General features: G+C 61.0%; 57 protein-coding genes (2 of these 57 running past the window's edge). 34 read left to right on the top strand and 23 right to left on the bottom strand.

Annotated features, from left to right (window positions below; all coding sequences use genetic code 11):
• Nucleotides 1–292: the 5' portion of a hypothetical protein gene (locus NKI59_RS21070; protein ID WP_245274788.1), read on the bottom strand. Its footprint begins 173 nt before the window's first position; 292 of the gene's 465 nt are visible here — the first part of the coding sequence; the start codon lies at nucleotides 290–292; its stop codon lies off the left edge, out of view.
• Nucleotides 293–528: 236 nt separating this feature from the next.
• Between NKI59_RS21070 and NKI59_RS21065 the strand changes: the two genes are divergently transcribed.
• Nucleotides 529–921 carry a hypothetical protein gene (locus NKI59_RS21065; protein WP_031212493.1) on the top strand — a complete coding sequence of 131 codons (393 nt, stop codon included), beginning with the start codon at nucleotides 529–531 and terminating at the stop codon, nucleotides 919–921.
• Between the two features lie 57 nt (nucleotides 922–978).
• On the opposite strand, the gene NKI59_RS21060 is transcribed toward NKI59_RS21065, so the two are convergent.
• Nucleotides 979–2,145, bottom strand: coding sequence for a caspase family protein (locus NKI59_RS21060; RefSeq protein WP_352706534.1), 1,167 nt, complete (start codon nucleotides 2,143–2,145; stop codon nucleotides 979–981).
• Nucleotides 2,146–2,170: 25 nt separating this feature from the next.
• Nucleotides 2,171–2,521 (bottom strand): caspase family protein, encoded by a 351-nt coding sequence (locus tag NKI59_RS21055; RefSeq protein ID WP_352706532.1) that lies wholly within the window; start codon nucleotides 2,519–2,521, stop codon nucleotides 2,171–2,173.
• A gap of 209 nt (nucleotides 2,522–2,730) precedes the next feature.
• Between NKI59_RS21055 and NKI59_RS21050 the strand changes: the two genes are divergently transcribed.
• The 3 genes from NKI59_RS21050 to NKI59_RS21040 all read left to right on the top strand — a co-directional run bounded on the left by NKI59_RS21050 (nucleotide 2,731) and on the right by NKI59_RS21040 (nucleotide 6,384).
• Nucleotides 2,731–4,680, top strand: coding sequence for a CHASE2 domain-containing protein (locus tag NKI59_RS21050; RefSeq protein ID WP_352706529.1), 1,950 nt, complete (start codon nucleotides 2,731–2,733; stop codon nucleotides 4,678–4,680).
• A 26-nt stretch (nucleotides 4,681–4,706) separates the two neighbouring features.
• The gene (locus NKI59_RS21045; RefSeq protein ID WP_352706527.1) at nucleotides 4,707–5,465 is read left to right on the top strand and encodes a hypothetical protein; all 759 of its coding nucleotides are present in this window, start codon (nucleotides 4,707–4,709) and stop codon (nucleotides 5,463–5,465) included.
• Nucleotides 5,466–5,922: 457 nt separating this feature from the next.
• Nucleotides 5,923–6,384, top strand: coding sequence for a phasin (locus NKI59_RS21040; protein WP_352706525.1), 462 nt, complete (start codon nucleotides 5,923–5,925; stop codon nucleotides 6,382–6,384).
• Here the strand turns inward: NKI59_RS21040 and NKI59_RS21035 are convergent.
• Nucleotides 6,381–6,698: a hypothetical protein gene (locus NKI59_RS21035; RefSeq protein ID WP_023679214.1), complete on the bottom strand. Its 318-nt coding sequence runs from the start codon at nucleotides 6,696–6,698 to the stop codon at nucleotides 6,381–6,383. The two genes, NKI59_RS21040 and NKI59_RS21035, sit on opposite strands and share 4 nt — an antisense overlap.
• Before the next feature lie 366 nt (nucleotides 6,699–7,064).
• Here NKI59_RS21035 and NKI59_RS21030 point away from each other — a divergent pair, with 366 nt between their 5' ends.
• Both NKI59_RS21030 and NKI59_RS21025 read left to right on the top strand, forming a co-directional pair.
• Nucleotides 7,065–8,204, top strand: a complete 1,140-nt coding sequence (locus tag NKI59_RS21030; protein WP_352706522.1) for an FIST N-terminal domain-containing protein — start codon at nucleotides 7,065–7,067, stop codon at nucleotides 8,202–8,204.
• Between the two features lie 10 nt (nucleotides 8,205–8,214).
• Nucleotides 8,215–9,555, top strand: coding sequence for an ATP-binding response regulator (locus tag NKI59_RS21025; RefSeq protein WP_352622892.1), 1,341 nt, complete (start codon nucleotides 8,215–8,217; stop codon nucleotides 9,553–9,555).
• A gap of 285 nt (nucleotides 9,556–9,840) precedes the next feature.
• On the opposite strand, the gene NKI59_RS21020 is transcribed toward NKI59_RS21025, so the two are convergent.
• The 3 genes from NKI59_RS21020 to NKI59_RS21010 form a co-directional block, all read right to left on the bottom strand.
• Complete coding sequence (locus NKI59_RS21020) at nucleotides 9,841–10,524, bottom strand: response regulator (RefSeq protein WP_352622893.1); 684 nt, start codon at nucleotides 10,522–10,524, stop codon at nucleotides 9,841–9,843.
• A gap of 733 nt (nucleotides 10,525–11,257) precedes the next feature.
• Nucleotides 11,258–11,827, bottom strand: a complete 570-nt coding sequence (gfa, locus tag NKI59_RS21015) for an S-(hydroxymethyl)glutathione synthase (protein WP_352451333.1) — start codon at nucleotides 11,825–11,827, stop codon at nucleotides 11,258–11,260.
• 70 nt (nucleotides 11,828–11,897) lie between these two features.
• The gene (locus NKI59_RS21010; protein WP_352541895.1) at nucleotides 11,898–13,025 is read right to left on the bottom strand and encodes an S-(hydroxymethyl)glutathione dehydrogenase/class III alcohol dehydrogenase; all 1,128 of its coding nucleotides are present in this window, start codon (nucleotides 13,023–13,025) and stop codon (nucleotides 11,898–11,900) included.
• A 315-nt stretch (nucleotides 13,026–13,340) separates the two neighbouring features.
• Here NKI59_RS21010 and NKI59_RS21005 point away from each other — a divergent pair, with 315 nt between their 5' ends.
• From NKI59_RS21005 to NKI59_RS20985, 5 genes are all read left to right on the top strand, one after another.
• Nucleotides 13,341–14,516, top strand: a complete 1,176-nt coding sequence (locus tag NKI59_RS21005) for a lanthanide ABC transporter ABC transporter substrate-binding protein PedA1 (RefSeq protein ID WP_352706555.1) — start codon at nucleotides 13,341–13,343, stop codon at nucleotides 14,514–14,516.
• A 21-nt stretch (nucleotides 14,517–14,537) separates the two neighbouring features.
• Complete coding sequence (locus tag NKI59_RS21000; protein WP_352706519.1) at nucleotides 14,538–15,503, top strand: YVTN family beta-propeller repeat protein; 966 nt, start codon at nucleotides 14,538–14,540, stop codon at nucleotides 15,501–15,503.
• A gap of 98 nt (nucleotides 15,504–15,601) precedes the next feature.
• Nucleotides 15,602–16,390: a lanthanide ABC transporter ATP-binding protein PedB/LutE gene (locus NKI59_RS20995; protein ID WP_352706517.1), complete on the top strand. Its 789-nt coding sequence runs from the start codon at nucleotides 15,602–15,604 to the stop codon at nucleotides 16,388–16,390.
• An 11-nt stretch (nucleotides 16,391–16,401) separates the two neighbouring features.
• Nucleotides 16,402–17,262, top strand: coding sequence for a lanthanide ABC transporter permease protein PedC (locus NKI59_RS20990; RefSeq protein ID WP_352458846.1), 861 nt, complete (start codon nucleotides 16,402–16,404; stop codon nucleotides 17,260–17,262).
• Nucleotides 17,262–17,891, top strand: a complete 630-nt coding sequence (locus NKI59_RS20985) for a hypothetical protein (protein ID WP_352706515.1) — start codon at nucleotides 17,262–17,264, stop codon at nucleotides 17,889–17,891. Before NKI59_RS20990 ends, NKI59_RS20985 begins: the two co-directional genes overlap by 1 nt.
• Before the next feature lie 27 nt (nucleotides 17,892–17,918).
• Here the strand turns inward: NKI59_RS20985 and NKI59_RS20980 are convergent, their stop codons facing one another.
• From NKI59_RS20980 to NKI59_RS20965, 4 genes are all read right to left on the bottom strand, one after another.
• Nucleotides 17,919–18,119, bottom strand: coding sequence for a hypothetical protein (locus tag NKI59_RS20980; protein WP_023678847.1), 201 nt, complete (start codon nucleotides 18,117–18,119; stop codon nucleotides 17,919–17,921).
• Nucleotides 18,120–18,414: 295 nt separating this feature from the next.
• On the bottom strand, nucleotides 18,415–19,230 hold the full coding sequence (locus NKI59_RS20975; RefSeq protein WP_352622896.1) for an oxidoreductase: 816 nt from the start codon (nucleotides 19,228–19,230) through the stop codon (nucleotides 18,415–18,417).
• A 66-nt stretch (nucleotides 19,231–19,296) separates the two neighbouring features.
• Entirely contained in the window at nucleotides 19,297–20,601 is a 1,305-nt protein-coding gene (fabF, locus tag NKI59_RS20970; RefSeq protein WP_352706512.1) for a beta-ketoacyl-ACP synthase II, read from the bottom strand.
• Between the two features lie 46 nt (nucleotides 20,602–20,647).
• Nucleotides 20,648–21,226, bottom strand: a complete 579-nt coding sequence (locus NKI59_RS20965; protein WP_352706510.1) for a TetR/AcrR family transcriptional regulator — start codon at nucleotides 21,224–21,226, stop codon at nucleotides 20,648–20,650.
• A 93-nt stretch (nucleotides 21,227–21,319) separates the two neighbouring features.
• Here NKI59_RS20965 and NKI59_RS20960 point away from each other — a divergent pair, with 93 nt between their 5' ends.
• Complete coding sequence (locus NKI59_RS20960; protein WP_352706508.1) at nucleotides 21,320–21,667, top strand: hypothetical protein; 348 nt, start codon at nucleotides 21,320–21,322, stop codon at nucleotides 21,665–21,667.
• Between the two features lie 111 nt (nucleotides 21,668–21,778).
• Nucleotides 21,779–22,237: a nuclear transport factor 2 family protein gene (locus NKI59_RS20955; protein ID WP_352637977.1), complete on the top strand. Its 459-nt coding sequence runs from the start codon at nucleotides 21,779–21,781 to the stop codon at nucleotides 22,235–22,237.
• Between the two features lie 235 nt (nucleotides 22,238–22,472).
• On the opposite strand, the gene NKI59_RS20950 is transcribed toward NKI59_RS20955, so the two are convergent.
• Nucleotides 22,473–23,408: a LysR family transcriptional regulator gene (locus tag NKI59_RS20950; protein ID WP_352706505.1), complete on the bottom strand. Its 936-nt coding sequence runs from the start codon at nucleotides 23,406–23,408 to the stop codon at nucleotides 22,473–22,475.
• A gap of 122 nt (nucleotides 23,409–23,530) precedes the next feature.
• Between NKI59_RS20950 and NKI59_RS20945 the strand changes: the two genes are divergently transcribed.
• From NKI59_RS20945 to gph, 10 genes are all read left to right on the top strand, one after another.
• A complete protein-coding gene (locus NKI59_RS20945; RefSeq protein WP_352622902.1) occupies nucleotides 23,531–24,577 on the top strand; it encodes a class 1 fructose-bisphosphatase in 1,047 nt (348 codons plus the stop codon).
• 5 nt (nucleotides 24,578–24,582) lie between these two features.
• Entirely contained in the window at nucleotides 24,583–25,455 is an 873-nt protein-coding gene (locus NKI59_RS20940; RefSeq protein WP_023678839.1) for a phosphoribulokinase, read from the top strand.
• Nucleotides 25,456–25,465: 10 nt separating this feature from the next.
• The gene (gene tkt / locus NKI59_RS20935; RefSeq protein WP_352706502.1) at nucleotides 25,466–27,487 is read left to right on the top strand and encodes a transketolase; all 2,022 of its coding nucleotides are present in this window, start codon (nucleotides 25,466–25,468) and stop codon (nucleotides 27,485–27,487) included.
• A 10-nt stretch (nucleotides 27,488–27,497) separates the two neighbouring features.
• Nucleotides 27,498–28,577: a class II fructose-bisphosphate aldolase gene (gene fba, locus NKI59_RS20930; protein WP_352706500.1), complete on the top strand. Its 1,080-nt coding sequence runs from the start codon at nucleotides 27,498–27,500 to the stop codon at nucleotides 28,575–28,577.
• 21 nt (nucleotides 28,578–28,598) lie between these two features.
• A complete protein-coding gene (locus NKI59_RS20925) occupies nucleotides 28,599–30,092 on the top strand; it encodes a ribulose-bisphosphate carboxylase large subunit (RefSeq protein ID WP_376705236.1) in 1,494 nt (497 codons plus the stop codon).
• A gap of 18 nt (nucleotides 30,093–30,110) precedes the next feature.
• Nucleotides 30,111–30,545 carry a ribulose bisphosphate carboxylase small subunit gene (locus NKI59_RS20920; protein WP_023678835.1) on the top strand — a complete coding sequence of 145 codons (435 nt, stop codon included), beginning with the start codon at nucleotides 30,111–30,113 and terminating at the stop codon, nucleotides 30,543–30,545.
• Nucleotides 30,546–30,552: 7 nt separating this feature from the next.
• Nucleotides 30,553–31,491: a CbbX protein gene (gene cbbX, locus NKI59_RS20915; RefSeq protein WP_352706498.1), complete on the top strand. Its 939-nt coding sequence runs from the start codon at nucleotides 30,553–30,555 to the stop codon at nucleotides 31,489–31,491.
• Nucleotides 31,492–31,553: 62 nt separating this feature from the next.
• On the top strand, nucleotides 31,554–32,240 hold the full coding sequence (gene rpe / locus NKI59_RS20910) for a ribulose-phosphate 3-epimerase (RefSeq protein WP_352637987.1): 687 nt from the start codon (nucleotides 31,554–31,556) through the stop codon (nucleotides 32,238–32,240).
• A gap of 21 nt (nucleotides 32,241–32,261) precedes the next feature.
• Nucleotides 32,262–32,819, top strand: a complete 558-nt coding sequence (locus NKI59_RS20905) for a thioredoxin family protein (RefSeq protein WP_352706496.1) — start codon at nucleotides 32,262–32,264, stop codon at nucleotides 32,817–32,819.
• Complete coding sequence (gph, locus tag NKI59_RS20900) at nucleotides 32,816–33,517, top strand: phosphoglycolate phosphatase (RefSeq protein ID WP_352706494.1); 702 nt, start codon at nucleotides 32,816–32,818, stop codon at nucleotides 33,515–33,517. Before NKI59_RS20905 ends, gph begins: the two co-directional genes overlap by 4 nt.
• Nucleotides 33,518–33,577: 60 nt before the next feature.
• Here the strand turns inward: gph and NKI59_RS20895 are convergent, their stop codons facing one another.
• Nucleotides 33,578–33,958, bottom strand: a complete 381-nt coding sequence (locus NKI59_RS20895; RefSeq protein WP_352450669.1) for a c-type cytochrome — start codon at nucleotides 33,956–33,958, stop codon at nucleotides 33,578–33,580.
• A gap of 617 nt (nucleotides 33,959–34,575) precedes the next feature.
• On the opposite strand from NKI59_RS20895, the gene NKI59_RS20885 reads away from it, so the two are divergent.
• The 3 genes from NKI59_RS20885 to NKI59_RS20875 are packed head-to-tail and all read left to right on the top strand — an operon-like array spanning nucleotide 34,576 to nucleotide 37,065.
• Nucleotides 34,576–35,562: an ABC transporter substrate-binding protein gene (locus tag NKI59_RS20885; protein WP_352706490.1), complete on the top strand. Its 987-nt coding sequence runs from the start codon at nucleotides 34,576–34,578 to the stop codon at nucleotides 35,560–35,562.
• Nucleotides 35,559–36,356, top strand: a complete 798-nt coding sequence (locus NKI59_RS20880; protein ID WP_352593998.1) for an ABC transporter permease — start codon at nucleotides 35,559–35,561, stop codon at nucleotides 36,354–36,356. Before NKI59_RS20885 ends, NKI59_RS20880 begins: the two co-directional genes overlap by 4 nt.
• Nucleotides 36,325–37,065 carry an ABC transporter ATP-binding protein gene (locus NKI59_RS20875; RefSeq protein WP_352706552.1) on the top strand — a complete coding sequence of 247 codons (741 nt, stop codon included), beginning with the start codon at nucleotides 36,325–36,327 and terminating at the stop codon, nucleotides 37,063–37,065. The genes NKI59_RS20880 and NKI59_RS20875 overlap by 32 nt, the downstream gene beginning before the upstream one ends.
• 101 nt (nucleotides 37,066–37,166) lie before the next feature.
• Here NKI59_RS20875 and NKI59_RS20870 read toward each other — a convergent pair whose 3' ends face one another.
• Nucleotides 37,167–37,520, bottom strand: a complete 354-nt coding sequence (locus NKI59_RS20870) for a hypothetical protein (protein WP_023678826.1) — start codon at nucleotides 37,518–37,520, stop codon at nucleotides 37,167–37,169.
• A gap of 671 nt (nucleotides 37,521–38,191) precedes the next feature.
• On the opposite strand from NKI59_RS20870, the gene NKI59_RS20865 reads away from it, so the two are divergent.
• The 3 genes from NKI59_RS20865 to NKI59_RS20855 all read left to right on the top strand — a co-directional run bounded on the left by NKI59_RS20865 (nucleotide 38,192) and on the right by NKI59_RS20855 (nucleotide 41,637).
• Entirely contained in the window at nucleotides 38,192–40,093 is a 1,902-nt protein-coding gene (locus tag NKI59_RS20865) for a methanol/ethanol family PQQ-dependent dehydrogenase (protein WP_352706488.1), read from the top strand.
• 154 nt (nucleotides 40,094–40,247) lie between these two features.
• The gene (locus NKI59_RS20860; protein ID WP_352622911.1) at nucleotides 40,248–40,772 is read left to right on the top strand and encodes a c-type cytochrome, methanol metabolism-related; all 525 of its coding nucleotides are present in this window, start codon (nucleotides 40,248–40,250) and stop codon (nucleotides 40,770–40,772) included.
• A gap of 1 nt (nucleotide 40,773) precedes the next feature.
• Nucleotides 40,774–41,637, top strand: coding sequence for a substrate-binding domain-containing protein (locus NKI59_RS20855; RefSeq protein ID WP_352640989.1), 864 nt, complete (start codon nucleotides 40,774–40,776; stop codon nucleotides 41,635–41,637).
• 60 nt (nucleotides 41,638–41,697) lie between these two features.
• On the opposite strand, the gene NKI59_RS20850 is transcribed toward NKI59_RS20855, so the two are convergent.
• Nucleotides 41,698–41,880 (bottom strand): hypothetical protein, encoded by a 183-nt coding sequence (locus tag NKI59_RS20850; protein WP_352622912.1) that lies wholly within the window; start codon nucleotides 41,878–41,880, stop codon nucleotides 41,698–41,700.
• Between the two features lie 220 nt (nucleotides 41,881–42,100).
• On the opposite strand from NKI59_RS20850, the gene pqqB reads away from it, so the two are divergent.
• The 4 genes from pqqB to pqqE are packed head-to-tail and all read left to right on the top strand — an operon-like array spanning nucleotide 42,101 to nucleotide 45,205.
• A complete protein-coding gene (gene pqqB / locus NKI59_RS20845; RefSeq protein ID WP_352593995.1) occupies nucleotides 42,101–43,039 on the top strand; it encodes a pyrroloquinoline quinone biosynthesis protein PqqB in 939 nt (312 codons plus the stop codon).
• Nucleotides 43,036–43,794, top strand: a complete 759-nt coding sequence (gene pqqC / locus NKI59_RS20840; RefSeq protein WP_352706486.1) for a pyrroloquinoline-quinone synthase PqqC — start codon at nucleotides 43,036–43,038, stop codon at nucleotides 43,792–43,794. The genes pqqB and pqqC overlap by 4 nt, the downstream gene beginning before the upstream one ends.
• Nucleotides 43,791–44,087, top strand: a complete 297-nt coding sequence (gene pqqD, locus NKI59_RS20835; protein ID WP_352622914.1) for a pyrroloquinoline quinone biosynthesis peptide chaperone PqqD — start codon at nucleotides 43,791–43,793, stop codon at nucleotides 44,085–44,087. The genes pqqC and pqqD overlap by 4 nt, the downstream gene beginning before the upstream one ends.
• Complete coding sequence (gene pqqE / locus NKI59_RS20830; protein WP_352622915.1) at nucleotides 44,084–45,205, top strand: pyrroloquinoline quinone biosynthesis protein PqqE; 1,122 nt, start codon at nucleotides 44,084–44,086, stop codon at nucleotides 45,203–45,205. Before pqqD ends, pqqE begins: the two co-directional genes overlap by 4 nt.
• A gap of 21 nt (nucleotides 45,206–45,226) precedes the next feature.
• Here pqqE and fghA read toward each other — a convergent pair whose 3' ends face one another.
• From fghA to NKI59_RS20805, 5 genes are all read right to left on the bottom strand, one after another.
• Complete coding sequence (fghA, locus tag NKI59_RS20825) at nucleotides 45,227–46,078, bottom strand: S-formylglutathione hydrolase (protein ID WP_352593991.1); 852 nt, start codon at nucleotides 46,076–46,078, stop codon at nucleotides 45,227–45,229.
• A 457-nt stretch (nucleotides 46,079–46,535) separates the two neighbouring features.
• A complete protein-coding gene (locus tag NKI59_RS20820) occupies nucleotides 46,536–47,990 on the bottom strand; it encodes an aldehyde dehydrogenase family protein (RefSeq protein ID WP_352622916.1) in 1,455 nt (484 codons plus the stop codon).
• Nucleotides 47,987–49,261: an NAD(P)/FAD-dependent oxidoreductase gene (locus NKI59_RS20815; RefSeq protein ID WP_352706484.1), complete on the bottom strand. Its 1,275-nt coding sequence runs from the start codon at nucleotides 49,259–49,261 to the stop codon at nucleotides 47,987–47,989. The genes NKI59_RS20820 and NKI59_RS20815 overlap by 4 nt, the downstream gene beginning before the upstream one ends.
• A 56-nt stretch (nucleotides 49,262–49,317) precedes the next feature.
• On the bottom strand, nucleotides 49,318–50,496 hold the full coding sequence (locus tag NKI59_RS20810) for an alanine racemase (protein WP_352706482.1): 1,179 nt from the start codon (nucleotides 50,494–50,496) through the stop codon (nucleotides 49,318–49,320).
• A gap of 11 nt (nucleotides 50,497–50,507) precedes the next feature.
• On the bottom strand, nucleotides 50,508–51,305 hold the full coding sequence (locus NKI59_RS20805) for a GNAT family N-acetyltransferase (RefSeq protein ID WP_352706479.1): 798 nt from the start codon (nucleotides 51,303–51,305) through the stop codon (nucleotides 50,508–50,510).
• Between the two features lie 294 nt (nucleotides 51,306–51,599).
• Between NKI59_RS20805 and NKI59_RS20800 the strand changes: the two genes are divergently transcribed.
• On the top strand, nucleotides 51,600–52,538 hold the full coding sequence (locus NKI59_RS20800) for an ornithine cyclodeaminase family protein (protein WP_352622919.1): 939 nt from the start codon (nucleotides 51,600–51,602) through the stop codon (nucleotides 52,536–52,538).
• 146 nt (nucleotides 52,539–52,684) lie between these two features.
• Here NKI59_RS20800 and NKI59_RS20795 read toward each other — a convergent pair whose 3' ends face one another.
• The 3 genes in view from NKI59_RS20795 to NKI59_RS20785 are tightly spaced (at most 32 nt apart) and all read right to left on the bottom strand, a layout consistent with a single transcriptional unit that may run on beyond the window.
• Nucleotides 52,685–54,016: an NAD(P)/FAD-dependent oxidoreductase gene (locus NKI59_RS20795; protein ID WP_502897447.1), complete on the bottom strand. Its 1,332-nt coding sequence runs from the start codon at nucleotides 54,014–54,016 to the stop codon at nucleotides 52,685–52,687.
• Nucleotides 54,017–54,046: 30 nt separating this feature from the next.
• Nucleotides 54,047–54,925: an ABC transporter permease gene (locus NKI59_RS20790; protein ID WP_352622921.1), complete on the bottom strand. Its 879-nt coding sequence runs from the start codon at nucleotides 54,923–54,925 to the stop codon at nucleotides 54,047–54,049.
• 32 nt (nucleotides 54,926–54,957) lie between these two features.
• A protein-coding gene (locus NKI59_RS20785; RefSeq protein ID WP_023678808.1) for an ABC transporter permease crosses the window boundary here: on the bottom strand, nucleotides 54,958–55,647 show its 3' portion. The gene runs 261 nt beyond the window's last position; the window shows 690 of its 951 coding nt (coding positions 262–951); its start codon lies off the right edge, out of view; the stop codon is at nucleotides 54,958–54,960.

Raw genomic sequence — 55,647 nt, 5'->3', positions numbered from 1 at the left:
GCTTCCACAGCCGTTCGCGCATCTCCTGGTTCAAGGTGATGAAGGCCGAACCGGCATATTTTCCGGTACCGGGCTTCGCCAGCAAGGCGAATGCCGCCTTGCCCGGCTCGCGCTCGACGCCCAATAGTTCGTATTCCTGGACTGTGAAGCTCTTCGTCTTCAGCCAATTCGTCGTCGGGCCGCTTCGATACGGGCTGTCGGCGCGCTTCGAGACGATGCCCTCAAGGCCCGCTTGGTCGGCAAGATAGGCGGCGGTAAGTGCAATGAGGCTCGCAATCCAAACACCGCGCATCACACGCTCGGGCGGCCTGCGCATTGTAAACACCGAGAACGCGTTGGCTTAAGCGCAAATCCTAGGGAACATGCTAGAATGTGCGGCTTCGCTCAACTTGAGCAAATGTCCCCAACGACATCTAGGACGCGCTGATTTCCGCTTCTTGAAAGCTTGTTATCATGATAATTTTCAGTCTCCTCGCTTAAGAATATATAGACATGTCAGTCAAACCGGCGGGGGATGGGGAGGATAGGATGAAACTGTTATCGCTTGTTGTCGCAGCTACGTTTTCACTTGCTATGTCCGCTTGGGCCGAGGATCTACCAAGTAGCGCGAAGAAAGCATCGATGGAAGAATTTAAGACTTTTGCTAATGGGAAAAAGGTAAATGTAATTATATACGACGCTGGAGCTGCCATAACTGCCACTCTTGTCTGGAACTGGAAGAAAAAACAGATCATTGGCGAAGCTTTGGTGAACAACAAAACTAAGATAAAGGTCAAAGTTCCCTTGACTTTCGACGGTGACAAGGCCTGTTCACAAGACCAAGGTAAACCAGTTTGTCATCTTATCTACATTGACAACGACAAATTTTACGAGGTGCGCGACGACGGCAAAGTCCACGCGACTTCAACGTTGGTTCAATGAGACGGACCACGTCCGAATGGTTTGGTCGGCGTTTGCACGGACCCGCAAATGCCGGCCCTATTCAGTACGCTTGTCAAGTCTTACGACACCTGCACACTCGCCTCCGACTCGAGAAAACTCACCGCTGCCTTTCGCACCTTGAAGCCTGCCGATGATATGGTTTTGCCTTGGCGCACCATCGTCATCGACGAAACTTAAATAGATGTCGAATGCCCCGTCGGCGGTGATTGTTCCGGCCAAAGGCACCATCGCGGAAATTTCCGTTCCATCGATAAAGATTGTCGTTGACTGTTCAGTGTAATCGCAGGCGGAATTACCTGCGCGCCGCGTCAGTGCCCACGCGCCATCAAAAGCCTTTACCTTGACCGGAGCGCAGACACGTTCTGGGATATTCTTGATTGCGCGCAACACCTCTTTCGTCGGCTCCAGGCTGGCAAGCTTCAATCCCCGCTGCTCGGCAAAGGCTTGAAGAGCTTTCCGACTTCCCGGTCCCCATTTGCCGTCTGCCTGTCCGACAAGGCAGCCGACTCGCGTTAGCTCTGTTTGCGTTGCCTTTGTCAACGCGCGCGGATCAGCCAAAGCTTGCGTCACATCTAAATCAGGATGAGCTTCTGCAACCTCCACGCCCTCGATGGAAATCGAGGGGGCTTTGCCACGATCTGTTGCTGCCTGTTCGATCTCGTCGATCTTCAAGCTGGCTAACGCCGCAAAGGCGCCGCTTGGATACTGTCTGAGATAGGCCTCAAAGAAGCGCTTGTCCGTTTTTTCCTTGATGGTCTCCCAATAGGCGACTTCTACGTCCCCTCCTTTCGCACCCGCCGTGACAGCGGTGTTTCCGGACAACGGTTGCAAAATGACGTCGCCCGTCAGCGAGGAGTTGTCCCATGGCACTTGCTTGCCGTCGGTTGCTTCAAGCACATCCCTACGGACGTTGATGAGGTCGCGGGAGATGTCCTGGCCAGGCGTACCAAGATTCTTCAGCAGCGCAGATGTGAACGGCGAGTTCCTTCCCTCGCCGTCCAGCGCAACGTTCCCGGGCTGCGTTGCAAAGGCTATGAGCGATCCAACGCCCGTGCCTAGCTTTGCCAAGCCCCGACCGACCGACCCTGATCGCGTACCCATCGAGCGCCCAAGGTTCTGTGAGAAAGGACTGTCCCGGCAAGCATCCAAAAATACCAGGTTGACCTTCGTGGTTCGCTCCATGGCCGACAAGACGAGGTCCATGGGCACGGCTTCGAAGTCGAGGTCGTTATATGTGGATTAGCCGCGCATCAACGGGAGCCATGTAGTTGGTGCCGTTCACCTGGACGCCATGGCCGGCATAGAAGAGAAGCGCCATGTCGGCACCATCCAGCTTGCCGATGAAATCTCGAACCGTGCCGCGCATCCCGCTCAGATCGAGGTCCTCGCCTGCAACCACCTCAAAGCCCAACGCCTGCAGTTTTGCGGTCATATCCACCGCATCATTTTTTGGATTGGAAAGTGGAACCGCGTATCTATAGGCAGAATTACCGATGACCAGCGCGACGCGCCGTTCTGCCCACGCTTGGGCGCTCAGCGAAACTAGAAGAAGCGCAATGGCGAAGCGAAGCGCCATCATGGCTGTATATCCTTAGTCTCAGCTCATGCAGCGGATTCACCAGTCGATGGACAGGATAAAACCGGAGCAGTCTTGCGAGACTGAGCCCGGTGCTTCGCAGTGTCAAGTCCAGCGGATCTAGCGAAGGGCCGACCGCTAGCCCACAGTTCGTCAGCGGTCTATGCTGTGTAGATTCACGCCGATAGACACCGAAACGAATTGCACGCAGCTTGGCCGTCTTCACGCCGATCGGAATGGTTCAAAAAGGGCGCCTTCTCGCGTCGCTCGGATTCTTTTTCATTCTGGGCGCCTGCATTGCCACATTCTCTCCCTCAGGCGAGAAACTGCTGCGCGACGTCTTGATGACGACCATCTCGCCCTTCGTCGCGCCCCCGACAGACATTGTGATCGTAACGATCACAGAGCAGACATTGGAAAGGTTTCCCTATAGATCGCCGCTGGATCGGGGTGCCTTGGCCGACCTTGTGCAGAGAATCGATAAGGCTCATCCGAGAACAATAGGCATTGACTTGCTTTTCGATCAGCCAACCGAGGCAGAAAAGGATCGGCGCCTAGCTGAGGTTATCGAGGCGGCCGAAAGTCCGGTAATTGTCGCATCTGCATCACACGAGGACGACCTTACCGACAAGCAACTGTCGTATCTTAGTCGCTTCGCGCCAAGCGCCATCCGCGGACTGGCCGCCCTGTCTCATGATAGGGTCGACGCGGTTGTGCGGGAAGAATTTCCAGGGCGCGTGGTGAATGGCAACTGGCAACCTAGCTTTGCATCAGCGCTCGCGCAGACCGCCGGCATATCGGCATCGCAAGCTGCGGAGAAGATGGTCTACTATCGGGCTACAGGCATTCATCCGGCACGATGGACAATATATCCGGCACACGCCGCCGCTTTCGCGCCCCCGGCCTGGTTCGCCGGGAAGTTCGTTTTGATCGGCGTCGACCTCCCGCTGCAGGATCGTCATGCAACCCCCTTTGCCGTGCTGAACGGCTCTGTTGCCGGAGCGCTGCCGGGTGTCGTTATTCATGCCAATGCGCTGGCGAGATTGATCAAGGGCGACAAAATCATTACGCCAGGGGCGGTGGCGGCGTTTGGGCCCTTCGTTCTCGCGACGGCGCTCTGCATCTGGGTCGCTTGGCTCCGCATATCAGTGCTGGTGAAACCTATGGTCATCATCGGCGCAGTCGTTTCGGTTTTGATCTTAGAAGCAACCGCGTTTGCCAAGGCCGGGATTCTGTTACCAATGGTCGCGCCGTCGATGCTGCTGCTAGGGCTCTCCGGATTCGTCGCAATTCTGGCATGGCACCGGGACTCGAAAGAAAGGCGTTTCGTCCAGAACGCGTTCTCTCAGTATCTCAGCCCGGCAGTCGTGGCAGAGCTAGTCAGCAAGCCGGCGTCACTGCGCCTCGGCGGATCCGAACGCTTGATAACGTGCGTGTTCACCGACCTTGAGGGGTTCACCAGTTTGGGCGAACGGACGGAACCAGAGGTATTTGCTACGGTTCTGAATGAATACCTCGATGCGGTTTGTGGTCTCTTCATTGAACATGGAGCCACGATAGACAAACTGATAGGCGATGCAGTCATTGGTTTTTTTGGTGCACCGGGTGTGCAGGAGGACCAAGCCGAAAGGGCCCTAAAACTAACGCTCGCTACCGTCGCGATGTCTCGAAGATTTCGGACAGATGTAAAGTCTAGAGGCCACGACGTTGGCGTCACTCGTATCGGCGTCCATCGAGGACCTGCAGTTGTCGGAAATTTTGGGGGCAATCGATTCTTCAACTACACGGCCATGGGCGATACGGTGAACACCGCTGCCAGGCTCGAAGGCGCGAACAAGTTTCTAGGTACCATGAACTGCATCAGCGAGGAGGTGGCGAACTCTTCCGATGACTACCTGCTTCGGCCATCCGGTGTGTTGTGTCTGAAAGGCAAGACTGAGTGGATCTCAGCCTTCGAGTTGCTGGAGGACGGGCGTATGAATCGCGAGATGGTGGAGGCTTACTCGCAAGCTTATTTGCTGATGTCCGCGCGTGACAAGACTGCCGCTGCTGCCTTTGCATCGCTGGCCATTCAATATCCCAACGATGGCCTCGTTGCTTATCACCTTGGAAGACTGAAGCAGGGTGAGGCTGGCGATAGGATCTATCTTGAAGGCAAGTAAAACAAGCGTATGGTTGAACGTGCGTCATGTATCGGCAACCCAAAATCATTTTCCTACTGGCTGCGGCCATCGCAGCAGTTGGTTCTTGCTCGAGCGCTCTTGCGGCCAGCGAGTATGTCGTTGTCGCTGTCGATCCTCCCGCGGACAGCCCTCAGCTCGGCAAACTGTTCAGACTGGGCGACCTCGTGCATATCGAGGGTGGATCGACTGTCACTTTGATGGGTGACGATGGCTCGGTCACTGCGTTGCCGGGACCTGCGGATGTTGTGGTGACTGACGACGCATCGGGTTCTGGATCAACCTCTAACGGGGCGGCGGGCGCTTCTTCGAGTTTGACTGCGATTTCGGATCTATTGGGGAATGCCGCTGGTCAGCTCCAAACCATAGGTGGGTCTCGTGGCATTTCCGACACGACGGCCGCCACCTTGGAACCTTGGATGGTGCCGGTCGAAAATCGTCTGACAGGCTGCGTTTATGACCTCAAACTGGAGCTTTGGCGCCCACCGGGGCACAGGGCGGATGTTTCGGTTGCCTATAATGAAGAGTCGCTGGCGACAAGCTTGGTCTGGGACAAGGACACCCCAATTTTGGCAATTCCCGGAAACGTGCCACCGGATCTTCGATCCGTTGAGTTGGTGATCGACGATGAGTCGGTTCGAATGCCTATCGTGCATTTGCCCACCGGCCTCAGCCCGTCGGATCATGTGGGACTGTATGCCTGGATGATAGGAAGCGGTTGTCTTCTTCAGGCATCCGCACTGATCCGGAACTTGGCTAACCGATAGACCACCAGGGGTGGTCACTTCACGGCGCACTGGAAGCGGTAGAGGCGCGCCTTCGCGTCAACCACCGCCATATCGAGGCAACTTCTCGATGGCGCGCTAAGGAAAGCGATCGCCTTGTGCCCAGCGGGTACGCCGACTGAAAGTTTGCGGCGCACGAATTTAACGCTTTCGTTGACGTAGACTTGGACGGTTGCCGAATAGCGGCTGAAGTAGATACCCAGGTGGCAAAACGTCGTGCTCTGTTGCGAGGCTATGCTGGATCAGGTGGTCCGTCCAGAAGAGTTCTTCCTGCAGAACCGGCGATCTCGAGATGCCACCGACCCTCCGCATGCCCCCTCGGAACGCTGGAAGTGGGATGGTGCGTCGCACAAAAATATTGCAATGCACTATAAATGCCGTAACGTCAGTTTCGTAAATGAACGAGACGGCTTTTGTGAAAGGCCGTCCACCGGAAAGGATGGAAACTATGGCCAAGACCGCTGACACCGTTGAAAATACCTCATTCCCCACCTTCGACGCGTCGAAGGCCGCCGACCAGGTCCGCGCTGTCGCCGAAAAGGGCGTCGAGCAGTCGAAAGAAGCCTATGCGAAATTTGCGTCAGGCACCGAGACGACCCAGAAGGCTCTGCAGTCGAGCTTCGAAACCGCCAAGACCGTCGGCAACGAGTTGTCGCTGAAGACAATTGCTGCTCTGCGCGCCAATGCCGAAGCCGGCTTCTCGCACCTCGAAGCCCTGGTTGCCGTGAAGTCGCCGTCCGAGTTCATCGAACTCCAGACTGCCTTCTTGCGCACGCAGCTCGACAAGACCGTCGAGCAGGCCAAGGAATTTCAGGCCGTGACGACCAAGGCTGCCGAAGATGTATCGAGGCCGATCAAGGATGTCGTTGAAAAGGCGATGAAAGATCTCAAAGTCGCCTAATTGAGTCTAAGCGATCGGAAATAACCGCGAAACAACACCTTCTCCAGCCGGTCTTTTTCCTTTTGGCTGGATGCTCTTTGGTGCCTGCGTTGCCATGGCGGTGCGGGCATAGCTCTCTCGGCTGCGATCATCCGCACAATCTGACGGCGGCGAGCGACGAGCCCGGCCAGGGCCTCGGCTTCGGTGCCGCGCAACGGGCACTTGCCGCTTGCTCGACCCAACGAAGGCAGCGTTACAGCAGCATCGGTGGTGTCGGTCCTGGCCCGCTTGCCGAGCGCATTGGCGTAGGCTGTCACCTGCCCCGGATTGACCACGACAACCGCCAGGCTAGACTGGCACCCTGTCCAAAGCGGCAACGGCTAAGCGCGATATCCTGCCCCATTCTTGGCACGTCGAGCCTGCCAGCCGTGATCCGTGGACATTCGCCTGCGGCAAATTCAGCTCGGCCTTCGTTGCACGGATGGCGGTGCGATGCGGCCTTTCGTCTGTGAGTGGCGGCGCGGACGCCGTCAAACGGCAGAAACTTCAAATCCATCATGTTGGCTCATTGCCAAAGCACCGCTTCAAGACAACAATGACCTCGACGCCAGCGCGCCAGACGCGCACAAAAAAAGCGTCGGAGGAAATGGAGGAGGAAGCCGCTGGCCAAGTCACGGACGCGCTATGCATGCGGTCTTTCGGTGCTCACCACCGACGAATCTGACGCGGATGCGTTCGCCCGGGCGGTGGCAGCGGAAGCAGCGGCCATTGACGCCGGGTTTGCCCTCCTGTTTTTCTCGCAGAGCCTCATAGAGGCCGTCGCCCTGTCGGAAGCGCTGAAGACCCACGCGCCGGCGCTCCACTATGCCGGCTGCTCGACGGCCGGTGAGATAACGCCCAAAGGGCTGGAGGAAGGCCAGATCCTGGCTATGCTGCTTCCCTCCGCATCGTTTTCGGCAGCCAGCATCATGGTCGAAAATCTGTCCTCATCGGGCATGGACGGGATTACCGGCGAAGTCGAGGCGCTGAGGCGTTCGTTACACGAGCGCCTCGGGCACGAGCGAGCCGACACCACTTTCGCGCTCTGCTTGATCGACGGCCTGTCTTATGCCGAAGAAGCGGTGACCTCCGCCATCCATTGGGGGCTCGACGACATCCCACTGATCGGCGGGTCGGCTGGCGATGATTTGAAATTCGAGACAACGCGGCTGATCTCGAACGGCAAAGTGACCTCCGACAGCGCCATCATCGTGCTGATCACCACGGAAATTCCTTTCCACGTGTTCAAGACCGACAATTTCGTTCCCACCGACGAGAAGCTGGTGGTGACGGCATCCGATCCCGACCACCGCATCGTGCGCGAATTCAACGCCACCATTGCCGCCGAGGAATATGCCGCCTCGGTCGGCGTCGTCGCGCAGATGCTGACGCCACTGAGTTTTGCCTCGCACCCGGTGGTGGTGAAAGTCGGCGGCGAATTTTACTGCCGTTCAATCCAGAAGATGCACGCGGACGGCTCGCTGTCGTTCTTCTGCGCCATCGACGATGGTGTCGTGCTTGCCGTCGCCCAGCCTAAGGACATGGTCGAGGCGACCCGCGCCGCTCTCAGCGACGTCAGCAAAAGGCTTGGCGGCATCGACCTGATCCTCGGTTTCGACTGCGTGCTGCGCCGGCTCGACGCGCGCAATCGGCAGGTCTATCGCGAGATTTCGGAACTCTACAAGGTCAACAACGTCCTCGGCTTCGGCACCTATGGCGAACAGTACCGTTCGATGCATCTGAACCAGACCTTCACCGGCATCGCCTTCGGTGAACGCAAGGCGGCCGAAGCGGCGGAGTAGGAAATCCGGGATGCCGCTCAGGAACATCGACGACCTGGAAAGGCTGAAGAAGATCAACGCCGCGCTGATCAGCCGCGTCGAGCGTTCCATGGACCAGCAAGGCAATGCCTTTTCGCTGTTCCAGACCGCCATTTCGCTCGAGAGCCGGGTGCGCAGCCGCACCGAAGAGCTGCATTCGACCTTGCGCCGGCTGGAGCAGTCGAACATCGACTTGAACGCAGCCAAGGAAAACGCCGAGCTGGCGAACCTGTCCAAGACCAGGTTCCTGGCGGCCGCCAGCCATGACGTGCTGCAGCCGCTGAACGCCGCGCATCTGTCGGTCTCGGCGCTTGCCGAAGTACAGACCAGCGAGGAAGGCAGAAAGCTGGTCCGCCAGGTCGAGCGATCGCTGGAGACTATGGAGGACCTGCTCCGCACCTTGCTCGACATTTCAAAGCTCGATGCCGGCGTCGTGCAGCCCGACATCACCGATGTCAGCCTGGAGACGCTGTTTTCGTCTCTGCGCTCGGATTTTCAGCCGGTTGCGGAGATGAAGGGGCTGACGCTGAAGTTCCGGCCGGTCAATGCGCTCGTTCGTTCGGACCGAACCTTGCTGCGCCGCATCCTGCAGAACATCCTGTCCAATGCACTGCGCTATACCCGCTCGGGCGGCGTGTTGGTCGGCACCAGGCATCGCGGCGACACGATCCGCATCGACGTCGCCGATACCGGCTGCGGCATCCCCGACGACCAGCGCGAGGCGGTATTCGAGGAATTCCATCGGGGCGTGATCCCGACGGATGCCGGGCTTGCCGCCGGCGGGCTGGGGTTGGGGCTGGCCATCGTGCGCCGCATCGCCGCGGCACTCGGCCATCCCGTCACGTTTTCGTCGAAGGTCGGACATGGCACGATTTTCCATATCGACGTTCCGGTCGGGATCGGCGACACGGCCGATCCAATCGCCAGCACCGTCGACATGGAGCGGCCGCGCGGCTACGGTCTGTTCGGCACAAGGGTGCTGCTGGTCGAGAACGACATCGACGTGCTGCAGGCGATGACCTCCCTGCTCGAGCGCTGGCAATGCCTGGTGCGCCCCGCCACCTCGACGGGTGACGCGCTCGACTTGCTTGGCGATACCGACTGGTTGCCAGATATTGTCATAGCCGACCAGCATCTCGACGGCGGCGACCTCGGCACCACCACAATCGCCGAGGTCCGTGATTATCTCGGCCGCGCCGTGCCGGCGCTGATCGTCACCGCCGATGGTTCGGAGACAGTCGCCAACGCCGCCCGCGCTGCCGGCATCGAACTGATGCGCAAACCGTTGAAGCCAGCGCAGCTAAGGGCGCTGCTGGCGCATCTGCTGGCTTGAACTGGTCGTATCTTCCCAGCACACGGGTCACCGAATTCCAGCCATTACTTGTGCCTAGGCGGTAATTCATATGAAGCAGATTCACTTCTTCGCGCTAAAGTAGACGAGGGAAAGCGGGAAAGCGGCTAACTGCTGCAGAGCAATCGCCGCGTGAATTGATCTGACTAGAGAGGCGCGGATTGCTTAGCTGGTGTCAGGAACGTGAGAGCCGTCGCTAGACTAGTCCGATTGCGGTGACACGAGTGCGGTCGACTACGGTGACAGTGCGCTTTTTAGCGAGCCCTCTCAAAACCCCGCCGGATCCCGAAAAAGCTCGGCATTGTCGAGCTTCGAGACCTCGATCACCGCCTGTGTGCGGCTGTAGACGTTGAGCTTGCGCAGGATTTCGGAGACATGCGCCTTGACTGTGGTCTCGCCGACCTGCAGTTCATAGGCGATCTGCTTGTTGAGCAGGCCCTGGCGCAGCATCTGCAGCACTTTGAGCTGCTGCGGCGTCAGCGTAGCCAGGCGCTGCACCATCTCGGCGCGGTCGGTGCTGTCGGCGTCGCGCGGCCGGCCTTCATAAGTCTCGGGAACATAGATCGCGCCTTCCATCACCGAGCGGATGGCGGCGGCAAGGTCGCTCTTGCGCGCCGATTTCGGGATGAAGCCGGCCGCACCGTAGGACAGCGCCTCGGAAATGATCTTCGGTTCCTCATAGCCGGAGACGATGACCACCGGCAGGCGCGGATACCGGGTCCTGAGCTGCAGCAGCCCTTCGAAGCCGTGCACGTCGGGCATGCTGAGATCGAGCAGCGCCAGGTCGAACGGCTTGGCATCCGTCAGAAGCTCGAGCGCCTCGGCAATCGAGCGCGCCTCCACCGTGTCGACCTCCGGATAGGCCATCTGCACGGCACTATGCAGCGCCTCGCGAAACAGCGGATGGTCGTCAATGATCAGGAACCTGGCGCGATCGGTCATCAGCTTCATTTCGGTTTGGTCTGGCCTAGAATAGTCCTGCAACCATGGCCAGCTTATTGGCAAATAGTACATTGCCATCTTGGCCGGCTAAAGCAGAATGTGCCCATGATTTCCGCGGCGCCATGCGGCAGATGTGGCCGTTCTGAAATGCAATGCCTTGCCCGGTGGCCCAAATCGGCCGAATGTGCCGGCGACAGATCCATTGAAACAGAGACAGGTCGTGACCGACATCCGGCTTCGCGTGACAGCCAGTGACCGCCGGCTTTCGCACTGTTGCCGGCCGCCACACGACGCTTCCCCGACGCCCGCCTTGTTCGCGGCCGCACCGATGGTATCGGCTGGTCTGGGGACGCGCTGGTATACGGGCTGGTTTCCTGGACAAAACGCAGCAAGCTGATGGTGCTGCCGTTCAAGCGCCGCTAGGCGCTCGATATCGTACTGGTAAGGAGCACCACCTTGCCGCCATCGCGCTTTGGGCGCGACTTTGCCCGCGATATCCAAGCTAGTCCACGATCTGGGCCGCGCCAAGCCAGAACCAACTGATCGCAGTCGCTGATCTTGAAGCTATACGATCCGGTTGGACCAATTTCAGCGTATTCCCGTTGAGCCCAACGCCCCCGAGGCTGACAGCACGTCGGCAATGACTTACGAAGCGTGTCCGTCTACGCGCTCGCCTGCGTTCGTTCCAACGCCTGGGACCGGGCGATTTCGTCCGGCCCCCAAAGATAGTGTCTGATGGTCGTTAGGCCGGCAACGCGCCGGACCTCTTGGCCGTCCAGGTGGCGATATAGTCCATCAGTCCTGGATTGAGGCAATCATAAGGTTCGAGCCCGATCGACTTCAGCTGTGACCTTATGCCGTCCATGCGGCTCGGATCGACACCGGACTCGATGATCGAAGAGACAAAGGCGGTGAAGCCCGGCGGCGACCAGCCGTCTTCCTGGAAGCGTTCCGGATGGATGAAGGACAGCCCCTTGAAAGCGTGGTCGCGCTCGACCGGGCCGTGCATGTGGACGCCGCAGCCGGTGCAGGCATGGCGCAGGATCAGCGCGCCCGGATCGACGATCTTCAGCTTGTCGCCGTTTTCGGTCACCGTCACGTCGTTTGTACCGGCAACCGCCACGACCGAGAACAGTGCGCCTTCCGGCTTCCAGCATTTGGTGCAGCCGCAGGCATGGTTATGGGCGATCTGGCCCTTGACCTTCACCTTGACCGGGTTGCTGGTGCAGGCGCAGACCAGCGTGCCGCCGGCAAAGTCGGCCTTTTCCCGTGGCAGTCCATTGTCGATTTTAGGATGCAGTTTTTCCGGCATTTTTGTCTCCTCCCGTGTTGAACATCTGCATTTTCGGCCGCTGGCTGGTTAGCCGGCGGCTTTCTCCTCCTCAGTAAACTACCACGCTCCTGATCGACTTGCCTTCATGCATCAGGTCAAAGCCCTTGTTGATGTCCTCGAGCTTCAGCGTGTGGGTGATCATCGGATCGATCTCGATCTTGCCGGCCATGTACCAGTCGACGATCTTCGGCACGTCGGTGCGGCCGCGCGCGCCGCCGAAGGCGGTGCCCATCCAGGTGCGGCCGGTGACCAGCTGGAACGGCCGCGTCGAGATCTCCTGGCCGGCGCCGGCAACGCCGATGATGACCGACTTGCCCCAGCCGCGATGCGACGCTTCTAGCGCCTGCCGCATGACTTTGGTGTTGCCGGTGCAGTCGAACGTGTAGTCGGCGCCGCCGATCTGGTCGGCGCCGCGCTTGGTCATGTTGACGAGATGAGCCACGACATCGCCGTCGATCTCCTTCGGATTGACGAAATGCGTCATGCCGAATTTCTCGCCCCATTCCTTCTTGTCGTTGTTCAGGTCGACGCCGATGATCATGTCGGCGCCGGCAAGGCGCAGGCCCTGGATGACGTTGAGGCCGATGCCGCCGAGGCCGAACACGACCGCCGTCGCGCCTTGCTCGACCTTGGCCGTGTTGATGACAGCACCGATGCCGGTGGTGACGCCGCAGCCGATGTAGCAGATCTTGTCGAACGGGGCGTCGGCATTGACCTTGGCCACCGCGATCTCGGGCAGCACGGTGAAGTTGGAGAAGGTCGAGCAGCCCATGTAGTGGAACAGCTTGTCCTTGCCGATCGAGAAGCGCGAGGTGCCGTCCGGCATCAAGCCCTGTCCCTGCGTGGCGCGGATGGCGGTGCACAGATTGGTCTTGCGCGACAGGCAGGACGGGCACTGCCGGCATTCCGGCGTGTAGAGCGGGATGACATGGTCACCCTTCCTGACCGAGGTGACGCCCTTGCCGACGTCGACGACGATGCCGGCGCCCTCATGGCCGAGGATCGCCGGAAACAGGCCTTCCGGGTCGGCGCCCGACAGCGTGAACTCGTCGGTGTGGCAGATGCCGGTTGCCTTGATCTCGACCAGCACCTCGCCATCACGGGGACCTTCGAGGTCGACCTCCATGATCTGCAGCGGCTTTCCGGCGGCAACGGCGACAGCGGCGCGCGTTTTCATCAGGCAATCCTCCCATGACGACCCATAGAGTTTCTCATTCCGCCATTGCTGCGGATGAGACCGCAACACGCTCATTCATCGCCGGATCCTCGAAAAGGCATAGGACTAAAGCAGACACGTAAGTCCACTTGCACGGCTTTGATAAATCTTGTGGCGTCCGCTAAGCTCATTGTGGGCACCTTGAATTCGCGCTGGTCCGGGAACAATCGGACTTTAGTGCAAGAATGGGCAGTTTTATCGATGACGAGCGCGGTGCCAGGCACTCTCGCGGCCTTTTTGTGCTTTTTTTTCCAGACCGCCAACGTTACAGGCGTGATGGCCCAAGAAGTGACCGGCAAGCAACCGGTCGCGGCCGACAGGCCGGAAAGAAAGATAACCGAAATCAGAATAGGTTATTTGCGGGCCTACGCGCCGCAACTGGCGCTTTCCCTGCTGGACCTGCCGCCACGCGACGAAGGTGTCGCCGGCGCCAATGTGGCGATCGGCGATAACAACACGACAGGAAAGTTCCTCAGCCAGAAATTCAGCCTCGACATAGCCGAGGTCAAGCCGGACGCGGACGCGGTTCAGGCGTTCAACGATCTGATTGCCAAAGGTGACCGCTATGTTGTCGCTGACCTCTCGGCCAGGCAATTGCTGTCGATCGCCGACATCGCCCGCGACAAGGGCGTTCTGGTCTTCAATGTCGGTGCCACAGACGACAGCCTGCGCGAGGAAGACTGCCGCATAAACATTTTCCATGTGGCGCCGACACGAAGCATGCTGGCTGACGCGCTGGCGCAGTATCTCGTGATAAAGAAATGGCCGAATTGGGTGCTGCTCTATGGTTCGCATGAGCGGGATTATCTCTATGCGGCCGCGTTGCGCCGCGCGGCGGCCCGCTTCGGCGGTCAGATCGTCGCCGAGAAGGAGTTCAAAGACACTGGCACGGCGCGCCGCACCGACACCGGCGCCACGCAGATACAGCAGCAGATTTCCGTGTTCACGCAGGATCTGCCGGAGCATGACGTGGTGCTTGTCGCCGATGAGAGCGAGGTGTTCGGAACCTATGTGCCCTACCGCACCTGGACACCGCGGCTGGTCGCTGGCACGGCCGGTCTTGTCGCATCGTCCTGGCATCCCGCGAGCGAGCAATGGGGTGGCATTCAAATGCAAAGCCGTTTCCTGAGGACGACCGGCCGGCGAATGCTGTCCAAGGATATGTCGGCCTGGACGGCGGTGCGGGCGGTGGGCGAAGCCAGCACGCGGACCAATGGCGACGATCCGAAGAAGATCAGCGACTACATCGGCTCGGACGATTTCTCGGTCGCCGCCTTCAAGGGACAGAAGCTGACCTTCCGCCAGTGGAACCATCAGCTTCGCCAGCCAATCCTGCTCGGCGACACCAAATCCGTGGTCTCGACATCGCCACAGGAGGGTTATCTCCACCAAATCTCCGAGCTCGATACGCTCGGCGTCGATCAGCCGGAAACGAAATGCGTCCTTAAGTAGAACCAATCGGGAGGAATTTTCGTGCAGAGACGAGCTTGCGCACTCGCCATCCTCGGCCTCATGGCCAATCCGGCGTGGGCTTACACCGTTTATGTCTCCAACGAGAAAGACAATACGATAACGGTCGTCGACACGGCGACGATGCAAGTGGTGAAGACCGTCGAAGTCGGCCAGAGGCCGCGCGGTATCACCATCTCGCATGACGGCAAGTTCATCTATTTGTGCGCTAGCGATGACGATACGATCGAAATCATCGATACCGCGACGCTGCAGATCGTTGGCACGCTGCCATCAGGCCCCGATCCCGAACTGTTCGTGCTTTCGCCCGACGGCAAGACGCTCTACGTCGCCAACGAGGACGACAATCTCGTCACCGCGATCAACGTCGAGAGCAAGCAGGTCATGACCGAGATTCCCGTTGGGGTGGAGCCTGAAGGCATGGCCGTCAGTCCCGATGGCAAAACCATGGTCAACACCTCCGAAACCACCAGCATGGCGCATTTCATCGACACCGACAGCCATGAGGTGACCGACAACGTCCTGGTCGACACGCGTCCGCGCTTTGCGCAATTCAAGCCCGACGGATCACAGATCTGGGTCAGTGCCGAAATCGGCGGTACCGTCAGCGTCATCGACAGTCTCAAACGCGAGGTGGTGAAGAAGATCCAGTTCGCGATTGCGGGACTGCGGCCCGAAACCATCCAGCCGGTCGGCATCGCAATCAGCGCGGACGGCAAGAAAGCCTATGTCGCGCTCGGCCCAGCGAACCACGTCGCCGTCATCAACACCGAAACCTACGAGGTGGAAAAATACATCCTGGTCGGCCAGCGCGTCTGGCATCTCGACTTCACCCCCGATCAGAAGACGCTGATCACCACCAACGGCAATTCCAACGACATCACATTCATCGACACGGCGACGGACGAGCCGGTTCAATCGGTTACGGTGGGCCAGCAGCCTTGGGGCGTGGCCATATCGCCCCACTAGACCGCAGCAATGATCAGGGAGGCCGACGTGATGAATATTTGCCGCGGGGATGTTGCAAGTGCACTAGATAACCAGCGCGCCCCGAAGGAGCCAGCGGCATGCAGCATGTGAGGACAAGCGGAGCTGGGGAGGAGGTGGCAGCGCTCGATGTTGCCGGCATCAGCCATTCCTATGGTCCGAAGCGAGCGCTCCACGACGTCTCATTCTCGATCGCGCCGGGAACTTTCACCGTTCTGCTCGGCCTCAATGGGGCCGGCAAGACAACTTTGTTCTCACTGATCAGCCATCTTTACGGCACCCGCCGCGGGTCGATCCGTATCTTCGGCCATGACGTCAGCCGCGCTTCGGGCGAAGCGCTCAGGCGTGTCGGCATCGTATTCCAGGCACGCACGCTCGACCTCGACCTCAGCGTCCACCAGAACCTCTCCTACCACGCCTCGCTGCATGGCATTGGCGGACACCAAGCCCGGCAGCGCATTGCCGCGCTGCTCGATACAGTCAACATGCAGGGCCGTCAGCATGACAAGGCACGCAGTCTTTCCGGCGGCCAAATGCGGCGCATCGAGATCGCGCGGGCGCTGCTCCACCGCCCTTCCCTGCTGCTGCTCGACGAGGCGACGGTCGGTCTCGACATCCAGTCGCGTGCGGGCATTTTGGCCACCATCCGCAAACTCGTCGAAACCGAGGGCATCGGTGTGCTGTGGGCGACGCATCTGATCGATGAGGTCGAAGACGGCGACCATGTGGTCATGCTGCGGCAGGGCGACCTGGTTGCCAAGGGTAAGGTCGCCGATGTCGTTGCGACGAGCGGTGCCAGTTCGATCCGCGACGCCTTTTCCAGGCTCAACCGCATCGAAACAAGCGGCATCGCGGAGATGTCACCATGAGCGCTCCCGCAATGCCCGCAAAAGTCGCCGCCCTCACGCCGGTGAAGTTCGAACAGTTTGGGCTCCACCACTACCTCGTTTGCCTCAAAGGGATCGTCGTGCGGGAGTGCCTGCGCTTCCTGCATCAGCGCGAGCGCTTTATATCCTCGCTGGTTCGGCCGCTCGTCTGGCTGTTCATTTTTGCCGCCGGATTCCGGCAGGTGCTCGGCGTATCGATCATCCCGCCCTACAAGACCTACGTGCTCTACGAGGTCTACATCACGCCGGGCCTGTGCGGCATGATTCTGCTGTTTTCGGGCATGCAGTCTTCGCTGTCGATGGTCTATGATCGCGAAATGGGCAACATGCGCACCCTGCTGGTCAGCCCCTTCCCGCGTTGGTTTTTACTGATCTCGAAGATGCTCGCCGGTGTCGCCGTGTCGATCGCGCAGGTTTACGCGTTCCTGATCGTTGCCTGGTTCTGGGGCGTCAAGGCGCCGCCGCTTGGCTATCTCACCGTGCTGCCGGCGCTGTTCCTGTCAGGCATGATGCTGTGCGCGCTCGGCATGCTTCTGTCCTCAATGATCAAGCAGCTCGAAAACTTCGCTGGCATCATGAACTTCGTCATCTTTCCCGGCTATTTCGCTTCTCCGGCACTCTATCCCTTGTGGCGTATCCAGGAGGCTAGCCCCCTGCTCTACAAAATCTGCCTCGCCAATCCATTTACTTACGCCGTCGAACTGATCCGCTTCGCCTTCTACGGCCAGGTTGACTGGCTGTCGCTGGGCGTCGTTGCCGGCTGCACGCTGCTGTTCCTTGCCGCCGCCATCATCGCCTACGACCCTTCGCGCGGCCTGATGACCCGCAAACAGGACACGGGAGGAAATGCCTGATGGCGCGAATGATCAATGTTCGCGGTCTGGCTCTGGTCGCCATGCTCGCGCCGGGCGTCAACGCCATGGCAGCCAACCCCGATCCAGACTGGCCTTGCATGCAGCGAAAGGTGCCGCAACTCTCGCTCGGCCAGATCTGGAGCGGACCGGACCTTCCTTCAGCCGCGAAGGACTGGTCGAAGGACCCCACCATCTCCGCCCTGATCGAGGAAGTGGCAGCTCGCCGGATGCCGATTGCGGAAGCTCAAAAGAAGATCAGGGATTTCGCGGCCTCCTTGCCGGCCGAGCAACTTGCACCCAAAATGGCGATGATGGTGCAAGGCATGTTCGACCACCTGGACGCCGAGCGCTCCCAGGTGATCTCCGGCATTTCCCGCTACGCCCACAAGCAGCTCGAAATGGCCGCCGCGTTGCGCAAGGAAGCGTCCGATGTCGATGCATTGCGGGCAAAGCCGGATGCAGATCCCGACGAGATCGATCGGCGAACCGAACAGCTGAAATTCGCAACGCGAATTTTCAATGAACGCGTCCAATCACTGACCTACGTCTGTGAAGTGCCGACGATAATCGAGCAGCGGCTTTATCAATTGTCCAAGGCCGTCTCGGAAACGCTCGCCGCGAAGAAATAGAACCTCATTCGATCTTCGCGGCGGATATCACGATCCACGGCCGGGCAGCACGCGCCAGCGCTGAACGAAATAACCGGGATGCGTCTCGATCCACTGGGCTACCAGCGATTGCGCCTGCATGAAGGCGGTCCCGGGATTCATCGCCAGGCCGTCCACCATCTGTTCGCGTTGTTCACAGGTCTGCGGCACATCCGTCAGGCAGACCATCATAACGAGCGTGTAGAGCATTACCCCTTGTCCCCATCGATTCCCGAACCCCATGCCCGGGAGTTTCCGTGATACCGACCAGTTTGCAGGGATCGCACATACGGATCACTTACGGGTGTGAAAGGAACGTGGCCCCCGCTCTTTCGCGCCGCAATATAACATGGCACTAATCTAACGCCAATGACCGCAGGGCTCGGTCGCGGACGCACGCGCATCGAAGATGCGCGTCCGGCTGTGCCAGTGCCAAAAAATGTGAACTCCTGGAACGCGCTCTCGCATGGGCTCGACCGAAACAGGAATATCATTGTTGTCGACCTCAGACCGGCAGTCCGTTCTGCTTTCGCAGGCTCTTGTCGAATGCGGATGCGGGGACGAAACGGCGCAGGAAACTGACCTGGCGCGCCATTTTTCCAGCCGCATAGCGCCCCTTCGGAGCGGGATCGGTCGCAGCCGCCAAAACGGTCCTGGCCACCACTTCCGGCGTATCGCCTTTTTCCATCGCTTTCCGCACAGCTGCATTCATGCCAGCGCGAGCAGAGTCATAGATGTCAAGCAACTGATCCGGCCTGGCGAGATTTTCTTCAAATGAGGTGCGGGTATAGGCGGGCTCCACCAACACGACGCGAATTCCGAAAGTACGCAGTTCGTGGTCGAGCGATTCGGAGTAGCCCTCAACGGCATGCTTGGTCGACGAATAAAGCGCGAAATAGGGAGCTGGAATAAACCCCTGCACCGAGCTCAAATTGACGATTCTGCCCTTGCCTTGGCGGCGCATTGTCGGCAACACCGCTTTGGTTACTCGCATAACGCCAAAGACGTTCACGTCAAACAACGACTTGGCCTGGGCCATCGAGGACTCCTCCGCGCCACCAAGCAGGCCAACGCCGGCATTATTGACAAGCAGGTCGATGCGCCCGGTCTCGGCCAGCACGTCCTGGACAAGTTTCGCCACGGACGTGTCATCGGTCACGTCACAGGCCAGCATGGTAACGCCATCGGATCGGTCGACGACCGCGCGACGGCTGGTTCCGAACACGCGAAAGCCCGCGTTCTGCAGGGCTTTGGCCGTTGTGTGCCCGATACCGCTTGATGCCCCCGTCACCAGGGCGACGCCTAGATTGGTCTTGTTCATGGAGGTCACTTCTTTCTTCGTTTTGGATTGGCGTGGGAGAAGCACGACAGGTCGGAGCGAAAGGCGTCAATCATGAGCGCCTCCGGTACACGCGCCGGCCAGATCATCCGTCCAGCGCCGGAACAGCGCGCTGGCATTAACGCCTCCGAAGCCGAAGCCATTGGAGATTGCATAGCCCATCGCCATCGGCCGGGCCCGGTTTGCGACGAAGTCGATCCCGTCGCCGGCCGGATCGGGAGCGCTCAGATTGAGGGTCGGCGGTGCCATCTGATCCCTGAGCGCCAGGATTGCGAAGATTGCTCCGAGCCCGCCGGCGGCTCCGAGCAGGTGTCCGGTCGCCGATTTCGTTGCACTGACAGCTATCGCGAAATCGCGCCCGAACACGCTCTTGATCGCTTCGATCTCACCCAGGTCGCCCAGCGGCGTGGAGGTCGCATGGGCATTGAGATGACGAACCTCGCGGGGCGAAATCCCTGCTTGGGCGATTGCGATCTCCATGGCCCGGCGCGCACCGTCGCCGTCCTCGGGACCGGAGGTGACGTGATGAGCATCCGCCGTCGTGCCGTAGCCGACAAGCTCGGCCAGCGGTCTTGCGCCGCGCGCCAGCGCGTGGCTCAATTCCTCGATGACCAGCATGCCGGCTCCTTCGCCCATGACGAAGCCGTCCCGCGACTTGTCGAACGGTCGGGAGGCCTCATCAGGACGGTGATTAAAGGACGTCGAAAGAGAGCGTGCCGCCGCAAACCCACCGAGGCTGACAAGATTCATGCATGCTTCCGTCCCGCCGCACACGGCAATATCGGCCTCGTTGGCGCGGATTAGGCGAGCCGCATCGCCGATCGCCTGAATGCCGGCCGCGCACGCCGTTACGGGTGCACCGAGCGGACCTTTGAAGCCATAGCGGATCGAGACGTGGCCTGCCGCGAGGTTCACCAGGAAGGACGGCACCGTAAAAGGTGATAGACGGCGGACGCCGCGCCGGTCGACCGTGCGCACCGCCTCGGTTATGGCCGGGAACCCGCCGACGCCCGAGGCGATGATCGTGGCCGTGCGCAAGCGATCCGCTTCCGAGACGGGGGCCCATCTTGCTTGGGCGAGCGCCTCTTGTGCCGCGGCCAGCGCAAAGAGAATGAACCGGTCTACCTTGCGCTGATCCTTCGGCGGAAGGATGGCTTCCGGATCGAAACCAGCGTCCGGATCTTGTTCTGTGGAGGGCACCACCCCGCCGACCTTCGCCGGCAGGTCGCACACCACATCATCCGCAAGCCTCCGGATGCCCGAGCGGCCGGCCAGGAGACGCGACCAGGACGTTTCAACATCGGCAGCAAGGGGCGTAACCGCTCCCATGCCCGTAACAACAATCCGTCGCATCTATTTTCCTGTCAGTTTGGGCGCGCCGCAGGCGCCGCGACGCCGTTCAAGTGCCGGCTGATTCACGAACTTGATTGGCCGCCGCATCCAGAAAGGCCCGCGCGAGGTCAGGATCGTTGATGACGCGCGATAACATCAGCGCACCGACCATCGTCGAGAGAATGGCCATGGCCCTGCCATCGAACTCCCCGTCACTGGTCTCAGCAATGAAACGGCCGAGGATCTCGAGATGCTCCTTGATCCCGGCTTCGAACGGCGCTTTCACGTCCTTGCCCTGTCTGGCGGCATCCGAGCCGAGCGCCACGATCGGGCAGCCGTCCATCTTTTCTCCGCGATGGTCCATACTGAGGTAGAACGCGATCACCGCGCCAAGCGGATCATCAGGGTTTGCCGCGGTCGCGGCCGACCATCGACGGGTGGCGCTCTCCATCGCCCGCCTGGACGCCTGCGCCGCCAGGTCGTCCTTGGATGCGAACTGCTTGTAAAACGCGCCTTGGGTCAGTCCGGCACCCTTCATCAGATCCTTAAGGCCGATACCATCAAAGCCGCGCTCCCGAAAAAGGCGACTTGCCACGTTGATTACGGTTTCTCGGTTTTCCGCTGCCTGAGTACGACTTACGCGCATTGTTGACCTCTTTTTTAGATTGCGTTCGTAATCTATAGCCTATATAGAGTTCGAACGCAATCTAAAAAGGAGATACGAAATGATCCGCAAACCTTGAGCGCATCGCTCCTGGCCGCGCTGTTTCTTGCGGCCCCGGCTTTTGCCGAGGAGGCCACCATCGGACGCCCGATCGAAGCCGGCAGCCTGCACGAGGGACACCTTGACATGGTGGTCTACTATGTCCCGGTCGACGGCGACCTCCTGGAGGTCACCGCCACCTTCGCGCTGAAGACCGGGGGCGATCCGCTGCGCGTCGTCATGGGCCTCGCCGACGACGACTCCGTGGCATTTTCCATGCCGGGCCACCAGGACTCGCTCTACGCGTTCTCAAGGTCCGGGGATGAGGTGACGGTCTCGACCGAGACTGACATGCATCTGCGAGCCGACGCGACAATACGCTGAGCCGAAGTTCAGACCGCAGCCGGCGTGCTGCTGGCCGTGGGCTCTCGCGTCCGCTCGGCTCGCCACACGGTGCCTCGATCACGCCATCGAATAAGCTTGAGGAGAGGTCAAATGCTATACAGTTATTTTGTCGAGAAATCGATCCGAGAGAGCTTCGACCACGTCAACAACCATCGCTGGGATGAGGCGGTGAAGGCACTCGCGCTGCATGTCCATCACCGCGTTTCCGGCGCCCACGCACTTGGTGGTGAGCGCCGCGACAAAGAAGCCATGCGCCGCTGGTTTGAGCGCCTCGGCCGCGTCCTGCCCAATCTCCATCTCACGGTCAACCACATCTGGGTGAAGGGCTGGCCGTGGCATACTACCGTGTTTGCCCAGTGGGACGGCACCGCAACGCTGCTCAATGGCGACGCGTCGTACGTCAACCGTGGTCTACACGTGTTCACCCTGCGGTGGGGCAGAGTCTATGCACTTGAGGAATTTTACGATTCACAAGCAGCGGCCCGCGGTCTTGCCGCCCAAGCGGCAGCTGGCCTAGAAGAAGCTGTCGCCGAACCAATTGTAGGCTAGCAGACGCTCAGTCAGAGCCCACCCGTTCCGTGAACGCGGGGGCGCTACCGCGTGGGCCAGCGCTTGGAGGGCGGTCGCCTCGGCTCCGCAAATGCGTGCCACCAGCGATGCCTGCCTATCCTCGGCTCGTGGACGTCGGTCCGGAGATCACAGCCGATCAGCCGCTGATACACACCATCGTTTATCTGAAGCGTTTGCCTGGACCGCGCGCCCTAACTCGCGCGACCTCTACTGTTCAGTCCTCGTGCGGATAGAGCTTGCCGAACAGTGGCAGGTACATCGCGCCCTTGCGCATCAGAAAATCGTGGAAGGTCGCCATCGCCGGCGAGATCGCGTGATCGCTGCGCATCACCGAAAACCATTGCCGGCGGATCGGCATGCCGACGACGTCGAGGATGACCAGCCGGCCGGCTTCGGTTTCGGAAGCGATGGTGTGGGCAGAGATGAACGCAATGCCGAGCCCGGCCATCACCGCCTGCTTGATGGTCTCGTTCGAGCCCATCTCGACGCCGAGATCGTCGATGCGGCCGGGCACGTCGCTCAAAAATATTTCCAGTGAGATGCGCGTTCCGGAGCCGGGCTCGCGAATGAGGAAATGCTCCTCGGCGATCCGCTCCTTGGAAATGTCGCGTGCCGACGCCAGCGGGTGGTCGGGCGGTGCGATGATGACCAGCGGGTGATCGCCGAAGACCGAAGCACGCACCGGGACTTCCTTCGCCGGGCGTCCCATCAGCGCGAGATCGATGTCGTGGTTCTTCAGATTATCGATCGTCTCGGCGCGGTTGCCGATGGCAAGCCGCATGTCGATATCGGGATGTTCCTTCATGAAGGCGGCCATCAGCCGCGGTGCGAAATATTTGGCCGTGGAAACGACGCCGAGCCGCAAGCTGCCGGCGCGCACGCCCTTGATCGCATCCATCTTGTCTTCGAGCAGACGAAGCCGCTCCTCGATGGCCTGTGCCGTCTCGACGAAGGCCAGACCTGCGGCAGTGGGACGCATGCCGTCCGACGTCCGGTCGAACAAGGCCAGCTGGAACTCTTCCTCAACTTGCCGCAACTGAATCGTCACCGCTGGAGGAGACAGGCCTAACACTTTGGCCGCACTGACAATTCTCCCGTGGGCGACGATTGCCTGAACGGTCTTGAACTGCTTGAGCGTGAGATTTCTCATACAGCATACTAAAATTTTTTAAGTGCCTGAGTAAAGTTATTGAATTTTACTTATCCAGCGTCGTTTGTTCTCCTTTCCCAATCCGGCCGACCGAGGAGAGGCGGCTGGATCGGGAGGTTACGATGCCAGCGGCAACGCTCGACGCTTTTCTGAACTCCTATCTTGGCGAGCCGGACGAACTGCGCTCCGCCGTCGTAGCGACCATCCGTCAGCTGACGCAGGCGGCCACCACGATCCGCAACACCATCAATCAAGGGGTGCTCGGCACGGCCTTTGCGGGAACCCGCGGCGCCAATGCTGACGGCGACATCCAGAAGGATCTCGATGTCTTCGCCGATGACATCTTCCTCAACGCCATGCGCCACGCTCCGATCGCGCTTTACGCTTCCGAGGAACTGGAGCAGCCGGTGCTGCTCGACAGGCAAGCGCCTCTTGCCATCGCCATCGACCCGCTCGACGGCTCATCCAACATCGACACCAACGTGTCGATCGGAACGGTCTTCTCGCTCCTCCCTGCAATTGGTGCGCCGGATGGGAATCCGGCCGCCTCCTTTTTGCAGGCAGGCGTGAACCAGCTGGGCGCCGGTTTCTTCATCTACGGCCCGCAGCTGGCGCTGGTTCTGTCGCTCGGCAGCGGCACGCATATCTTCGTTCTCTCGACCAGGCTCGGCACCTTCGTCCAGGCCTACGAGAGCCGGATCATCCCACAGCGAACCCAGGAGTTCGCCATCAACGCCGCCAACTACCGGCATTGGGACGAGGCGGTGCGGCTCTACATCGACGACTGCCTCGAAGGTACCGAAGGCCCACGCGAGAAGGACTTCAACATGCGCTGGATCGCCTCCCTGGTCGCGGACTGCTACCGCATATTGATGCGCGGCGGCGTATTCCTGTATCCAGGCGACAAGCGCAAGACTTACCGCCAGGGGCGACTGCGCCTCGTCTATGAGGCAAACCCGATCGCCTATCTCGTCGAACAGGCGGGCGGTGCCGCCACCGATACGATCACCCGCATCCTCGAAATCGAACCAGAGAACCTGCACCAGCGCGTGCCCATGGTTTTCGGATCGGCGCGCGAAGTCGCGCGCATCACCCGCTACCACACCGAACCGAGCGCCATCGGCGAGCGCGCGCCGCTGTTCAGCCGCCGCGGCCTTTTCAGGGCCTGAAGACCATGTCGGCAAAGCACCCCATCATTACCATCACCGGGTCGTCGGGCGCAGGCACTACCTCTGTCAAGCGCATCTTCGAACTGATCTTCCGGCGCGAGAACATCGGCGCCGCCTTCATCGAAGGCGATGCTTTCCATCGCTACGACCGCGCCACGATGAAGGCGAAGGTGGCCGAGGAGGAAAAGGCGGGCAATCCGAACTTCACCCACTTCCACGCCGAGGCCAATGAACTGGCAATCCTCGAAGAGGTATTCGAGGAATATGGCCGCCGGGGAACCGGAAAGACCCGCACATACATCCATGATGAGGATGAGGAGAAGCAGTACGGCACGCCGCCGGGACATTTCACCGAATGGCGCGAATTTCCGCCGAGCGACCTGCTCTTCTACGAGGGCCTGCATGGCTGCGTCGTCACCGACAAGATCAACCTGGCCAGGCACGCGGATCTCAAGATCGGCGTGGTGCCGGTCATAAATCTCGAATGGATCCAGAAGATCCATCGCGACCGCGCAACGCGCGGCTATTCCACCGAGGCGGTGATGGACGTGATCCTGCGCCGCATGCCGGACTATGTCCGCTACATCGTCCCGCAGTTTTCGCAGACCGCCATCAACTTCCAGCGCGTGCCGATCGTCGACACGTCCAATCCATTCATCGCGCGCTGGATACCGACGCCCGACGAATCGATGCTGGTTATCCGCTTCGCCAATCCCCGCGGCATCGATTTCCCCTACCTGCTTTCGATGATCCACGACTCGTTCATGTCGCGGCCGAATTCCATAGTGGTGCCCGGCAACAAGCTCGACCTTGCCATGCAGCTGATCCTGACGCCGCTCATCCTGCAATTGATCGAACGCAAGAACCGTGTGTCGTGAGGAGGACGCCATGAACAGCCAGGCAGCAGCACTGAAGCCCGTCGCCGCCGTCTCGGAGCGCGACATGGCCAACGCCATTCGCGCACTGGCGATGGACAGCGTCCAAAAGGCCAATTCCGGTCATCCGGGCATGCCGATGGGCATGGCCGATGTCGCAACGGTGCTGTTCAGCCGCTTCATCAATATCGATCCGTCGGCCCCCAACTGGCCCGATCGTGACCGCTTCGTGCTCTCGGCCGGGCACGGCTCGATGCTGCAGTATGCGCTGCATTACCTGCTAGGCTTTGAAGACATGCCTATCGAAGAATTGCAGCGGTTTCGCCAGCTGGGCAGCCGCACCGCCGGACATCCGGAATATGGCCATGCGCTTGGCATCGAGACGACGACCGGCCCGCTTGGACAAGGCATTTCGACCGCTGTCGGCATGGCGCTGGCGGAGCGCATGCTTGCGGCCCGCCACGGCGCCGATCTCGTCGACCATTTCACCTACGCGATCGCCGGCGACGGCTGCCTGCAGGAAGGCATCAGCCACGAGGCGATCGATCTTGCCGGTCACCTGAAGCTCTCCCGGCTGATCGTCTTTTGGGACGACAATGCGATCTCGATCGACGGGCCCACTTCCCTGTCGACATCGATGGACCAGCCGGCGCGGTTCAAAGCCGCTGGATGGCATGTCCAGTCGGTGAACGGCCACGACACCGAAACCGTTGCGGCGGCAATCGAAGCGGCGCAGCAATCGGACCAGCCGTCTCTGATCGCCTGCCGCACGGTGATCGGCAAGGGAGCGCCCAATCTGGGCGGTTCGGAAAAGACGCATGGCGCGCCGCTGGGCGATGCGGAGATCGCCGCGACGCGCGAAAACATCGGCTGGGCCTTCGCGCCGTTCGAGGTGCCGGACGATATCCTTTTCGCCTGGCGCGAGATTGCCGGCCGCGGTCAAGCGGCACGCCGCGCCTGGGAGCAGCGGCTTGCCGCCTCGCCGCGGCGCCAGGCCTTCGAGGGCGCGGTCGCCGGCGCCCTGCCCGACGCGGTCTTCGAAGCGCTCGGCGCCTTCCGCAAGGAACATGTCGGGAAGGCCACCAAGGTTGCAACGCGAAAAGCCTCGGAAATGGCACTCGCTGCGATCAATGGCGCAACCGAACTGACCGTCGGCGGCTCCGCCGATCTGACGCATTCGAACCTGACGATCACCAAGGGTATGAACCGCATCGCGCCGGGTGACTACGCCGGCCGCTACATCCACTACGGAATCCGCGAGCACGGCATGGCCGCAGCCATGAACGGCATCGCACTGCATGGCGGCTTCGTGCCTTATGGCGGCACGTTCCTGTGCTTCGCCGACTACGCGCGCGGCGCGATGCGGCTCTCGGCGCTCATGGGCCAGCGCGTCATCTATGTGATGACGCATGATTCCATTGGTCTCGGCGAGGACGGCCCGACCCACCAGCCGGTCGAGCACCTGGCGATGCTGCGGGCGACGCCAAACCTCAACGTCTTCCGTCCGGCCGACATCATCGAAACGGCGGAGTGCTGGGAACTGGCGCTGAGAAGCGAGAAGCGGCCAAGCGTGCTGGTGCTCTCGCGCCAGAACCTGCCGATGCTGCGCCAAGCACCTAGCGACGAGCCACACAGCGACGAGAACCGGTCGAGCCGGGGCGCCTACATCCTGCGCGAGCCAGCCGGGCACCGCGCGGTGACGCTGATCGCCACCGGCTCGGAGGTCGAAATCGCGGTTGCCGCCGCCCTACGGCTGGAGACCGAGCACGGCGTCGCCGCCGCGATTGTCTCGATGCCGTGCTGGGAGCTTTTCGAGGAGCAGGACGCCGGCACCCGCAAGGCCGTCCTCGGCTCGGCGCCCCGCATTGCCATCGAAGCCGCAGCACGGCTCGGCTGGGACCGCTGGATCGGCGACACCGGCACTTTCGTCGGCATGGCCGGTTTCGGCGCCAGCGCCCCTGCCCCGGACCTTTACCGGCATTTCGACATCACGCCCGAAGCCGTCGCGGCAGCGGCGCTGAAGCTCATCATCTAGGAGGACGACCATGGCCCGCATCACCCTTCGCCAGCTTCTCGACCATGCCGCCGAGCACGGCTACGGGGTGCCGGCATTCAACATCAACAACATGGAACAGGGCCTCGCCATCATGGAGGCCGCCAGGGCCTGCGATGCGCCGGTTATCATCCAGGCCTCGCGCGGCGCCCGTTCCTATGCCAATGACATCATGCTGGCCAAGATGATGGAGGCGTTGACCGAAATCCATCCGGCCGTTCCGCTATGCATCCATCAGGATCACGGCAACAACGAGGCCACCTGCCTGTCGGCGATCCGCCACGGCTTCACCTCGGTGATGATGGACGGATCGCTGATGGCGGATGCCAAGACACCGGCGAGCTACGATTACAACGTCGCCATCACCGAACGTGTCGCACGCATGGCACATTGGGTCGGCGCTTCGGTCGAAGGCGAGCTCGGCGTGCTCGGCTCGCTGGAAACCGGCCAGGGCGAGGCCGAGGACGGGCACGGCGCCGAAGGTGCGCTTTCCCATGACCAGCTTTTGACCGATCCCGATCAGGCGGTCGACTTCGTGACCGCCACCCGGGTCGACGCGCTGGCGATCGCCTGCGGTACCTCGCACGGCGCCTATAAATTCAGCCGCAAGCCTGACGGCGGTATGCTGGCCATGCAGGTGATCGAGGCGATCCACGAAAAGCTGCCCAACACGCATCTGGTCATGCACGGGTCTTCCTCCGTGCCGCAGGAACTGCAGGACATCATCAACAACTATGGCGGCGAGATGCCCCAGACCTTTGGCGTCCCGGTCGAGGAAATCGAGCGCGGCATCCGCTACGGCGTGCGCAAGGTCAACATCGACACCGATTGCCGAATGGCCATGGCCGGGCAGTTCCGCCGCGTTGCGACGGAGGACCCGCGCGAATTCGATCCGCGTAAATTCCTGAAACCCGCCATGGACGCCCTGCGCGACCTTTGCCGCGATCGCTTCGAACGCTTCGGCACCGCAGGCCACGCGTCGAAGATCAGGGTGATCGCCATGGATGAGATGGCGAAACGTTACGCCACAGGAAAGCTCGACCCCCAAATCGCAACCGCGAAAGCCGCCTGAACGGCAAACAGGAGACCTGCCATGAACAAGATCGACATGCCCTCAGCAGGCACGCTCAAGGAGGGCAAGGAACGCTACAGGTCGGGCGTCATCCCCTACAAGAAGATGGGCTACTGGGAGCCGGACTACCGGCCCAAGGAGACCGACCTGATCGCCATGTTTCGGATCACGCCGCAGCCCGGCGTCGACCACGAGGAGGCGGCCGCCGCCATCGCCGGTGAATCCTCTACCGCGACATGGACCGTGGTGTGGACCGACAGGCTGACCGCCTGCGAGCTCTACCGCGCCAAGGCATTCAAATCCGAGCCGGTCCCGAACACAGGTCCAGGCACCAGGATCGAGCAACAGTACTTCGCCTATATCGCCTACGACCTCGACCTGTTCGAGCCCGGCTCCATCGCCAACCTGACTGCATCGATCATCGGCAACGTGTTCGGCTTCAAGGCCGTCAAGGCCTTGCGGCTCGAGGACATGCGCATCCCGGTGGCTTACCTCAAGACCTTCCAGGGCCCGGCGACCGGCATCGTGGTGGAACGCGAGCGGCTCGACAAGTTCGGCCGGCCGCTGCTCGGCGCGACGACGAAGCCGAAACTTGGCCTGTCCGGCCGCAACTACGGCCGCGTCGTCTACGAGGCGCTGAAGGGTGGCCTCGACTTCGTCAAGGACGACGAGAACATCAACTCACAGCCCTTCATGCATTGGCGCGACCGTTTCCTCTACTGCATGGAGGCAGTGAACAAGGCGTCGGCCGCCACCGGCGAAGTCAAGGGCCATTATCTCAACGTCACCGCCGGCACGATGGAGGAGATGTACGAGCGCGCCGAATTTGCAAAACAGCTTGGCTCCTGCATCGTCATGATCGACCTCGTCATCGGTTACACGGCGATCCAGTCGATGGCCAAGTGGGCACGCCGCAACGACATGATCCTGCACCTCCACCGGGCCGGCAACTCGACCTATTCGCGCCAGAAGAACCACGGCATGAATTTTCGCGTCATCTGCAAATGGATGCGGATGGCCGGCGTCGATCACATCCATGCCGGCACGGTGGTCGGCAAGCTGGAAGGCGACCCGCTTATGATCAAGGGGTTTTATGACACGCTGCGCGAGGAGCGCACGCCGCAGAACCTCGAAACCGGGCTGTTCTTCGATCAGGACTGGGCCTCGCTCAACAAGGTGATGCCCGTCGCCTCCGGTGGCATCCATGCCGGCCAGATGCACCAGTTGATCCATTATCTCGGCGAGGACGTCATCCTGCAGTTCGGCGGCGGCACGATCGGCCATCCGGACGGCATCCAGGCCGGCGCGACGGCCAATCGCGTCGCGTTGGAGGCGATGATCCTCGCCCGCAACGAGGGCCGCGACTATCTGCGCGAAGGGACCAAAATCCTCGAACAGGCGGCCAGATGGTGCACGCCGCTCAAGGCGGCCCTGGAGACGTGGAAGGACGTCACCTTCAACTACGAATCGACCGACACGGCCGACTTTGTGCCAACCGCAACGCCGAGCTTCTAGACGAAAGGAACCGTCGCCATGATGACCAATCCCGGAAACAAGGTCACGCAGGGACAGTTTTCGTTCCTGCCCGAGCTAACCGATGAGCAGATTTCGGCGCAGATCAAATACGCACTGAAAAACCACTGGGCGGTCAGCGTCGAGTACACGGACGATCCACACCCGCGAAACACCTATTGGGAAATGTACGGCAACCCGATGTTCGACCTGAGGGACCCGGCGGGCATCCTGCTTGAAGTCAACAATTGCCGGAAAGCTATGCCCAACATGTATGTCCGGGTCACCGCCTTCGATTCGACCAAGGGCTGGGAAGCACCGCGCATGTCATTCATCGTCAACCGGCCACCCAATGAACCCGGGTTCCGGCTGCTGCGCCAAGAGCGTGACGGCCGCAGTCAGGGCTATTCGATCGTGCCTTATGCGACCGATAGGCCCGAAGGCGAACGGAGCTAGGCGAACCATGCTGGACGCGATAGCAAAGAGCGCTGCCGCGCAGGGCGAATCGGTTGATCTACAGGCCGAGTTCGAGGCGTCCAACATCGACGAGGTGATGGACAAGCTCGACCGCGAACTCGTCGGCCTGAAGCCCATCAAGAACCGCATCCGCGAGATCGCTGCGCTGCTCCTGGTCGACCGGCTTCGCCGTAAGTTCGGGCTGATCTCTGGCGCACCGACGCTGCACATGAACTTTACGGGAAATCCCGGTACCGGAAAGACCACCGTGGCGCTCAGAATGGCCGAAATCCTGCATCGTCTTGGCTATGTCCGCGAAGGGCATATGGTCGCGGTGACGCGCGACGATCTCGTCGGCCAGTATGTGGGCCACACCGCGCCCAAAACCCGCGAAGTGATCAAGCGCGCCATGGGAGGGGTGCTTTTCATCGACGAGGCCTACTATCTCTACAAGCCCGAGAACGAACGCGACTACGGCCAGGAATCGATCGAAATCCTGCTGCAGTGCATGGAAAACAACCGTGACGATCTGGTTGTGATTCTTGCCGGCTACAAGGACAAGATGGACCGCTTCTTCGACAGCAATCCCGGCATGCGCTCGCGCATCGCCCACCACCTCGACTTTCCCGACTACGGCGTCAGCGAACTCAAATCGATCGCCGAGATCATGCTGGCGGAACAGAATTACCGGCTCAGCGAGGCGGCGTCCAAGGCGCTCGAAGAGTATCTCCCGATCCGCATGCGGCTGCCGCATTTCTCCAATGCCCGCTCCGTTCGCAATAGCCTCGACCGGGCGCGGCTTCGCCAGGCCAGCCGGCTTTTCGCGTCGCGCGACCGGGCGTTGACGAAAATCGATCTTATCACCATCGAGGAATCCGATATTCGCGGCAGCCGCGTGTTCGCGGAAGGTAAGCTCGAAGGCGAACCGGAGACGAAGGCGCGCTGACAAGATGACGGCGGTTGGTGTGCAGCGACCGGAAACGGACGACAGAATGGGAGCCGACGACCATGGATACCAAGACAATCATCGCGCCCTCGGTGCTTTCCGCGGACTTCTCGCGGCTCGGCGACGAGGTCGAAGCGGTCGTCCGGGCGGGTGCCGATTGGATCCATCTCGATGTGATGGATGGCCATTTCGTGCCCAACCTCACCTTCGGTCCGCCGGTGGTCAAGGCGATCCGTAATCGAACGGACAAGGTGTTCGACTGCCACCTGATGATCGCGCCGGCCGACGCCTATCTCGGCGCCTTCGCCGATGCCGGCTGCGACATCATTACGGTGCATGCCGAGGCCGGACCGCATCTCGACCGTTCGCTGCAGGCAATCAGAAATCTCGGCAAGAAGGCCGGCGTGTCGCTGAACCCGTCAACGCCGGAAAGCGTCATCGAATATGTACTTGACCGGCTCGATCTGGTGCTTCTGATGACGGTCAATCCGGGCTTCGGCGGCCAGGCCTTCATTGCGGCGGTCGTCGATAAGGTCAGGCGGGTCAAGGCGCTGGTCGGCCATCGTCCGATCGACATAGAGATCGACGGCGGCGTCACGCCCGAAACCGCTCCGCTGGTCACCGCGGCCGGTGCCAATGTGCTGGTCGCCGGCTCGGCCATCTTTAAGGGCGGCACCGAGGCTGCCTATCGCGCCAATATCGGCACCATCAGGCAGGCGGCCGACGGGGCGATCCGGAAAGCGGCGTAAACCATTTCATCGGAGGAAATCTTGGCGGCAATCCCACCTGTCTGCGATTTCGGCTGGCAAGCCACTGATGCCGTTTTGCCCGGCGTCGACGGCACATCGCATTCGATCTTAAGCCACGCCGGCCCGAACGGGCTGGTGGTGGCCTTCATCTGCAACCACTGCCCCTATGTGAAGGCGGTGATTTCACGCATGGTGCGCGACGCCAATGACCTCAAGGCCGAAGGCATCGGCTTTGTCGCGATCAACTCCAACGATGCCGACGCCTATCCAGATGATTCCTTCGACAACATGAAGCTCTTTGCCAGGACGAACGGCTTCACTTTCCCCTATCTCCATGACGAGCACCAGACGGTGGCGAGTGCCTATGGAGCCGTTTGCACCCCGGATTTCTTCGGGCTCAACAGCGAGTTGACGCTGCAATATCGCGGCCGGCTGGACGCGTCGCGACGCGACGCCGAATTGCCCGGGCTGAGACGCGACCTGTTCGAGGCGATGAAGCAAGTTGCCCGAACCGGCGACGGACCGCTTGACCAGATCGCTTCGATCGGCTGTTCGATCAAGTGGAAGGGTGCCGCATGAACGTCGCCGCAGGCAGGCCGTTTCGCTCGCCCAAGGCGATCCTGTTCGATCTCGACGGCACACTGGTCGATTCGGCGCCTGATATAGCGGCCGCCGTCAACGAATTGCTGGCCGGACGCGATCTGCCGCCGCTGCGGCTGGATCAGGTCAAGGCCATGATCGGCGGCGGCATCAGGAAACTGGTCGAACGAGCCTTCGCGGCTTCCGGCACGCCGCTCCTCGGCAGCGCGCTCGATGAGGCCAACCGCGTCATGGCGCCGATCTATCGCAGGCATCTGACCGGCCGCACGAGGCTGATGCCTGGCGTCAGGGAGGTTCTCACGCACTTGCATTTGAGCGGAATAGCCATGGCCGTGGTGACCAACAAGCCGCAGCTGGCAGCTCGCGAAATCCTGCTGCATTTTCGGCTGACGGACTATCTCGGCGCGATCGTCGGCGGAGACGCGGTGACATACTTGAAGCCGGCGCCAGACGCGCTGTTGCTGGCGCTCGACCTGCTTCAGGTCGAACCTCGTGACACGCTGATGGTCGGAGACAGTAGCGCCGACGTGGCCGCCGCCCGCGCCGCCGGCATGGCCGTCATTCTGCTGCGTGGCGGATACAGCCAAATTCCCGTTGAAGAGCTTTGCGCCGACCTCGTTTGCGACAGCCTGTTCGATCTGCCGTCAGCGATGCAGAGGCTGCAAGACGCTGCGTGACCCATGCGCAAAGCCGAGCCAACGCCGGCCGAGCGCAGTCCAACGGCCGGCGGTACCGCGTTATTTTGAGAATTGCTTCAGATAAGCAATGACGTTGGCGATGTCCTCGTCTTTCTTGAGGCCGACAAACGCCATCTTGGTTCCTTTGACCATCGCCTTGGGATCGCGAAGGTAGGTCGTCAGCGTGGCCTCATCCCATTTGACGCCGGACTTGCCGGCCTCGGTCATGGCCTTGGAATAGCTGAACCCCGGATGCGTCCCGGCCGTTCGGCCGATAACGCCGTTCAAGGACGGACCGACCTTGTTCTGGTCCTTGTCTGCGACGTGGCAGACCTTGCATTTGGCGAAGACCTTCTCACCCGCCGCGGCATCCTGTGCCTGAGACTGGGTAGTGACAAAGGTGGCGACGGACACGGCGGCGAAAAATGCGACTGCGCGCATGGCATTTCCTCATTGATCGTGTGAGTGCCCGGGACACTTTACGCGTGTCGATGCCTTGATCGCCGGCATTCGTTTTAAAGCGGGAGAGCGAACTATTCGTCCTTCCTCCCCGGACTGGCAGCACCTGCACGCCTCGAAAAGCTAGACTGCCGATGAAGGAAGTCAATCGTACAAAGGTCCTGTTTCGTTTCCCGACTGCGCGAAGGGAGGTGTGTAGCGACACGCGGTCCACATCATTGACGCCTGTTGGCCGAACGCGTAGCCTCACTCCAACCGGTTTGCTGTTTGGGCACCTTCAGGAATCCGCGCAACTCCAAAGCACGAACTCTGGAGAGTTCGCCGCGCAGGCGACGATAAGTGCCAAATGGACATGGTCGATCTCATATTAACGGTGTGCCTTAGCGCCAATCCGGGCAATTGCCGAGATGAACATCTCTATTTCGAGAGCCGCGGCTCTCTGTTCCAATGCATGTTCCTGGCGCCCGCCGAGATCGCAAAATGGTCTCAGGAACATCCGAGTCTCAAGGTCGTGTGCTGGAAATGTGCCGTTCCGAGCAAGGAACGAGCGATTTGATCGACATTCCTGGTTCGTCGACGACCCTACAAGAGGAGACGCCATGATGATTTCGCGGCGCACGACGCTGCGCTTGGCGGCTCTGGGGGCCATCCTCGCCTCAAAGCCGGTTGCCGTCTTTGCGAAAGCTAAGGTCCGAATTGGTGTCCTGAAGTTCGGCACCGTGAGCTGGGAACTCGATACGTTGAAACGCCACAAGCTCGACGAGGCCAACAGGATCGATCTGGAAATCGTCTACTTCGCCGGGGAGGATGCGACCAACGTCGCGCTGCTGGCCGGCGCGATTGACATGATCGTGACCGACTGGCTGTGGGTCTCGCGCCAGCGCTCCGAGGGCGGCGACCTTACATTGGCCCCTTATTCGACCGCCGTGGGGGCAATCATGGTGAAGGAGGAACCGCCGATCCGGACGCTCGCCGACCTCAAGGAAAAGAAAATCGGTGTCGCCGGCGGCCCGCTCGACAAGAGCTGGCTACTGGTCCAGGCGCTGGCCAGACGCGATCACGGCCTCGACCTGCCGACAGCCTGTGACGTCGTCTTTGGCGCGCCGCCGCTGATTTCTGAAAAGGCGATGCAAGGCGAACTCGATGCCGTGCTCAATTTCTGGCATTTCTGCGCCCGGCTCGAGGCCAACGGCTTTCGTCGGTTGATCGGCGCGGATGATGCGGCGAAAGCGCTTGGTGCCTCGGGCCCCGTATCGGCGCTCGGCTACGTCTTCCACGACCAATGGGCGAACGACAATCCGGATGCCGCCCGGGGCTTCGTCAAGGCCTCCAAGCAGGCCAAGGAGTTGCTGGCCAGATCCGATGAAGAATGGCTGCGCCTGGCGCCGCTCATTCGCGCAGAAGGCAAGGAGCTGGAAAAACTGCGCGACCGCTATCGCCAGGGCATCCCCAGACGGCCGGTCGCCGAAGAAGCGGTCGATGCGGGCAAACTCTATCACGTGCTGGCCGCGATAGGCGGCGAGAAGCTGGTTGGCAGGGCGCCCGAGATGGCGCCCGGCACGTTCTGGCCGGAACTCGCGAAATGACCGCAACGGAAGACAAGTCGGGTCGATCCGGCTTTGCGACGCCGCTGACACCAGCGCTGACGGTAACGGTTTCCCTGATTGGACTTTGCCTGCTGTGGGGCCTCGCGGCTCATCTGTGGCAAAGCCGTGCTTTCCCCCCACCAGGGCAGGTCTGGCAGGTACTGCTCAGGGAAGCGGCGAGCGGTGACCTTTTTTATCATCTTGGCGCCACGCTCGGACGGGTTGCTGCGGCGTACGTCGCCGCAATGATTATCGGCTCGGTCATCGGCGTCATCCTCGGCAGCTACCGCGGTGCGGACCGGTTCTTCAGTCCGTGGGTGGTCCTGTTTCTTAACATTCCCGCGCTGGTGGTCATCGTGCTCGCCTATATCTGGTTCGGCCTCAACGAGGCGGCGGCGATTGGCGCAGTTGCCGTGAACAAGATCCCCAATGTCGTGGTGACGATGCGCGAAGGCGCCAGGGCGTTTGATCCGCGTTATGCCGAAATGGCCGCCGTCTACCGCTTCGCCCCACTCGAGCGCATCCGCCATGTCCTGCTGCCGCAACTGCAGCCCTATTTTGCCGCGGCCTCGCGGTCCGGCATCGCCCTCATATGGAAGATCGTCCTGGTGGTCGAACTGCTCGGCCGCTCCAATGGCGTCGGTTTCCAGATCTATCTCTATTTCCAGCTCTTCGACGTCGCCGCCATTCTCGCGTACACGCTGGCTTTCGTGGCGGTGATGCTTGTCATCGAACTTCTCCTGGTGCAGCCCATTGAACGACATGCAACCCGTTGGCGCCGCCGTCCCGCTTAGGGTCGACATCGCCGAAAAGACCTTCAGGTCCGCGCAAGGTGTGTCGATCACGGCGCTTCAGGGTCTGTCCTTCGAGGTCCGGCCGGGCGAATTCGCTTGCCTGTTTGGGCCGTCGGGCTGCGGCAAGACCACGACGTTGCGGATCCTGCTTGGACTGGACAAAGACTTTTCGGGCTCTTTCCAACTGCCGCAAGGCGGCTCGAACCGCATCGCCGCCGTGTTCCAGGAGCCTACTTTGCTGCCATGGCGGACGGTGGAGCAGAATGTCAGGCTGGCGCTGCCGAAAAGCCTAAGAGCGAAGAGTCTCGACGAGCTGTTTGACACTCTCGGCCTCGCCGGCATGCGCTCGCTCTATCCGGCGGAGCTTTCGCTCGGCCTTGCGCGCAGGGCAGCGCTTGCCAGGGCCTTCGCCACCGAACCGGCGGTACTTTTCCTGGACGAACCCTTTGCCTCCATCGACGAACAGACCGCCGAGCGGCTTCGGCAATTGCTTTTGACCGTCTGGTCGGCGCGGCCTACGACCGCCTTGATGGTAACCCACAATCTGCGCGAGGCACTGATGCTGTCGGACCGCATCATCGTGCTTGCGCAGCGCCCTGCCCATGTGCTCGGCATGTTCGACGTAAGCTTGCCGCGGCAACATCGCAACCCACAGGTGATGAGCGACCTTTTGCTGTCGTTCCAGCAAAAATTTCCGGGCGTGGCCTGATCGCCTTACGGCTCGAATGCGGATTGCAAGGTATTTCGCAGCCAATGGCCAATAAAACGGCGAGACTGTGAGGCACCGCCACGCGCGCCTGTTTCGCCTGATTAAAAGCAACGTACGTCGGCTTCAGCCTGCGCGCGTTTCAGTTCCGTGCGCGCCGCCTTCGCTGGCGCGCTTTCGCGAAACAACCCTGCGGCCTCCCCTGTCGTCAGCGACATGCTTTTGAAGGTCTCCGCCCTCTCATAGTGATCGTAAGGAAGGATCGAGGCGATAACATCGATCGAGCAGGAACAGCTTTCAAGCGCCTGACGTGTCTGGCCATTTGTTTGCATGCAGCCGAGCACGTAGTCGGCAATCGTTGCCGTCGGGTAGTCTCCCGCGGCGTTGGCCAAGTTCGCAAAGGCCAGCGTCGCCGCAAAGGCCACCGGCAAGGTGAGAGATCCAACAGACCTTATCATGAGGAACCTCCAGTTGGCCTGGACACCATGCATCCAGACGGGATCATCGCTCCAATTGGCGACGTGCCGCAAAGCCAGTCAAGCTCCCATGGCCTGCGTATACGACCAAAGGAGGAATGCCCTATCGACCGACAAGAGCCAGCTTCATGACCCCCTGCGCACCCTCTTTCACGCGTTCATTTCATGCGTCGCTCACTATCGGCAGCCAGCGAGATGCACGCATACTTACTCCGAGGTGCCTCCTAGAATATATCGAAATAAAGTCAAATGTGTATCACCTTGAGAATACGGGAACAATATGGCTGCTATATGTGTCGCAGCTGGCGGCCATCCTCTTATTAGTTTTTCACCCGATGCTTATTTTACTTGTTTCTAAATATTGCATCGCACCATAATCGATATTGCAGCGCAACGACGCATTGTAGGTTTTTGCTTGCCTGGTCTTTTACGATGACATAGCTTTTCCCTGTTTCCGGCTTCAAGAGCGCCACCGTCATCAGGGAGCGGCGGCAGTCTTTCGAAGACCAAGGGGGGCGGGCGGTAACGGTGCCCTCTGCTTCGGGGTAGGTCGTGACAGCTGCCGGAAAATAACTTCCCAACATGAATTGCTTGGGCAGGCCCCTGTGGGGCTTGACGGTCGATTCTTTACTGTGAACCCGGGAGGATTTTGGATGCGTGTACTTGCGAAAACTACCTACATACTGACGACCGCGGCGTTTTTATCGCTCGGCGCTGCCTATACGGCTTCGGCCAATGAAGACCTTGCAAAGCTCGCATCGGATGCGAAGAACTGGGCGATGCAGACGGGTGACTACGCCAACACCCGCTATTCCAAACTCAACCAGATCACTGCGGACAATGTGAAGAACCTGCAGGTCAAATGGAGCTTTTCCACCGGCGTGCTGCGTGGTCACGAAGGCGGGCCGCTGGTCATCGGCGACGTGATGTATGTCCATACGCCTTTCCCAAACAACGTCTTTGCTCTCGACCTCAAGAATGACGGCAAGATCCTGTGGAAATACGAGCCCAAGCAGGACTCGAACGTCATTCCGATCATGTGCTGCGACACGGTCAATCGCGGTGTCGCCTATGGCGACGGCAAGATCATTCTCAACCAGGCCGACACCACCGTCGTCGCGCTCGATGCCAAGACCGGCAAGGTCGTCTGGTCTGTCAAGAACGGCGATCAGACCGACGGCGGAAAGGGCGAATCCGGCACGTCGGCACCCGTAGTCATCAAGGACAAGGTGCTCGTGGGCGTCTCCGGTGCTGAATTCGGTGTTCGCGGCTGGCTGGCCGCCTACAATCTGAAAGACGGCAAGCTCGCCTGGAAAGCCTATTCGGAAGGTCCTGATGCAGACACCCTTCTCGATCCCGAGAAGACGACTCATCTCGGCAAGCCTGTCGGAAAGGATTCCGGCACGAACACCTGGGAAGGCGAACAGTGGAAGACGGGCGGCGGCACGACATGGGGATGGTATTCCTATGATCCCAAGCTGAACCTGGTTTATTACGGCACTGGCAATCCCTCGACGTGGAATCCGGTCCAGCGCCCAGGCGATAATCGCTGGTCCATGACAATCATGGCTCGCGACGCGGATACCGGTGTTGCCAAATGGCTCTACCAGATGACCCCGCATGATGAGTGGGACTATGACGGCATCAACGAGATGATTCTCGTCGATGGCATGGAAGTCAACGGCGCCAAGCACGACGTGCTGGTGCATTTCGACCGCAACGGCTTTGCCTACACAATGGATCGCGCCACCGGCGAACTTCTCGTCGCCAAAAAATACGATCCGGCAGTGAACTGGGCGACGGAAGTCAACATGGATCCCAAGAGCGACCAGTATGGCCGCCCGCAGGTCGTCGCCAAGTATTCGACCCAGCAGAACGGCGAAGACACCAACTCGACCGGTATCTGCCCGGCCGCGCTTGGAACCAAGGACCAGCAGCCGGCCGCCTACTCGCCGAAGACCGGGTTGTTCTACGTGCCGACCAACCATGTCTGCATGGACTATGAGCCTTACAAAGTGAGCTACACCGCCGGTCAGCCCTATGTGGGCGCCACCGTGTCGATGTATGCGGCGCCCGGCGGTGACGGCAACATGGGCAACTTCATTGCCTGGGATGCAGCCAAGGGTGAGATCGTCTGGTCGAAGCCCGAGCAGTTCTCGGTTTGGTCGGGCGCATTGGCGACAGATGGCGACGTCGTCTTTTACGGTACCCTCGAAGGCTACATCAAGGCGGTCGATAAGGACGGCAAGGAACTTTACAAGTTCAAGACCCCGTCCGGCATCATCGGAAACATCACGACCTATGAGCATGACGGCAAGCAGTACGTCGCCGTTCTGTCCGGCGTCGGTGGATGGGCCGGTATCGGTCTGGCAGGTGGCCTGCTTTCGCCCGATAACGCCGCTGCCTGGCATGGCGCCGTCGATCAGGGCCGTGCGCAGGGCGACGAGACCGCGGTCGTTGGAACCGCTGGTCTGGGTGCCGTCGGCGGTTACGCGGCACTTGCCGACTATACGACGCTGGGTGGTCAGCTCACCGTCTTCGGCCTCCCGGACTGATAACCGGGAAGAGCCTTACGACTAGGTTCGAAAACGAGAGCCCGGGTCACCCGAAGCCGGGAACTGGGCTCTCGATTACGCGCGCACCCAAACACCGATCAATGCCGCTGCACGACGGCAGCCAGTGTCCCTGGCGAATGAAGGAAGAGTCTGAATGATCGTTCGCATTGCAGTTTCCGCTCTCGCCCTGGTCCTGCTGCCTCTGGCCAGCTCAAGTCTGGCACGGGCCGAAGACAGCATGGAAAAAGCCAAGGCGGTGAAGCAAGAAGGAGGCAAATATCTAGATGCGGACGGAAATCCGACCTACAAGATCGAAAACGGAACCGTTGATTGGTACACGTTCAGCGGGTACCGCCGGTATCACTCCGATTGCCATGTCTGTCACGGACAGGACGCAACAGGTTCGAGCTATGCGCCTGCCCTGGTCAATAGTCTAAAAACCATGGATTACGCCACGTTCCTGTCGATCGTCGCCGAGGGCCGCAAGAATGTCGGCGGCGGCAAGGAAAACGTCATGCCTGCCTTTGGCGACAACAAGAACGTCTATTGTTACCTGGACGATCTCTACGTCTATCTGCGCGCGCGCGCAGATGGCGCGGCACCCCGCGGCAGGCCGCCCAAGCACGAAAACAAGGCTCAGGCAGCCAAGGATGCCGAAGCATCCTGCATGGGTGGATGATATGATCGGCTGCACTGCATCGAAGCTGCGCGTCGTTCTGCCGATTCTCGGCGCCCTCGCCTTGCTGCCGTCGAACGTTCTGGCGCAAAATGCCGGGCTTGGCGCTGCGGGCGAACTGGTCGATCCCGACATTCTGCGCGTCTGCGCCGATCCCTCGAATATGCCCTTTACCGACAAGAACGGCCAAGGCTTCGAAAACAAGCTGGCTGAACTGGTTGCCAAGAAGACGGGGCGGAAATCAGTCGCTTACACGTGGTTTCCCACTGTCACCGGCTTTGTGCGAAACACGCTGGGGGCCAACCGATGCGACATCATCATGGGCTACGCCCAAGGCGATGAACTGGTGCAGAACACCAACGCCTACTATCGCTCCGCCTATGTGCTCGTATACCCCAAAGGCAACGGCATGGAAGGCATCGAGACGATCGAAGACCCGAAACTTTCCGGCAAGAGAATCGGCGTCGTCGAAAGCACGCCGCCAACCGCCAACATGGCCGCCAACAAGCTTCTGCGGACCGCCAAGATCTATCCACTCGCGGTGGATACGCGCATCACTCCGTCCATGGGGGAGGTCATGATCAAGGACATGCTCGCCGGCAAGATCGACGCGGCGGTCCTGTGGGGGCCGATGGCAGGTTACTATGCCAAGGAACTCGGAGCCGATGTCACCATTGTTCCGCTGTTGAAGGAAAAAACCGGCTCGCGCATGTCCTACCGCATCACCATGGGCGTACGTCCGTCCGACCAGGAATGGAAACGAACGCTCAACCGGGTGATCAGGGAAAACCAGCCGGAGATGACCAAGCTCCTGCTGGGTTACAATGTGCCGCTGATCGACGAGCACGACAATCCGATCACGCAATAGTTGGGATGGGTCAGGAGGAGGAAAAACCCAGGCGATGAACAATTGAAGAGAAAACTACAGCTACTTTCGATAGTTTTGTTTTTCGGGCCTTTCAAAACCTTGTGTTTCATTTGTCCATTTGAGAACGTGATGGACGAGCCATTGCTTCGGTGCCTGCAATGGTTGGCTAACCACCGGATCGGCCCCTTCGGGCTGGTAGAAGAGGAGAAATGTTATGAAGAAGAGCTGGACAAAACCGACCATGTGTCAGGTTGCTGCGGGCTTTGAAATTTCGCGGTATCTGCCTGCTGAAATTACTCCCAAGAAGTAGGCCGCAGAGGTGCGTGTCCCTGGCAACAGGGGCACGCATCCCCTTGCCGCATGGGATTTTCGTGAAAGATTTTGAGGCACGCGAAGCGAGCGGGACGTTTTTCGCGGCTGCAAATTGGCTGCTGGTCAGAGAAGCCGCGGGGCGGGCTTTTTCATGCGCTTGAGAATCATCGGATCGGCAGCCGGCGGTGGCTTTCCGCAATGGAACTGCAATTATCGTCTGAGCCGTGCGGCTCGCACCGGGATGGCTGGCGTGCATTCACGAACCCAATCAAGTGTCGCCGCGTCGGCGGATGGGCTCGGCTGGGTTCTGTTCAACGCGTCACCCGACATTCGCCAGCAGATCGCGGCAACGCCTGAATTGCAGCCCGCGCACGATGCGCCGCTGCGCTCGACGCCCATTCGCGCGGTGGTGCTGACCAATGCCGATGTCGATCATGTGGCCGGCCTGCTCAGCCTGCGTGAGCGGCAGCCTTTCGCTATCTATGCAACGACACAGGTTCTGGCGACGCTGAAGGCGAATTCGATTTTCAATGTCCTCGATCCGGCGCTCGTGCCGCGACGCATCTTGCCGCCGGCGCAAGAACTGTCGATCTGCGACGCAGACGGCCACGACACCGGGGTGGCTGTCGAGAGCTTTCCCGTGCCCGGGAAGATAGCCCTCTATCTCGAAGAAAGAGGCCAGCCGGATGCCAATTTCAGCTCCGATGCCGGCGACACGATCGGCGTCCGTATCGCCGGTGCCGGCAGTCGCGGCTCCATCTTCTACATCCCCGGCTGCGCCCGCATCGATGCGACCCTGCGCACGCGTCTAGCCGATGCCGCATGCCTTCTGTTCGACGGCACGGTCTTCACCGACGACGAGATGATTGCTGCCGGCGTCGGCCAAAAGACCGGTGCGCGCATGGGGCATCTGGCAATGTCGGGAGACGCAGGGTCGATCGCCAGCTTGGCCGATGTGAGGATCGGCCGCCGTGTCTTCGTCCACATCAACAACACCAATCCTGTTCTGGACGAGAATTCTGCCGAGCAGGCAGCAGTCAAAGCGGCTGGCTGGGAAGTGGCCCGCGACGGGATGGAGATGGACCTTTGAGTGATTTCCACGACGCAGCCAGCAACGGCCTGTCCTCAAGCGAGCTCGAAGCCGTGCTGCGGCAGGTCGGTGCCGAGCGCTATCACAACCGCCATCCTTTCCATCACAGGATGACCAGCGGTGCGCTGTCGCGGACCGAGATGCAGGCCTGGGCGCTGAACCGCTATTGCTATCAGGCTGTCATTCCGCGCAAGGACGCCATGATCCTCGCGCATGCCGAGGATCCGGCGTTTCGCGCCGCCTGGCGCAAACGCATCGAGGATCATGACGGCGAGGACGGCTGGAGCGGCGGTATTGCGCGCTGGTTGCACCTGGCGACCTCGCTCGGTCTCGATGCGGACGCGGTGAAGAGCGAGAGGCTGGCCCTGCCGGCGACACGTTTTGCGGTTGGCGCTTACCTCTCCTTTTGCACGAACCGGACCCTGCTGGAGGCGGTCGCGTCGTCGCTGACCGAGATGTTCTCGCCGCTCATCATCGGCGAGCGGGTACCCGCGATGCTGGCCAGATACGATTATATCACCGGGGACACGCTGGCCTATTTCACCCGACGGCCCGAACAGGCCTCGCGCGACGCCGACTTCGCGCTCGCCTATGTGCTCGAACATGCCGACACGGCGGAACGTCAGCAGCAGGTGATCGATGCACTGGTGTTCAAATGCGATATACTCTGGGCCATGCTCGACGCGCTTCAACACGCCTATGGCGAGCGGGGCGATATCCCGCCCGGCGCCTTCCGTCCGGAGGCAGCCCAATGATGGCACTGCGCGAAAGAGCCATGGTGTCGCTGCAGTCGGTTCCATCGCTGCCGAAGCACGTGCGCATACAGTATGACCCCGTGCGCCAGGCGTTCGCCGTGCTGTCGCCCGAAAAGGTGTTCTGGCCAAACGACATCAGCCTCGACATATTGCGCCGCTGCGATGGGCGGTCCACGGTCGGCCACATCATTGCCGGCCTTGCCGCAGATTATGATGCCGAACAGGAGGCCGTGGCGGCCGACGTCATCGCCTTCCTGCAGGAATGGTCGGACAAGCTGCTGGTCAAGATATGAGCGAGCCCCCTCTCCCCCCGATCGGCATGCTGGCGGAACTGACGCATCGCTGCCCGCTGCAATGCCCCTATTGCTCCAATCCGCTCGAATTGCTGAAGGCCAATCGCGAACTCGACACGCAGAGCTGGCTCGACCTATTCTCGCAGGCCGCCGATCTTGGCGTTCTCCAGGTGCATCTGTCCGGCGGTGAACCGACGCTGCGTCGCGATCTCGAGCAATTGATCGCCGGGCTTTCGGCGCGCGGCGTCTACACCAACCTGATCACCGCCGGTGTCGGCATTGCGGATGGCCGCATCGAGGCATTTGCCGAAGCCGGGCTCGACCATCTGCAACTGAGCTTTCAAGGTGCACGGCCGGCGACCACCGAGCGCATCGGCAATCACAGGGGCAGCCACGAAAAGAAGCTGGAAACGGCACGCCGCGCTCGCGCGGCCGGCTTGCCGCTTACCATCAACGCGCCGATCCATCGCCACAATATCGAGGAGGTACCGGAATTCATCGATCTGGCCCTTTCGCTGGGTGCGGAGCGTCTCGAGATCGCCAACGTGCAGTACGCCGGCTGGGCGCTGACCAATCGCGATCAACTGATGCCCGAGCGTGCTGCCGTCGACCGCCAGGCGGAGATCGTCGCGGCGGCGCGCGAACGGCTCACCGGCATCATGAACATCGATTTCGTCACGCCGGATTATTTCGCCATCTATCCCAAGCCGTGCATGGGTGGCTGGGCGCGCGACGCCTTCATGGTGACGCCGGACGGCACCGTACTGCCATGCCATGCCGCCCAGACGATCCCGTCGCTCGGCTTCGAGCGTTTTGGATCACGCAGCCTGGCCGCGATCTGGACCGATTCCCCGGCATTTAATGCCTTTCGAGGCACGGACTGGATGCAGGAGCCCTGCCGCAACTGTGAGCGGCGCGAGATCGACTGGGGCGGCTGTCGCTGCCAGGCGATGGCAATCGCCGGCGACGCCGCCGCGACGGACCCGGCTTGCGCGAAATCGCCGATCCATGCGCGCATGGCAATGCTGATCGACGAGGCCCAGCGCGCTGCGACGGTTCCTTCGAAGGACGAACCATTCGTCTACCGGCGCATTGGCGTCGTCACCGAGCCCGCCTGACTGCCGACCTATTCCTACGGCCTACCCTCGTGAAAGCCGTTCGGCATGCCACGTCATATGGTCATGCATGAATGTCGAAATGAAAAAATAGGAGTGATCGTATTCGTCCTGCATCCGCAATTTCAACGGAATGCCTGCCTTGGAGCAGGCGTCTTCGAGCAGCCAGGGCCTGAGGCCCTCCTGGAGGAAACCGTCTGACGTTCCCTGATCGACCAGGAATTCCGGGAAACGGTGTCCATCTTCGATGAGCGAAGTGGCATCGTAGCGCCGCCACGAGGCCTTATCCAGGCCGAGATATTTTTCGAAAGCCGGCTTCGACCAGCCGGCTGTGCTTGGCTGCACGATCGGCGCAAAGGCCGAGCAACTTCTGAAACGCGCGGGATTGTTCAGTGCGATCGTCAGCGCGCCATGCCCGCCCATCGAATGGCCGAAGATCGACTGGCGCGCCATATCGGCGGGAAATTCGCGCCCGATCACGGCTGGCAGCTCCTCGACGATATAGGAATACATGCGATAGTTCTTGGCATACGGCTCTTGCGTCGCGTCGAGGTAGAAACCGGCGCCGCTGCCGAACTGCCAATTGTCCTTTTCATCCGGAATGTCGGCACCACGCGGGCTGGTGTCGGGACAGACAACGATCAAGCCAAGTTCGGCGGCAATACGTCTGTATTCGCCTTTTTCCATTACATTCGCATGGGTGCAGCTGAGCCCGGAGAGGTACCACACCACGGGGCAACGGCTTTCCCGTGCCTGCGGAGGCACGAAAATGGCAAACGTCATTTCGCACGAGCAGCTCGTCGAAAGATGAGAGTAAACATGCTGGGCGCCGCCATGCGACTTGGCAGTCGAGACGAGTTTCGGGTGCTCTGGCATATATTCTTCTCCACCAATTACCGCCGACCGTAGGCTCTACGACATCAAGGGTGATCGCGGCAACCTTGGTGGGCCGGGTGGCGCGCGGGGCTCTTGATCGGAGCCGGGATGGCCTGCCTTCGCCGACCGTCTTGGCGCAGCAAGGCGCGAGAGGCCACTCGCTGGCGCAGCGTTGCCCAGCAAGCCATACGGGCCAGGCTGGGCGATTGTTGGCGATGCTGGCTATAACAAGGACGCACTCACTGCGCAGGCATCGGCGATGCTTCCGGGACGCCGAACTCTGCGCAAATGCACTTGCCCTGGCTTTCAGTGGCGACAGCCGCTTCGACGCGGCTATGGCGGACGAGCACGCACGCGTCATCGCGTGGGCTCGCAGCAAGCGCGACAGGGTACCGAGCAAGAACTTGTGAGCCGACGGCTATTCCCGACCGTCGAAAGCCACGGACAGGCCCAGGGCCTAGAAATAGCCGAGTATGGATTTTACCTCGAGATACTCCAACATGCCCTCGATCCCATATTCGCGTCCGTTTCCGGACTGCTTGAAACCGCCAAACGGGGCGTGCGGATCCCAGGCCGGGTAGTTGAGATGCACCTGACCGGAGCGGATCCGCGAGGCCACGTCCCTGACGGCGTCCACATCCTGGCCCTGCACATGGGCCCCCAGACCGTAGACCGTGTCGTTGGCGATGGTGACGGCCTCCTCGATTGTGTCGTAGGGGATGATGCAGAGAACTGGCCCGAAGACCTCTTCCTGGGCAATACGCATGGTCGTGCGCACGTCGGAAAAGATGGTCGGCCTCACATAGAACCCGACGTTCAGATCGTGCGCACGGCCCGGTCCGCCGGTGAGGAGCCTGGCGCCCTCAGAAATGCCGACGCCGATCATGGTTTGGATGCGGTCGAATTGGGCACGGTTTGCGATTGCACCGTGAGTTGTGGCTTCGCAAAGCGGATCGCCAATGACGATCTGGGCTGCGGCCCTTTTGGCGATTGCCTCGATCTCGGAGAGCAGCGCGCGTGGCACGATCATGCGCGTCGGGGCGCTGCATGACTGGCCGAGATTGCGGAAGGCGGCGGCTACGCCCAGAGAAACGGCGCGATCGAGATCTGCGTCCGGCAGGATCACGTTCGGCGACTTGCCGCCCAGCTCCTGCGCGACACGCTTGACCGTGGTCGCTCCCGCCTGGGCCACCGCAATGCCCGCGCGGGTGGACCCGGTAATGGAGATCATGTCGACATCCGGATGGGAGGCGAGACCCATACCCACGCCTGGACCATCACCTTGCAGGAGGTTGAAAACCCCGGCAGGGAAGCCGGCTTCCTCGATTGCCTCGGCGAACAGCAGGGCGTCCAAGGGAGAAAGCTCACTCGGCTTCAGCACGATCGTGCAGCCTGCAGCGAGCGCCGGCGAAACCTTGGCGGTGATCTGGTAAAGTGGCCAGTTCCACGGAGTGATCAAGGCGCAGACACCGATCGGTTCGTGGGTGACGGCGGTTTGCCCCCGTTGCTTGACGAAGCGAAAGTCTGTCAGCACATCGCGAGCGACCTTAACATGCGTGATCGCCAGCGGCACCTGGGCGCTGCGCGCATAGCCGATCGCCGCGCCCATTTCGAGGCTCAGGCATTGAGCCAGCAGTTCGCCGCGCGCCTCGAGCAGCGCTTGCAGGCGATCGAGCAGACCCGCGCGGTCTTCTGGCGTGGTCCGACTCCAGGAGGCGAATGCCCGGCGAGCCGCTGCAACGGCCGCGTCAACGTCCTCGCCATTTCCAAGCGGAAACTGGCTCACAACCTCTTCTGTGGCGGGATTGACGACGACGCCCGTCGCGGTGCCGCTCGGCTCAACCCATTGACCGTCGATGAAGAACTTGTCCAGGTGGCCGTTGCGGGCCAGGTGTTCGAGGGGTGTCATCACCCTACAAGGTCCTTCATGCGGTAATAGGCGCCGAGAATCGGCAGGAACCAGGGGCGCCCGAAATAACCGGGGATCGCTGGCCAGTCGAAATCCTTCCAGGGATTGAGCTCGGGGCGCCCGTCCATGACGTCGGCCATGATGGTGCCCATCAACGTCGACATCTGGGTCCCGTGTCCGCTATAGCCCATCGAGTAATAGATGCCATCGCGCTCTCCGGCGCGCGGCAGGCGATCGCGGGTCATATCGACCATGCCGCCCCAGCAGTAGTCGATGCGGGTGCCGGCCAGTTCCGGAAAGACCTCGACCATCGCCGCCTTGAGTATCCGGCCGCTTTTTTCGTCGGATTGAGGGTTGGACACGGCAAAGCGCGCCCTCCCGCCGAACAGAAGGCGATTGTCCGGCGTGAGCCGCCAGTAGACAACGAGATTGCGCGTGTCGACGACCATGCGCCCAGTCGGCATGAGACGCCTAAGGTGGTCGGGCGACAGCGGCTCGGTCACGATCAGAAATGCGCCGACCGGGATCATGCGCCGGCGGATCCAGCCGAGCGGGCCAACCTGGGAAATGCCGCTTGCCAACAGGACCTGCCGCGCGACGATCTTGCCCTTTGGCGTCGTTACCTCATGCCCGCCTGAAACCTTGCGCATCGCCATGACGGGCGAGCGTTCATGGACCTCTGCGCCACGCCGGGCAGCGGCGGTCGCGAGGCCCCGGACGAACCGGCCGACATGCATGCCCGCGCTCTTGGGAAAGAGCAGCCCGCCATGGTAGCGGCTGGTGCCGACTTCGGTTCGCAGCTCCTCGCGCGCGATCATCCTGGTGTCGGGATCGACATTGGCAGCCAGTAGTTCCTGGCTGCGCGCCAGCATGTCGTAGTGCTCGGGCTTGGCGGCAAGCTTGAGCTTGCCGACGCGGGAGAAGCTGCAGTCGATCTTCTCTTCCTGCACCAACCGCTCGACCATATCGACGCCGGCGTCAAAAGCCTTGTAGAGCGCATTTGCGGCCGGCTTGCCGTGCTTGCCAGCCATGATTGCATAGTTCTGGGCAAAGCCGTTGTTGCACATGCCGCCATTGCGGCCGGACGCGGCATTGCCGATCGTTTCGGCCTCCAACAGGGCAACCCGGGCGCCCTTTTTGGCAAGGGCCAGCGCGGCGGAGGAGCCGGTCAAGCCGCCGCCCACAATCGCCACGTCGTAGTGGCCTTCGAGCGGTTTGGACGACCCTTCATTGAACGGCTGAGACGTATCCAGCCAGTAAGAGGTAAACTTCATTTTCTTGACCACCAGTGTTGATTTGAGTGGGGCGACATCCGAGCGTAGTCGCGCGCCTACCAGCCGCGCATCCGCTCCCAACGCGCTTCAATCTTGGGGCTGTCCAGGTTGACGACGCTGTAGAAATCATGCTGGGCGGCCATCGCACACGCATGGTTGGGCACAATCCGGACCCGAGTCCCGAGCGGCAACTCGGGCATGGACTTTCCAGAACCGGCACGAATGGCGAGGATACCGTGTTCCTGGCTGGCCTGGGCCACGATCACATCTTCAAGCACCCGCCCCTTTTCGTCGCAGACCACGCCGTAACCCTGGTCGATCTGCTGGTTTGCGGTTCCCCGGTCGCGCGAAAGCGCCATCCATCCAGCGTCGACCAGCACCCATCCCTTTTCCGGCTTGGACCCGATCACCGTGGCCAATACGGAAATCGCGATGTCGTCGAGTTCGCACACCCCAACGCCGTGCTGGACCAGGTCGAAGAACATGTAGACCCCGGCGCGCAGCTCCGTGACCCCCTCAAGATTGCTGGCGAAATGCGCTGTCGGCGTTGAGCCGACGCTGACGATCGGGCAGGCATGGCCATGGGCGCGCAGGACTTCAGCGGCGCGCACCGTGGCTGAACGCTCGTTCTCGCCTGCCTTGACCAGCGCATCGGGCGTGTTCAAGCCATAGGATTCGCCTGCATGGGCGAGAACGCCGACGAGTTTGGCACTGGCCGCGACGACACTGCCGGCCACGTCGAGCAACTTCGGGTCGTCCGGCCTCAACCCACCGCGATGGTCATCGCAGTCCAGTTCGATGAAAACAGATGGGGTCATACCGGTGGCTTCGCGGACGCTGGCCAGGGCATCGGCCTGCCCGACCGAATCGAGCAACAGCTTCACATCAGCGCCGGTGCGGCGACAAAGCTCCATGGCTCGCTTGGCCGAGGCCGGCGAGATGCCGACCGCGTAGGTGATGTCTCGAAAGCCATGGCCCGCGAAATACTCCGCCTCGGCGATGGTCGAGACCGTGATCGGACCGCGTTCGCGATGGAACGCGTATCGGGCGACATCGATGCTCTTGGCCGTCTTCATATGCGGGCGCAGCACCACGCCAAGCTTCCTGGCGCGCTCAGCCAGACCCTTGATGTTGTGCTCGAGCCGGCCACGGTCGAGAAGCAGCGTCGGGGTGACCAAGGCGTCGATCGTCCTAGCCGTCTCGCTCACCGCCAGGCTTGCCGCCATCTTATTCATAGACTCGTTTCCTAAGTGAACGACTGGTTTGCCAACGCATACATATGGGCTGGCCCCTCGGCGACGGGTCGTTGTCCTTTGACCATGGCGGTCGCACTGCCGGACCGCTGCAGGCCAAGGCTCGCAAGCCAATCGCCCAATCCATCCTCGGCATAGACGTCGATGCGAACGAATTGATTGTGAAGCTTCGAAAGCTGGGCCAGGATCAGAAGCCGCGCGTCGTGGTCGCTCTCGGCTGCACAAGGGCCGACGACATAGCCGCGGCCAAACCTCCTCGCGACAGCGTAGCCTGCAATCCGTCCCCTGCGCTCAATGACCAATGCGTTGCCCACATCGGCGAGCGCAGCCACCATCGGCAGCCGGGGCATGCCCGTGGCCCGTTTGTCGAAGGCCTGGATTGCCGCGAGGTCAGAGGCTGTCGCTCGACGGATGTCGTCGCGGGTACTCCGCGTCACGGCGAAAGCCAGCGAGCCCTGGTGCTGAAGCACCGTGCCCCATGCAGTGAAGCCGCGTCGCTTGTAGAGCGCCAGCCCCTCTTCGGTTGAGTTGAGTAGCAGGTTGCGACCGTGTGTCGCCTCAAGCAATCCATCAAAGAGCCGGGCGCCGTTGCCACCGCCTTGCGCGGAGCCAGTAACTATGATCATCCCGACCGAGGCATAGGACTGTCCGTAATTCCAGGACATGGCCGTGCCAATCACCTGTCCTGCCCGCTCAAGGACCAGGCCATTGCCGACCATCAGGGCAAATTCCCAATCCTCCTGACGGTAGGGCCAGGCCATCTCCTGCGACAGCTTCAGTGCGCCCGGCAAATGGCGGGTTTCGAATTTCATCAGCTCGATCGGGGCGCTGACGATATCTCTGTCATGCTCAAAGGCCATAAGGTGCAACGCTGTCAAGTTGATCCAGAGTCGGATTGAAGTCGGATCTTAGAGTCGCGCCCGGCGGACAGATTTCGCTGCTGTTTTGCCCCTTCAAATCAGCGGTATTATTCGTTTTATGCAGTTCCTCGGCATGCCAAATCGTGCAAATCGGGCGAGGAATACCTGGCACCTTGAATCGCCGCTTCGTGTTGCCCGATCGGCGATGCCCAGGAGGAATTTTGGATGATCTACATCAGCGAAGAGGAGTCAGCCGCCCTCGTCACGCATGAACTTGCTTTCGAGGCGGCGCGCGAGGCTCTCGTGGCGGCAGCATCGCGGCAGAGCTGGGTCTTTCCGGCTGTTCTCGGGCGCACACAGGAGGTGACCAATACCTTCTCAATCAAATCCGGTTCGTCGGGCGAGCTGAACGGCGTGAAAATTGGCTCCTTCTGGTCGGGCAACCCGGCACGTGGCCTTCCCCGCCACAACTCGACCATCGTGCTGCTCGATCAGCATACAGGTCGGCTCGGCGCCGTAGTCGAGGCCGGGAAGGTCAACGCCTACAGGACGGCCGCCGCCGACGCGGTTGCGGCCGATCTTCTTGCGCGCAAGCAAGCCAAGGTTCTGGCGATCTTCGGGGCCGGCAACCAGGCGAGCTTCGAAGTGATGGCGCTGGCACGCATCCGCCCAATCGAAACCGTGCTGGTCGTGGCCCGGCCTTCGCCGCGGCGCGACGCTTTTGTCGATCAGATCGGCGAAAGGGGACTGAAGGCGCGCGCTGCCTTGCCGGAAGAAGCCGTGCGCACGGCCGACATCGTGGTGACGGCGACACCCGCACGCGAACCGCTGTTCAATGCCGCTTGGGTGGGACCCGGAACCCATATCGTCAGCATCGGGTCGGATGCTCCGGGTAAACGCGAATTGCCGAGCGAATTATTTCCCAAGGCACGTCTGTTTTGTGATCTGCTTTCCCAGTCCGTCCAGATCGGCGAGTTCCAATACGTGCGGGACGAAATCGACGCCGGCGTGCTTGCGGTAACACCAATCGGCGACGTTATTGAAAGGCGTGCGCTCGGACGCCGCTTCGACAATGAGGTCACGGTCTTCGACAGTTCCGGCATCTCCCTGCAGGACCTCTACATGGCCGACGCGCTGATCCGCGCAAAGGCGTCCCACCGCTGATCAGTTTCGCACCAGGCCCCAGTCCCGACGGATTTTTCGGCACTCTCCGGCAACAAGGTGACCCCGCGCGATCCTGCAGTCGTGTCAGCGGCGGGCGCGCCAAAGGGTTGCCCGCATGAACCACGGATCGCCCCCGATGTCGGCGACTAGCGTCTGGCGCGCCAGAAGGCGAGACGGTCCTGCAACCGATAGCCCTGGATAATCGCCGGCATGAACCACGGATTGCCACGATAGAGCGGGACGGCCGAAGGCGGTCGAAAGTCGAACGCAGTGCGCGACTGCTCGCCATGCCCCATCAACTTGTGGGCCGCACGCATGCCAATCCATGGCGCCCAGACCACGCCCGAACCGCAGAAGCCAGTTGCATAGACCACGCCGTCCTTCTCGAAGATGCGGGGCAGCATGTCTCGGTTCATCGCCACATTGCCGAACCAGCAATGCGAAAGGCGCACGTTCTCCAACTCCGGGAAAAGGTTCACCAGGCCCTTGCGAAGGAGAAGTTTCGGCGCCGCCGGATCGCCGACGCGGGAACTGTCACGGCCCCCCAGCAGGATACGTTTTCCGTCGGGCGAGGGACGATAATAGAAACCGAGTTGCCGGTTCTCGGTGATCGTCATCAGCTTCGGCATCAGCCGCGCCATGATATCGGGCGCAAGTTCTTCGGTCACGATGATCCGGCTGCGAACCGGAACCAGGCGGCGGCGCAGGAAGGGAGCGGCGCCGTCGGTATAGCCGTTGGTACAGACCAGAACCTGCCGTGCATCCACCGTCCCTGCCGAAGTCGCGACGCGGAACCCCGAACCGTTCCTCTCGATCGACTTGACCACTGTATGCGAATGGACCGTCAACCCGGATGCGAGCGCCACCCGCAGGAGCTCAGCATGGAATTTTGCGGGGTGCAGCCCGCCAATGTCCATCCGAACAGTCCCGCCGCGGTAGAAGTCGGTGCCGATATAATTTCGCTGCTCGGCATGCGGAACCGCGTAGGACTCGATCCCCAGTTTCTTCGCCAGCGTCTCGGCGCCCCGCGCCATCTTCTCATACTGTTCATATCCGAAAGCGCCTTTGAACTGGCCAACCAGTCGGAAGTCGCAGTCGAGCCCTTCGGTCTTGATGAAGTCGTAGAGGAATTCGCGTGCGACCTTGCCCTCGGCCTCGATCGCCATGGCCTTCTCTTCCCCGAAGCGCCGGGTGATCGTGGCATAGTCCGGCCGGATGGTCCCGCTCGTAATCCCGCCGTTGCGGGTGGAAGCACCCTCGCCCGGATTCATCGCATCAAAGGCTGCGACCGAGCGCCCTTCGCGCGCCAGCGCAAGCCCGGCCGAAAGCCCGGCATAACCGGCGCCGACAATTGCCACGTCAAGGTTCTTTGCGACCGGCTGTCGCGGCCGCGGCATGACGGGCGCTGCTTCCCACCAGTAGGGTGTGTTCTTGTCGGCGATATGAGGCTCTTGCACGTGGCTGACTTCTCGCTGCATTGCAGGGGTAATCTACGGTCGGTGAAACTTTCAGATGTGGTCGTCTCGGACGTCGAGCGCATCACGCAGCCCGTCACCGATGAAATTGAAACTGGTTACCGCGATGGTGATTGCAGCTCCGGGAATGATTGCCAGCCAAGGTGCGCTGCCCAGATATTGCTGGGCGCCATTGAGCATGTTGCCCCAGCTGGGCAGTGGCGGCTGGATCCCGTAGCCGAGGAAACTGATGTAGGCTTCCATGAGAATGGCGCGCGCGACCGTCAAGGTGGAAGCGACGATAATCGGCCCCATGGCGTTGGGCAGTATCTCGCGGAACATGATGTGGGTGCCGCTCAATCCCAGCATTCGCCCGGCTAGGACGAACTCGCGTTCGCGTAACGAGCGGACTTCCGCTTCGACTATGCGGGCAACCTCCATCCAACTGGTGAGGGAGATAATGAGGGTGATCATCACAGGACTGGGCTTCAGTGCGGCAGCCAGCGCCAGCAGCAGAAAGATCGATGGGAATGACAGGAATCCATCGACCGTGCGCATCAGCGTGGCCCCGACCCAGCCGCCGCGATAGCCGGCAATTACGCCGACCAGGGTGCCGATGAGTGTCGACAAAACCATGGCAAAGAAACCCACCAGCAGCGAGATTCGTCCCGCCATCAAAAGCCTTGCCGCCACGTCGCGGCCAAGCGGATCGGTACCTAGAAAGTGGTAGCCCGTCAGCGGAGGGGCAAAGCGGGCCCGCAGATCGATATACAGTGAGTCATAAGGCAGGAGATGGGGGCCGAGGACGCAAGCGAGGCTCAGGAAGATGATCATCGCCAGCCCGAGCAGCGCCAAGCGATGACGCATGAAACGACGTGCCGCGCGGTTGTTTCTCCATCGGCTTGGAGCTGCATTTGCGGTGAAAGCGGTCATATCGGCTGTCTCCTGTCGGGGAAGTTGCGCGCTCAAGCCAGACGAATGCGCGGATCGACAATAGCGACGACAATGTCGGCGATCAGGTTTCCAAGCAGAACGAGGATGGCGGAGAACATCAGCAGCCCCATCACAACCGGATAGTCGCTGTAACCAAGGCTATCGAGGAACAACCGTCCCATTCCTGGCCAGGTAAAGACGGTTTCGGTCACGAGCGCGCCAGTGAGGACACTGGGAAGCTGCATCCCGGCCAGGGTAATCATCGGCAAAAGTGCGTTGCCGACGACATGCTTCATCAGAATCCGGCGTTCACTCAACCCCTTGGCCCGAGCCGTCTTGACGAAGTCCTGGCTAATGGCATCGAGAGTGGCCGTCCGCATGTAGCGGCTCCAGATCGCGACATGGACCAGCGACAGCACGATACTTGGCAGGATCAGATGGTGGAGGTAGCCCAGGATTGAGGCGTCGCCGATCTCGGACATATTACCCGCAGGCAGCCAACCCAACTTCAGGGAAAAGACGTAGATGCCGACGAGTCCGAACCAGAAGGTGGGGACCGACAACGCAACCATGGCCCCGACAGTTGCAAGATAATCGAACAGCGAGTAGCGGCGCGTGGCGCCTCGGATACCAATCCAGGCGCCAATGGAGATCGCAATTGCGGTTGAGGACCCCATCAGCAGCAGCGTGGCAAAGAGATGGCTGCCGATCACCTCCAATAC

Origin of the sequence: Mesorhizobium sp. M0598, assembly GCF_040320865.1 — a bacterium.
Lineage (GTDB): Bacteria > Pseudomonadota > Alphaproteobacteria > Rhizobiales > Rhizobiaceae > Mesorhizobium.
The sequence above is the reverse complement of the archived record's forward strand: the minus strand, read 5'-3'. Positions and strand labels throughout refer to the sequence as shown.

Excerpts from the sequence above, each read along its gene's own strand:
- NKI59_RS21065 (WP_031212493.1), top strand. The coding sequence starts at position 529 with ATGAAACTGTTATCGCTTGTTGTCGCAGCTACGTTTTCACTTGCTATG.
- NKI59_RS21060 (WP_352706534.1), bottom strand. The coding sequence starts at position 2,145 with ATGGACCTCGTCTTGTCGGCCATGGAGCGAACCACGAAGGTCAACCTG.
- NKI59_RS21055 (WP_352706532.1), bottom strand. The coding sequence starts at position 2,521 with ATGATGGCGCTTCGCTTCGCCATTGCGCTTCTTCTAGTTTCGCTGAGC.
- NKI59_RS21045 (WP_352706527.1), top strand. The coding sequence starts at position 4,707 with ATGTATCGGCAACCCAAAATCATTTTCCTACTGGCTGCGGCCATCGCA.
- NKI59_RS21040 (WP_352706525.1), top strand. The coding sequence starts at position 5,923 with ATGGAAACTATGGCCAAGACCGCTGACACCGTTGAAAATACCTCATTC.
- NKI59_RS21025 (WP_352622892.1), top strand. The coding sequence starts at position 8,215 with ATGCCGCTCAGGAACATCGACGACCTGGAAAGGCTGAAGAAGATCAAC.
- NKI59_RS21020 (WP_352622893.1), bottom strand. The coding sequence starts at position 10,524 with ATGAAGCTGATGACCGATCGCGCCAGGTTCCTGATCATTGACGACCAT.
- gfa (WP_352451333.1), bottom strand. The coding sequence starts at position 11,827 with ATGCCGGAAAAACTGCATCCTAAAATCGACAATGGACTGCCACGGGAA.
- NKI59_RS21010 (WP_352541895.1), bottom strand. The coding sequence starts at position 13,025 with ATGAAAACGCGCGCCGCTGTCGCCGTTGCCGCCGGAAAGCCGCTGCAG.
- NKI59_RS21005 (WP_352706555.1), top strand. The coding sequence starts at position 13,341 with ATGGCCCAAGAAGTGACCGGCAAGCAACCGGTCGCGGCCGACAGGCCG.
- NKI59_RS20995 (WP_352706517.1), top strand. The coding sequence starts at position 15,602 with ATGCAGCATGTGAGGACAAGCGGAGCTGGGGAGGAGGTGGCAGCGCTC.
- NKI59_RS20990 (WP_352458846.1), top strand. The coding sequence starts at position 16,402 with ATGCCCGCAAAAGTCGCCGCCCTCACGCCGGTGAAGTTCGAACAGTTT.
- NKI59_RS20985 (WP_352706515.1), top strand. The coding sequence starts at position 17,262 with ATGGCGCGAATGATCAATGTTCGCGGTCTGGCTCTGGTCGCCATGCTC.
- NKI59_RS20980 (WP_023678847.1), bottom strand. The coding sequence starts at position 18,119 with ATGCTCTACACGCTCGTTATGATGGTCTGCCTGACGGATGTGCCGCAG.
- NKI59_RS20975 (WP_352622896.1), bottom strand. The coding sequence starts at position 19,230 with ATGAACAAGACCAATCTAGGCGTCGCCCTGGTGACGGGGGCATCAAGC.
- fabF (WP_352706512.1), bottom strand. The coding sequence starts at position 20,601 with ATGCGACGGATTGTTGTTACGGGCATGGGAGCGGTTACGCCCCTTGCT.
- NKI59_RS20965 (WP_352706510.1), bottom strand. The coding sequence starts at position 21,226 with ATGCGCGTAAGTCGTACTCAGGCAGCGGAAAACCGAGAAACCGTAATC.
- NKI59_RS20955 (WP_352637977.1), top strand. The coding sequence starts at position 21,779 with ATGCTATACAGTTATTTTGTCGAGAAATCGATCCGAGAGAGCTTCGAC.
- NKI59_RS20950 (WP_352706505.1), bottom strand. The coding sequence starts at position 23,408 with ATGAGAAATCTCACGCTCAAGCAGTTCAAGACCGTTCAGGCAATCGTC.
- NKI59_RS20945 (WP_352622902.1), top strand. The coding sequence starts at position 23,531 with ATGCCAGCGGCAACGCTCGACGCTTTTCTGAACTCCTATCTTGGCGAG.
- NKI59_RS20940 (WP_023678839.1), top strand. The coding sequence starts at position 24,583 with ATGTCGGCAAAGCACCCCATCATTACCATCACCGGGTCGTCGGGCGCA.
- tkt (WP_352706502.1), top strand. The coding sequence starts at position 25,466 with ATGAACAGCCAGGCAGCAGCACTGAAGCCCGTCGCCGCCGTCTCGGAG.
- fba (WP_352706500.1), top strand. The coding sequence starts at position 27,498 with ATGGCCCGCATCACCCTTCGCCAGCTTCTCGACCATGCCGCCGAGCAC.
- NKI59_RS20925 (WP_376705236.1), top strand. The coding sequence starts at position 28,599 with ATGAACAAGATCGACATGCCCTCAGCAGGCACGCTCAAGGAGGGCAAG.
- NKI59_RS20920 (WP_023678835.1), top strand. The coding sequence starts at position 30,111 with ATGATGACCAATCCCGGAAACAAGGTCACGCAGGGACAGTTTTCGTTC.
- cbbX (WP_352706498.1), top strand. The coding sequence starts at position 30,553 with ATGCTGGACGCGATAGCAAAGAGCGCTGCCGCGCAGGGCGAATCGGTT.
- rpe (WP_352637987.1), top strand. The coding sequence starts at position 31,554 with ATGGATACCAAGACAATCATCGCGCCCTCGGTGCTTTCCGCGGACTTC.
- gph (WP_352706494.1), top strand. The coding sequence starts at position 32,816 with ATGAACGTCGCCGCAGGCAGGCCGTTTCGCTCGCCCAAGGCGATCCTG.
- NKI59_RS20895 (WP_352450669.1), bottom strand. The coding sequence starts at position 33,958 with ATGCGCGCAGTCGCATTTTTCGCCGCCGTGTCCGTCGCCACCTTTGTC.
- NKI59_RS20885 (WP_352706490.1), top strand. The coding sequence starts at position 34,576 with ATGATGATTTCGCGGCGCACGACGCTGCGCTTGGCGGCTCTGGGGGCC.
- NKI59_RS20880 (WP_352593998.1), top strand. The coding sequence starts at position 35,559 with ATGACCGCAACGGAAGACAAGTCGGGTCGATCCGGCTTTGCGACGCCG.
- NKI59_RS20875 (WP_352706552.1), top strand. The coding sequence starts at position 36,325 with ATGCAACCCGTTGGCGCCGCCGTCCCGCTTAGGGTCGACATCGCCGAA.
- NKI59_RS20870 (WP_023678826.1), bottom strand. The coding sequence starts at position 37,520 with ATGATAAGGTCTGTTGGATCTCTCACCTTGCCGGTGGCCTTTGCGGCG.
- NKI59_RS20865 (WP_352706488.1), top strand. The coding sequence starts at position 38,192 with ATGCGTGTACTTGCGAAAACTACCTACATACTGACGACCGCGGCGTTT.
- NKI59_RS20860 (WP_352622911.1), top strand. The coding sequence starts at position 40,248 with ATGATCGTTCGCATTGCAGTTTCCGCTCTCGCCCTGGTCCTGCTGCCT.
- NKI59_RS20855 (WP_352640989.1), top strand. The coding sequence starts at position 40,774 with ATGATCGGCTGCACTGCATCGAAGCTGCGCGTCGTTCTGCCGATTCTC.
- NKI59_RS20850 (WP_352622912.1), bottom strand. The coding sequence starts at position 41,880 with ATGGTCGGTTTTGTCCAGCTCTTCTTCATAACATTTCTCCTCTTCTAC.
- pqqB (WP_352593995.1), top strand. The coding sequence starts at position 42,101 with ATGCGCTTGAGAATCATCGGATCGGCAGCCGGCGGTGGCTTTCCGCAA.
- pqqD (WP_352622914.1), top strand. The coding sequence starts at position 43,791 with ATGATGGCACTGCGCGAAAGAGCCATGGTGTCGCTGCAGTCGGTTCCA.
- pqqE (WP_352622915.1), top strand. The coding sequence starts at position 44,084 with ATGAGCGAGCCCCCTCTCCCCCCGATCGGCATGCTGGCGGAACTGACG.
- fghA (WP_352593991.1), bottom strand. The coding sequence starts at position 46,078 with ATGCCAGAGCACCCGAAACTCGTCTCGACTGCCAAGTCGCATGGCGGC.
- NKI59_RS20815 (WP_352706484.1), bottom strand. The coding sequence starts at position 49,261 with ATGAAGTTTACCTCTTACTGGCTGGATACGTCTCAGCCGTTCAATGAA.
- NKI59_RS20810 (WP_352706482.1), bottom strand. The coding sequence starts at position 50,496 with ATGAATAAGATGGCGGCAAGCCTGGCGGTGAGCGAGACGGCTAGGACG.
- NKI59_RS20800 (WP_352622919.1), top strand. The coding sequence starts at position 51,600 with ATGATCTACATCAGCGAAGAGGAGTCAGCCGCCCTCGTCACGCATGAA.
- NKI59_RS20795 (WP_502897447.1), bottom strand. The coding sequence starts at position 54,016 with ATGCAGCGAGAAGTCAGCCACGTGCAAGAGCCTCATATCGCCGACAAG.
- NKI59_RS20790 (WP_352622921.1), bottom strand. The coding sequence starts at position 54,925 with ATGACCGCTTTCACCGCAAATGCAGCTCCAAGCCGATGGAGAAACAAC.